Source organism: Anaerococcus sp. mt242 (assembly GCF_016798225.1).
GTDB lineage: Bacteria > Bacillota > Clostridia > Tissierellales > Peptoniphilaceae > Anaerococcus.
On record NZ_JAEUYX010000012.1, the window covers coordinates 1 to 41,789 of the forward strand.

The 41,789-nt window shown below is 31.0% G+C and carries 53 protein-coding genes, 2 tRNA genes, 2 pseudogenes and 1 riboswitch; of the genes and pseudogenes, 41 read left to right on the forward strand and 16 right to left on the reverse strand.

All coding sequences use genetic code 11. From position 1 onward, the window contains the following. Nucleotides 1-173: 173 nt before the first annotated feature. The 4 genes from JNO63_RS05910 (at nt 174) to JNO63_RS05925 (ending at nt 3,775) form a co-directional block, all read left to right on the forward strand. Nucleotides 174-250: transfer RNA gene (locus JNO63_RS05910), tRNA-Arg, on the forward strand. A gap of 186 nt (nt 251-436) precedes the next feature. Continuing rightward, the gene (locus tag JNO63_RS05915) at nt 437-1,135 is read left to right on the forward strand and encodes a cysteine hydrolase family protein (RefSeq protein ID WP_203127579.1); all 699 of its coding nucleotides are present in this window, start codon (nt 437-439) and stop codon (nt 1,133-1,135) included. A gap of 101 nt (nt 1,136-1,236) precedes the next feature. Beyond that, nucleotides 1,237-2,418 (forward strand): YcjF family protein, encoded by a 1,182-nt coding sequence (locus JNO63_RS05920; protein WP_203127580.1) that lies wholly within the window; start codon nt 1,237-1,239, stop codon nt 2,416-2,418. 85 nt (nt 2,419-2,503) lie between these two features. Continuing rightward, nucleotides 2,504-3,775, forward strand: a complete 1,272-nt coding sequence (locus tag JNO63_RS05925) for a S1C family serine protease (protein WP_203127581.1) — start codon at nt 2,504-2,506, stop codon at nt 3,773-3,775. A gap of 38 nt (nt 3,776-3,813) precedes the next feature. Here JNO63_RS05925 and tenA read toward each other — a convergent pair whose 3' ends face one another. Then, nucleotides 3,814-4,482 (reverse strand): thiaminase II, encoded by a 669-nt coding sequence (gene tenA / locus JNO63_RS05930; RefSeq protein WP_203127582.1) that lies wholly within the window; start codon nt 4,480-4,482, stop codon nt 3,814-3,816. Between the two features lie 85 nt (nt 4,483-4,567). Then, nucleotides 4,568-4,655, forward strand: a riboswitch (TPP riboswitch). 76 nt (nt 4,656-4,731) lie between these two features. On the opposite strand from tenA, the gene JNO63_RS05935 reads away from it, so the two are divergent. From JNO63_RS05935 to JNO63_RS08750, 9 genes are all read left to right on the forward strand, one after another. Then, entirely contained in the window at nt 4,732-5,433 is a 702-nt protein-coding gene (locus JNO63_RS05935) for a class I SAM-dependent DNA methyltransferase (RefSeq protein WP_203127583.1), read from the forward strand. Nucleotides 5,434-5,599: 166 nt separating this feature from the next. Further along, a complete protein-coding gene (ylxM, locus tag JNO63_RS05940; RefSeq protein WP_115594946.1) occupies nt 5,600-5,923 on the forward strand; it encodes a YlxM family DNA-binding protein in 324 nt (107 codons plus the stop codon). Between the two features lie 11 nt (nt 5,924-5,934). Next, on the forward strand, nt 5,935-7,287 hold the full coding sequence (gene ffh, locus JNO63_RS05945; protein ID WP_203127584.1) for a signal recognition particle protein: 1,353 nt from the start codon (nt 5,935-5,937) through the stop codon (nt 7,285-7,287). A 60-nt stretch (nt 7,288-7,347) separates the two neighbouring features. Further along, complete coding sequence (rpsP, locus tag JNO63_RS05950; protein WP_101540903.1) at nt 7,348-7,593, forward strand: 30S ribosomal protein S16; 246 nt, start codon at nt 7,348-7,350, stop codon at nt 7,591-7,593. 5 nt (nt 7,594-7,598) lie between these two features. Continuing rightward, a complete protein-coding gene (locus tag JNO63_RS05955; protein WP_203127585.1) occupies nt 7,599-7,823 on the forward strand; it encodes a KH domain-containing protein in 225 nt (74 codons plus the stop codon). Beyond that, nucleotides 7,820-8,305, forward strand: a complete 486-nt coding sequence (gene rimM / locus JNO63_RS05960; RefSeq protein WP_203127586.1) for a ribosome maturation factor RimM — start codon at nt 7,820-7,822, stop codon at nt 8,303-8,305. Before JNO63_RS05955 ends, rimM begins: the two co-directional genes overlap by 4 nt. Continuing rightward, nucleotides 8,298-9,005, forward strand: a complete 708-nt coding sequence (trmD, locus tag JNO63_RS05965) for a tRNA (guanosine(37)-N1)-methyltransferase TrmD (protein ID WP_203127587.1) — start codon at nt 8,298-8,300, stop codon at nt 9,003-9,005. The genes rimM and trmD overlap by 8 nt, the downstream gene beginning before the upstream one ends. Further along, the gene (gene rplS / locus JNO63_RS05970; RefSeq protein WP_203127588.1) at nt 8,992-9,339 is read left to right on the forward strand and encodes a 50S ribosomal protein L19; all 348 of its coding nucleotides are present in this window, start codon (nt 8,992-8,994) and stop codon (nt 9,337-9,339) included. The genes trmD and rplS overlap by 14 nt, the downstream gene beginning before the upstream one ends. Nucleotides 9,340-10,661: 1,322 nt before the next feature. Further along, the gene (locus tag JNO63_RS08750) at nt 10,662-10,835 is read left to right on the forward strand and encodes a DDE-type integrase/transposase/recombinase (protein WP_443111043.1); all 174 of its coding nucleotides are present in this window, start codon (nt 10,662-10,664) and stop codon (nt 10,833-10,835) included. Nucleotides 10,836-11,051: 216 nt separating this feature from the next. Here the strand turns inward: JNO63_RS08750 and tnpA (JNO63_RS05980) are convergent. After that, a pseudogene (tnpA, locus tag JNO63_RS05980) lies at nt 11,052-11,520 on the reverse strand (IS200/IS605 family transposase). A gap of 667 nt (nt 11,521-12,187) precedes the next feature. Here tnpA (JNO63_RS05980) and JNO63_RS05985 point away from each other — a divergent pair. The 10 genes and pseudogenes from JNO63_RS05985 to JNO63_RS06030 all read left to right on the forward strand — a co-directional run bounded on the left by JNO63_RS05985 (nt 12,188) and on the right by JNO63_RS06030 (nt 21,147). After that, complete coding sequence (locus JNO63_RS05985) at nt 12,188-12,652, forward strand: hypothetical protein (protein ID WP_203127589.1); 465 nt, start codon at nt 12,188-12,190, stop codon at nt 12,650-12,652. Between the two features lie 95 nt (nt 12,653-12,747). Beyond that, on the forward strand, nt 12,748-13,545 hold the full coding sequence (locus tag JNO63_RS05990; protein WP_203127590.1) for a hypothetical protein: 798 nt from the start codon (nt 12,748-12,750) through the stop codon (nt 13,543-13,545). 16 nt (nt 13,546-13,561) lie between these two features. Then, on the forward strand, nt 13,562-14,320 hold the full coding sequence (locus JNO63_RS05995; RefSeq protein ID WP_203127591.1) for a hypothetical protein: 759 nt from the start codon (nt 13,562-13,564) through the stop codon (nt 14,318-14,320). 9 nt (nt 14,321-14,329) lie between these two features. Then, nucleotides 14,330-15,157, forward strand: a complete 828-nt coding sequence (locus tag JNO63_RS06000; protein WP_203127592.1) for a SagB family peptide dehydrogenase — start codon at nt 14,330-14,332, stop codon at nt 15,155-15,157. Between the two features lie 50 nt (nt 15,158-15,207). After that, entirely contained in the window at nt 15,208-15,777 is a 570-nt protein-coding gene (locus tag JNO63_RS06005; RefSeq protein ID WP_203127593.1) for a CPBP family intramembrane glutamic endopeptidase, read from the forward strand. Nucleotides 15,778-15,787: 10 nt separating this feature from the next. Further along, entirely contained in the window at nt 15,788-16,678 is an 891-nt protein-coding gene (locus tag JNO63_RS06010; protein ID WP_203127594.1) for an ATP-binding cassette domain-containing protein, read from the forward strand. Beyond that, a complete protein-coding gene (locus tag JNO63_RS06015) occupies nt 16,678-17,436 on the forward strand; it encodes an ABC transporter permease (RefSeq protein ID WP_203127595.1) in 759 nt (252 codons plus the stop codon). Before JNO63_RS06010 ends, JNO63_RS06015 begins: the two co-directional genes overlap by 1 nt. Beyond that, nucleotides 17,427-18,833 (forward strand): YcaO-like family protein, encoded by a 1,407-nt coding sequence (locus tag JNO63_RS06020; protein WP_203127596.1) that lies wholly within the window; start codon nt 17,427-17,429, stop codon nt 18,831-18,833. The genes JNO63_RS06015 and JNO63_RS06020 overlap by 10 nt, the downstream gene beginning before the upstream one ends. A gap of 557 nt (nt 18,834-19,390) precedes the next feature. Further along, nucleotides 19,391-19,657, forward strand: a pseudogene (gene tnpA, locus JNO63_RS06025) (IS200/IS605 family transposase); the annotation flags it as partial. A 248-nt stretch (nt 19,658-19,905) separates the two neighbouring features. Further along, nucleotides 19,906-21,147: an aminotransferase class I/II-fold pyridoxal phosphate-dependent enzyme gene (locus tag JNO63_RS06030; RefSeq protein ID WP_203127597.1), complete on the forward strand. Its 1,242-nt coding sequence runs from the start codon at nt 19,906-19,908 to the stop codon at nt 21,145-21,147. A gap of 42 nt (nt 21,148-21,189) precedes the next feature. Here JNO63_RS06030 and JNO63_RS06035 read toward each other — a convergent pair whose 3' ends face one another. Further along, a complete protein-coding gene (locus JNO63_RS06035; protein WP_203127598.1) occupies nt 21,190-22,932 on the reverse strand; it encodes a phosphoenolpyruvate carboxykinase in 1,743 nt (580 codons plus the stop codon). 272 nt (nt 22,933-23,204) lie between these two features. Here JNO63_RS06035 and ylqF point away from each other — a divergent pair, with 272 nt between their 5' ends. From ylqF to topA, 5 genes are read left to right on the forward strand one after another with little or no spacing between them, the layout of a single operon-like run. Continuing rightward, complete coding sequence (ylqF, locus tag JNO63_RS06040; protein WP_203127628.1) at nt 23,205-24,041, forward strand: ribosome biogenesis GTPase YlqF; 837 nt, start codon at nt 23,205-23,207, stop codon at nt 24,039-24,041. Continuing rightward, entirely contained in the window at nt 24,038-24,661 is a 624-nt protein-coding gene (locus JNO63_RS06045; protein WP_203127599.1) for a ribonuclease HII, read from the forward strand. The genes ylqF and JNO63_RS06045 overlap by 4 nt, the downstream gene beginning before the upstream one ends. Continuing rightward, the gene (locus JNO63_RS06050; protein ID WP_203127600.1) at nt 24,658-25,005 is read left to right on the forward strand and encodes a YraN family protein; all 348 of its coding nucleotides are present in this window, start codon (nt 24,658-24,660) and stop codon (nt 25,003-25,005) included. Before JNO63_RS06045 ends, JNO63_RS06050 begins: the two co-directional genes overlap by 4 nt. Continuing rightward, nucleotides 24,995-26,086, forward strand: a complete 1,092-nt coding sequence (gene dprA, locus JNO63_RS06055) for a DNA-processing protein DprA (RefSeq protein WP_203127629.1) — start codon at nt 24,995-24,997, stop codon at nt 26,084-26,086. The genes JNO63_RS06050 and dprA overlap by 11 nt, the downstream gene beginning before the upstream one ends. A 5-nt stretch (nt 26,087-26,091) precedes the next feature. Next, nucleotides 26,092-28,146: a type I DNA topoisomerase gene (gene topA / locus JNO63_RS06060; protein WP_203127601.1), complete on the forward strand. Its 2,055-nt coding sequence runs from the start codon at nt 26,092-26,094 to the stop codon at nt 28,144-28,146. 24 nt (nt 28,147-28,170) lie between these two features. Here topA and JNO63_RS06065 read toward each other — a convergent pair whose 3' ends face one another. The 8 genes from JNO63_RS06065 to mscL all read right to left on the reverse strand — a co-directional run bounded on the left by JNO63_RS06065 (nt 28,171) and on the right by mscL (nt 32,843). Then, complete coding sequence (locus tag JNO63_RS06065) at nt 28,171-28,851, reverse strand: hypothetical protein (protein ID WP_203127602.1); 681 nt, start codon at nt 28,849-28,851, stop codon at nt 28,171-28,173. Nucleotide 28,852: 1 nt separating this feature from the next. Beyond that, nucleotides 28,853-29,713, reverse strand: coding sequence for an ATP-binding cassette domain-containing protein (locus JNO63_RS06070; RefSeq protein WP_203127603.1), 861 nt, complete (start codon nt 29,711-29,713; stop codon nt 28,853-28,855). Further along, nucleotides 29,706-30,074, reverse strand: a complete 369-nt coding sequence (locus tag JNO63_RS06075) for a GntR family transcriptional regulator (protein ID WP_203127604.1) — start codon at nt 30,072-30,074, stop codon at nt 29,706-29,708. Before JNO63_RS06075 ends, JNO63_RS06070 begins: the two co-directional genes overlap by 8 nt. A 128-nt stretch (nt 30,075-30,202) precedes the next feature. Next, a complete protein-coding gene (locus JNO63_RS06080; RefSeq protein ID WP_203127605.1) occupies nt 30,203-30,376 on the reverse strand; it encodes a hypothetical protein in 174 nt (57 codons plus the stop codon). Nucleotides 30,377-30,380: 4 nt separating this feature from the next. Next, complete coding sequence (locus JNO63_RS06085; RefSeq protein WP_203127606.1) at nt 30,381-31,028, reverse strand: ABC-2 transporter permease; 648 nt, start codon at nt 31,026-31,028, stop codon at nt 30,381-30,383. Between the two features lie 11 nt (nt 31,029-31,039). Further along, nucleotides 31,040-31,891, reverse strand: a complete 852-nt coding sequence (locus tag JNO63_RS06090) for an ABC transporter ATP-binding protein (protein WP_203127607.1) — start codon at nt 31,889-31,891, stop codon at nt 31,040-31,042. 8 nt (nt 31,892-31,899) lie between these two features. Beyond that, entirely contained in the window at nt 31,900-32,283 is a 384-nt protein-coding gene (locus JNO63_RS06095) for a GntR family transcriptional regulator (RefSeq protein ID WP_203127608.1), read from the reverse strand. Between the two features lie 125 nt (nt 32,284-32,408). Beyond that, nucleotides 32,409-32,843 carry a large conductance mechanosensitive channel protein MscL gene (mscL, locus tag JNO63_RS06100; protein WP_203127609.1) on the reverse strand — a complete coding sequence of 145 codons (435 nt, stop codon included), beginning with the start codon at nt 32,841-32,843 and terminating at the stop codon, nt 32,409-32,411. A gap of 126 nt (nt 32,844-32,969) precedes the next feature. On the opposite strand from mscL, the gene JNO63_RS06105 reads away from it, so the two are divergent. From JNO63_RS06105 to JNO63_RS06120, 4 genes are all read left to right on the forward strand, one after another. Continuing rightward, a complete protein-coding gene (locus JNO63_RS06105; protein ID WP_203127610.1) occupies nt 32,970-33,548 on the forward strand; it encodes an NUDIX hydrolase in 579 nt (192 codons plus the stop codon). A 1-nt stretch (nt 33,549) separates the two neighbouring features. Next, nucleotides 33,550-34,380: an aminoglycoside 6-adenylyltransferase gene (locus JNO63_RS06110; RefSeq protein WP_203127611.1), complete on the forward strand. Its 831-nt coding sequence runs from the start codon at nt 33,550-33,552 to the stop codon at nt 34,378-34,380. Nucleotides 34,381-34,388: 8 nt separating this feature from the next. Continuing rightward, the gene (locus JNO63_RS06115; RefSeq protein ID WP_203127612.1) at nt 34,389-35,597 is read left to right on the forward strand and encodes a D-alanyl-D-alanine carboxypeptidase family protein; all 1,209 of its coding nucleotides are present in this window, start codon (nt 34,389-34,391) and stop codon (nt 35,595-35,597) included. A 207-nt stretch (nt 35,598-35,804) separates the two neighbouring features. Further along, nucleotides 35,805-35,881, forward strand: a tRNA-Arg gene (locus JNO63_RS06120). Between the two features lie 86 nt (nt 35,882-35,967). On the opposite strand, the gene JNO63_RS06125 is transcribed toward JNO63_RS06120, so the two are convergent. From JNO63_RS06125 to JNO63_RS06135, 3 genes are all read right to left on the reverse strand, one after another. Beyond that, nucleotides 35,968-37,053: a tyrosine-type recombinase/integrase gene (locus JNO63_RS06125; RefSeq protein ID WP_203127613.1), complete on the reverse strand. Its 1,086-nt coding sequence runs from the start codon at nt 37,051-37,053 to the stop codon at nt 35,968-35,970. A 120-nt stretch (nt 37,054-37,173) separates the two neighbouring features. After that, the gene (locus JNO63_RS06130) at nt 37,174-37,542 is read right to left on the reverse strand and encodes a hypothetical protein (RefSeq protein ID WP_203127614.1); all 369 of its coding nucleotides are present in this window, start codon (nt 37,540-37,542) and stop codon (nt 37,174-37,176) included. Next, nucleotides 37,539-38,141, reverse strand: a complete 603-nt coding sequence (locus JNO63_RS06135) for a LexA family protein (protein WP_203127615.1) — start codon at nt 38,139-38,141, stop codon at nt 37,539-37,541. Before JNO63_RS06135 ends, JNO63_RS06130 begins: the two co-directional genes overlap by 4 nt. A gap of 156 nt (nt 38,142-38,297) precedes the next feature. On the opposite strand from JNO63_RS06135, the gene JNO63_RS06140 reads away from it, so the two are divergent. Then, nucleotides 38,298-38,474 carry a hypothetical protein gene (locus tag JNO63_RS06140; RefSeq protein ID WP_203127616.1) on the forward strand — a complete coding sequence of 59 codons (177 nt, stop codon included), beginning with the start codon at nt 38,298-38,300 and terminating at the stop codon, nt 38,472-38,474. 22 nt (nt 38,475-38,496) lie between these two features. Here JNO63_RS06140 and JNO63_RS06145 read toward each other — a convergent pair whose 3' ends face one another. Then, the gene (locus tag JNO63_RS06145; RefSeq protein WP_203127617.1) at nt 38,497-38,688 is read right to left on the reverse strand and encodes a hypothetical protein; all 192 of its coding nucleotides are present in this window, start codon (nt 38,686-38,688) and stop codon (nt 38,497-38,499) included. 173 nt (nt 38,689-38,861) lie between these two features. Here JNO63_RS06145 and JNO63_RS06150 point away from each other — a divergent pair, with 173 nt between their 5' ends. From JNO63_RS06150 to JNO63_RS06160, 3 genes are read left to right on the forward strand one after another with little or no spacing between them, the layout of a single operon-like run. Further along, complete coding sequence (locus tag JNO63_RS06150) at nt 38,862-39,101, forward strand: helix-turn-helix transcriptional regulator (RefSeq protein ID WP_338014981.1); 240 nt, start codon at nt 38,862-38,864, stop codon at nt 39,099-39,101. A gap of 32 nt (nt 39,102-39,133) precedes the next feature. Then, nucleotides 39,134-39,937 carry a phage antirepressor KilAC domain-containing protein gene (locus JNO63_RS06155; RefSeq protein ID WP_203127619.1) on the forward strand — a complete coding sequence of 268 codons (804 nt, stop codon included), beginning with the start codon at nt 39,134-39,136 and terminating at the stop codon, nt 39,935-39,937. An 8-nt stretch (nt 39,938-39,945) separates the two neighbouring features. Next, nucleotides 39,946-40,197 (forward strand): hypothetical protein, encoded by a 252-nt coding sequence (locus JNO63_RS06160; RefSeq protein ID WP_203127620.1) that lies wholly within the window; start codon nt 39,946-39,948, stop codon nt 40,195-40,197. Here the strand turns inward: JNO63_RS06160 and JNO63_RS06165 are convergent. Further along, a complete protein-coding gene (locus JNO63_RS06165; RefSeq protein WP_203127621.1) occupies nt 40,194-40,382 on the reverse strand; it encodes a hypothetical protein in 189 nt (62 codons plus the stop codon). The genes JNO63_RS06160 and JNO63_RS06165 overlap by 4 nt on opposite strands. Nucleotides 40,383-40,439: 57 nt before the next feature. On the opposite strand from JNO63_RS06165, the gene JNO63_RS06170 reads away from it, so the two are divergent. From JNO63_RS06170 to JNO63_RS06190, 5 genes are all read left to right on the forward strand, one after another. Beyond that, nucleotides 40,440-40,643 (forward strand): hypothetical protein, encoded by a 204-nt coding sequence (locus tag JNO63_RS06170; protein ID WP_203127622.1) that lies wholly within the window; start codon nt 40,440-40,442, stop codon nt 40,641-40,643. A gap of 13 nt (nt 40,644-40,656) precedes the next feature. Then, the gene (locus JNO63_RS06175) at nt 40,657-40,833 is read left to right on the forward strand and encodes a hypothetical protein (RefSeq protein WP_203127623.1); all 177 of its coding nucleotides are present in this window, start codon (nt 40,657-40,659) and stop codon (nt 40,831-40,833) included. Between the two features lie 85 nt (nt 40,834-40,918). Then, the gene (locus JNO63_RS06180) at nt 40,919-41,110 is read left to right on the forward strand and encodes a hypothetical protein (protein WP_203127624.1); all 192 of its coding nucleotides are present in this window, start codon (nt 40,919-40,921) and stop codon (nt 41,108-41,110) included. Further along, nucleotides 41,091-41,360, forward strand: coding sequence for a hypothetical protein (locus tag JNO63_RS06185; RefSeq protein ID WP_203127625.1), 270 nt, complete (start codon nt 41,091-41,093; stop codon nt 41,358-41,360). Before JNO63_RS06180 ends, JNO63_RS06185 begins: the two co-directional genes overlap by 20 nt. After that, nucleotides 41,357-41,789 (forward strand): YqaJ viral recombinase family nuclease (locus tag JNO63_RS06190; protein ID WP_203127626.1); only part of this gene is annotated, 433 nt, incomplete at its 3' end. The genes JNO63_RS06185 and JNO63_RS06190, both read left to right, overlap by 4 nt.

The following is a 41,789-nucleotide window of genomic DNA, read 5'->3' on the forward strand; positions in this document are numbered from 1 at the left end:
AGAGCCCCAGCCTTCCAAGCTGGTTGCGAGGGTTCGATTCCCTTCACCCGCTCCAAGTCACTTGTAGTGTTTCAGATGCATAGCATCTGAAATCTTCGAGATGAGCATAGCGAATCCGAAGAACTAAGCGAGAGAAGCATAAACTTCTTGAGTGCACAAAAAATTAAATTTTTGCGTCATTAGCTCAGCTGGATAGAGCGTCTGGCTACGGACCAGAAGGCCTGGGGTTCGAATCCTCAATGACGCGCCAGATTTCAATAAACCCTTGTAAGTACTATGTTTACAAGGGTTTGTTTTTTAAATTGTTACAAATTTGATTACGATAGCTTGATATCTTACATTGGAAAATGATTTATTTATGTTATAATAACTATAAAGACAAAACTTTAACACAATGGTTAAATTCAATAGCCATCAATTGCATATGGAGGTTTATATGAAATTAGACAGAAAGTTTGTATCAAAATATTATGAGCATGTAGATGATTTTCCTGATTTAGATATTGATCTTTCTAAGACAATACTTCTTATTGTTGACTATCAAAATGAATTTTGTCTGACTGATTTTGGAGAAGCTAAGGAATTTAAAGAACAAGGTATGTGGGATTCTTGGAAACCATATTTTGACAAAATGCATGAAGTTGCTTTACCTAATACTGAAAAAGTTTTAAAATATTTTAGAGACAATGATTTATTAGTTTCATATGGACTTATTGCTTGCCAAAGAGAAGATGGACGTGATAGATCACCAGTTCAAAAATCTGATGGTTGGAATAATATGCTCATGCCTGTAAATTCATTTGCAGCAGAGGTTGTAGATTCTTTAAAACCAATTGATGATGAAATAGTTGTTTATAAGACAACTGACTCTGTAACAACTGGAACGAATTATCTACACTTATTAGACAATATGGAAATAGAAACTGTTGTTGTCTGCGGAATGGTTACTGACCAATGTGTGGCTTCTACTGTAAGAGGTCTTGCTGATGCTGGTTATGATGTTATAACAGTACATGATGCTTGCATTGCAGCTTCAGAAGAGCTTCATGATGCAGAACTTAAAATAATGAATGTAATTTATACTTATGTTTTAAGCACAGAGGATACATTGAACTTACTAGAAAAAAGCAAATAATAAAATTATAAGTAAAGGGGCCTTATGGCTCCTTTTTTATTGTTAAAAATACTCTTATAAGTACAATATGCTTATAAAAACTAAATTTCTAAGGAGCTAATATGCTTAATGATATTAATAAAGTTGCCCAAGATACAATCAATGCAATCAATGAGAAAATAAAAAATTTAAATACCTTAAATATAATAGTAGCTGGGAAAACCGGAGTAGGAAAATCTACTTTAATAAATGCTGTTTTTAAAGATAATATCGTACAAACAGGGATGGGTAGACCAGTTACAAATCATATGAGAAAGATTAGTAAAAAAGATATACCATTAGCAATCTATGACACTAGAGGATTTGAACTAGGCAAGGATGTCCAAGAAGATGTGAAGAAGGAAATACTTGATACTATTAAAGATGGTCTTGCTTATAATGATATAAATAAAGCCATACACTGTATTTGGTATTGTATAAATACTGGTTCAAATAGGATTGAACCTGAGGAAATAGAATGGTTAAGAGAGCTATCGGAAGAAAATAATTCTACACAAGTGCCAATTATAGTAGTTTTAACTCAGACTATTTCTAAGAAAAATGCAGAAGAAATGAAAAATCTTATTTTAGATGAGAATTTAGATATTATCCAAGTGATACCAGTACTTGCAAAAGACTATGAAATTGAAGGTCTGGGTACTGTAAAAGCTTTTGGTCTGGATACATTAATCCAAGTAATGGGTGAGGCCATGCCTGATGAGCTTATGGATACTCTACAACATGTGCAAATAGCAAGTTTATCTGAAAAAAAGCGAAGAGCCTCTAAAATTGTAGCAACTGCAGCACTAACAGCTACAAGCGAGGGGGCGGCCCCAATTCCTTTTGCAGACGCTGCACTTTTAATACCAACCCAAGTTACTATGATAGCTTCTATCACAGTAGTATTTGGTTTTGAGATTAATAAAACAGTTATAACAGCTCTATTATCTTCAACAATAGGATCTGGAGGAGCAACACTTTTAGGTAGAACTGTGGTTTCAAATGTATTTAAATTAGTACCAGGAGCTGGATCTGTAGCAGGGGGTGCAATATCTGCAACTACTGCAGGTATCATAACAGCAGCCCTAGGAGCAGCATATATAACAATTATGGAGATGATCTATAAGGGGGAAATGAATATAGAGGATATTTCTAGCAAAAAAGGAAAAGAAACTTTATCCAAAGTATTTAATGATAAGTTAAAATCTGGAAAAGACAATTTAGCATCATATTTAGCCATATTGTCAGATAAAAATAACAAATAGTATAATAAATCCTTAACAAAATCTTAATCTCAAAAAGAGTATCATATAATCATAATTAAATAATATTTATAGAAAGGAATAATTTATGTCTAATAAAACTTCTGATAAAAAAAGTTCTCTACCTAATTTTTTATCAGCTCTCACAGGAGCTCTTATAGGTGGACTTTTGGTATTTTTGTTAACTAATGGTTTTGGAGCAATGACTAATGATAATAGTAGCAATGAAGCTGCTAATCCTCCACAAACAAAGGCAGAAGAAGCGAATGTTTCAAAAAAAGAAATAGATAAGAGTATAGGAAATCTTGATGCTGATGATTCTGGCGCATCCATGGAGTCTAAGGTTGTAAAAAAATCTATAAATAGCGTTGTAGGAATTACAACCAAGTCTCAGGTTACCCAAGAAACATTTTGGGGTCCACAATCTGGATATGTTGAAGGAATCGGATCAGGATCTATTGTCAGCAGTGATGGATATATATTAACTAATTCTCACGTAGTAAGTAACGGTGATACTAGTGAAATTAGTGTACTTTTTAATGATGGTACAACCACACCAGCAAAACTTGTTTGGAATGACTCAACCCTAGATTTAGCTATTATTAAAGTAGAAAAGAAAAATCTACCAGCAATGGAACTAGCTGATAGTGATGATGTGGGAGTAGGTGATAGGGTTGTAGCTATTGGAAACCCACTTGGTTTTGAACTTCAATCTACAGTGACTAGCGGAATAATCTCAGGACTTAATCGTACAGTAAGTTTTCAAACTGGAGCACAAATGGATGGTTTAATGCAAACAGATGCTGCTATAAACTCTGGAAACTCTGGTGGAGCCTTACTAAACTCAAAGGGCCAACAAATCGGTATCAACTCTGCAAAAGCTGGAAATAGTGATGGTATTGGTTTTGCTATACCAATCAATACTGTAAAAAGTGTAATCGAACAAATAATAAAAAATGGAGAATATAAGTCAGTATATCTAGGCATAACTGGACAATCCCTAGACTATTTTAAACAATTCCCACAAGCAAACATGGGAGCTCTTGAGGATGTGGATGGTGTATATGTATTTAGCGACTTTGATCAAAATGGGGTTTTCCAAAAAGGAGATGTAATTACTGCAGTTGACGGCAAAAAAGTGACTGATATGGCATCATTAAGAAAGGTTCTTCTTGATTATCAAATAGGCCAAAGTGCAGAAATCACATTAATCAGAGATGGAAAAGAGCAAAAAGTTAACTTTACATTCAAAATAGATTCATCAAATGTAGATGAATATAAACAAGCTAGTCCAGAAAATAAAGTAGAAAAAAATGAGGAGGAAAATAGTAGTATTAACCCATTTAACAATCTTCCATAAAGATAAAAAGCTTGCTAGTATCTAGCAAGCTTTTATTTTTAAAATACATCGCCTTCGTTATAAACCATATCCCAAAACTTAAGTTCATAAAGCAGACAATTTTTAAAAATATCTATCAAAATATCTCTTTTTGTATCAGTCATATCCATGCCAATTTCATTTATTTCATCAACTGTCCCATCTACATATGAAAGATAAACAGGATCTAGATATCCAGTTATAAATTTGCCGTAAACATCATGATTTTTTGCCTCGGGATTTACCTTATCTATATATCTAAAAATATTTACATATCCTAAATCGCAAGCCATAAGGACCATCAAGATTTCTTCATAACCCCCAATTAATGATTGAGAAATCCTATAATTTGAATAAGAAAGATTAGTAAGATTTGAATGTCTTTTTTCAATTTCTTTAGCATCTATACCAAAATCACGCATGACCCCACGGTGGATGGCCATCTCATTTTCCATGCAATTATTTAAAAGATAGGAAAATTTGCGGATAATATCCTTATTATTTGTTTTTGTAATACCAATAGCAAAAATTTTGACATGGTCCCATAGGTAAATGTAGTCTTCTTCAAGGTAATATTTAAATTTAGACACTTCAAGGTCTCCATTTATCAAACCTAATATAAAAGGATGATTGTAAAGATCCTGCCAAATGTCCTCAGTTTTTTCGTATAAATAGTCAATAAATTTCATAAATCCTCCAATAAGTAAACCATACCTCATATTACTTTAAATTTTCTATATAACTGATATAGTATAAGTAACAGTTAAATATTTCTTTTTGTATTCGGGGTGCCAAGTGCTGAGATTATACCCGCAAACCTGATAAACGTAATAGTTGCGTAGGGAAATAAAAAAGCAATGATAACTCTTTTTTCCGAATATAAGAAAAAAGAGTTTTTTATTTTTAATTGTGAATTTGGATATAATAAGGAGATGAGTATGAAAGCAAAATTTGATGGATATGCTAATAAATATGATGAATGGTTTATGGAAAATGAAAATATGTATTTAACAGAGCTAAATGTCGTAGAGATGGCTCTTAAAAGTGTAAATACAGAAAAATCACTATCAGTTGGTTGTGGAAGTGGTTTGTTTGAAGTTTCTCTAAAAGATAGGGGAATTACCATTACTGACGGATTAGAACCATCAGAAGATATGGCTAAGATTGCAGAAAAAAGAGGTTTAAATGTAATTGTAGGTATAATCGAAGATGCTAAGCTAGAAGATGAATACTATGACTGCATTTACCTAAATGGTTCATCAACATATATAGAAGACTTAGAAAGTGCCTACAAAACAGTTTATAAAGCACTAAAACCAGGCGGACACATTGTAGTAATCGATGTGCCAAAAGAAAGTCCATTTGGAATTCTTTATCAATTTGCAAGCCATGCCAAAACATTTGATTTGCCAAATTTTGAGGGAATCTTACCAAAATCACCATATCCAATAGAACTAATTACATCTACAGTAATGACAACTACACCAGAAAAACGTGATGTACTAGAAAATATAGGATTTAAAAACTTCAAATACTATCAAACATTAACAACAGATCCAGCATACTCAGATGACTACGTAGAAGAAGCGGTAGAAGGATATGACAAGGGATCATATGTTGCAATAGTAGCTGAAAAATAAGTTAAAAAATATAATTAATAAGCACTAAAGGAAGGCCATTTGGTCTTCTTTTTATATGTCAAGAAAAATCCTTGACACTCATTTAGATACGTTGTATAATGCATAGGTCAAGAAATTTTATTGACACAGTAATTTTTGTAAATTACAAGAATATTAGTGGAGCATTATGGAAAAAATTGTTAAAGTGGCCGAACTATTCGACATTTATGGACCGCTACTAAATGAAAAACAACGTGATGTTATAAATTGCTATTATAACGAGGATTTATCCTTACAAGAGATTGCGGATAATAATAACAAATCCAAGCAAGCAATTTCAGATATGATGACTCGTTCAGTTGACAAATTATTTGAGTTTGAAGATGAGCTTTCTTTGCTAGAAAAAAAAGAGGGGCTCAAGGATGCTCTTATGAGTATAAGAGAGCTGATGGAAAGTTCAAATTATGAACAAGCAATTGAAAAGATAACAGAAGAAATTGAAAAAATTTAGGGAGTGATAATATGGTGTTTGAAGGCCTATCCGATAGACTCCAAGAAACCCTTGGTAAGCTAACCGGAAAAGGAAAATTAACAGAAAAAGACATCGATAGTGCAATGAGAGAGATAAGACTTTCACTTCTTGAAGCTGATGTTAACTACAAAGTCGTAAAAGAATTTGTAAAAACAGTAAAAGAACGCGCATTAGGCGAAGATGTCATGCAGTCACTAAGCCCAGGTCAAATGGTAGTTAAAATCGTAAATGAAGAGCTAACCAATTTGATGGGAAAAGAAAACTCCAAACTAGATCTTAAAGGAAGCACACCACATATGGTAATGATGGTAGGGCTTCAAGGTTCTGGTAAAACTACTCACTCAGGTAAATTAGTACACAAACTTAAAAGCGAAAACAGAAACCCAATGCTCGCGGCCCTAGACATTTATAGGCCAGCAGCTATTGACCAATTAAAAGTAGTTGGTAACAAAGCAGGAGTTCCAGTTTTTGAAGAGGGCAAACAAGACCCAGTAATTACAGCTCAAAATGCAAAAGATTTTGCAAGGGCAAATAATTATGATACAGTCATCCTCGATACAGCAGGGCGTCTTCAAATAGATACTGATTTGATGGAAGAGCTAAAAGCAATCAAAGAAGCAACAAAACCTGACGAAATCCTCTTAGTAGTAGATGCTATGACAGGACAAGAAGCAGTAAATGTTGCAAAAACATTTGATGAATATCTTGACATCACAGGTGTAATACTCACCAAGCTTGACGGTGATGCCAGAGGTGGGGCAGCTTTATCCATAAGACAAGTAGTTGGTAAACCAATAAAATTTGTCGGTGTAGGTGAAAAACTAGAAGACCTAGAGTCATTTTATCCTGATAGGATGGCAAATAGAATTTTAGGAATGGGAGATGTTTTATCTTTAATAGAAAAAGCAGAAGCCCAAATCGATCTTCAAAATGCCAAAGAGCTTGAAGAAAAGATGAGAAATCAAACCTATACTCTAGATGATTTTATGGAGCAAATCAATCAAATCAGAAATATGGGTCCATTAGAAGACTTACTTGCAATGATACCTGGTGTAAATAATAAAATGCTTAAGCAAATTAACGTAGATGACTTAGGCTTTGAAAGAATTGAAGCACTTATAAGCTCCATGACACCAGCAGAGAGAGCAAAACCAGAAATAATAGGCAAAAGCCGCAAAGATCGTATATCAAAAGGATCTGGAGTTAATGTAAAAGAGTTGAATAAACTCTTAAAACAGTTTAAAGAACTGAAAAAAATGATGAAACAAGTTTCAAATATGCAAGGAAAAGGAAAGAAAGGCAGAGGTATGAGAATGCCAAAAATGCCTAAATTCCCTTTTTAATAGCTAAATAATATTTAAATATTTAATTTGTTTCAAACGTCAAAATGAAAGGAAGTAAAAATGGCAGTAAAAATTAGATTAAAAAGAATGGGACAAAAGAAAAGACCATTCTACAGAGTTGTTGTAGCAGATAGCAGAAGCCCAAGAGATGGTAAATTCATCGAAGAAATCGGATATTACAATCCAGTAAGCGAACCTAAAGAATTTAAAATCGATAACGAAAGAGCAAAATATTGGGTTGGCACTGGTGCAAAACCAACATCAATCGTTGAAAAACTTTTCAATGACAATGATGTACTAGCTTAAGAATTATGAAAGAACTAGTAGAAACAATAGTAAAAGAACTTGTAGAAGAAAAAGATCAAGTAGAAATCGAAGAAAACCGTAATGACGGCGAAGTTAACATCATAATCCACGTAGCTGAATCTGATAAAGGCAGAGTAATAGGAGTTAGAGGAAATATTATAAACTCAATCCGTACTATCGCAAGATCAGCAGCTATAAAAGAAAATGTTAAGGTTAATATAAAAATATGAGAATAACAGTAGCAGAGATAGTAACTACTCACGGTGTACGTGGTAATCTAAAAGTAAAAAGTCTAAGCGATTATGAAAAAAGATTTGAAAACGGGGCAAAATTACTAATCGGAGATGAGGAGCTTACAGTAGAATCATCCTTTGATCAAAAAGGACTAAAGGTTATCAAATTTAAAGAATATGATGATATAAATGATGTTCTTAAATTTGTGGGCAAGGATATAACCATAGAAGATTCTGATCTTGGAGATCTAAACGAAGATGAGTATTATGTTTTTGAATTAGTTGGACTAGATGTGAAAAGCCATGGGCAAATAGTAGGCAAAATCACAGATGTTATCACAGGCGTTTATCCAAATGATGTTTATGTTATAAAAACAGAAAAAGATGAAGTTTACTTTCCAGCTTTAAATGCTACTGTAAAAAATGTTGATATAGAAAATGGCTTTATAGAAGTAGAAAACTTTAGTGACTATGAATAAAATAACCATCCTGACCCTATTTCCAGAAAGTTTTGAATTTCTAAAAACTTATGGAGTCATAGGAAAGGCTATTTCAAAAGGATTATTAGAACTTGAATTTGTAAATATAAGAGATTTTTCAAACGACAAGCATAATCATGTAGACGATACAGTTTATGGTGGAGCAGCAGGAATGCTTATGAGACCTCAACCTATATATGATGCTTTAATGACTGTAAAAAAACCTGGATCCAAGGTAGCATATATGTCTGCCGCAGGATCTCAATTCAATCAGAAATTAGCAATCGACTTTGCAGAAATTAAACATCTTATACTTATTTGTGGTCACTATGAAGGTATAGATGCAAGAATAACCAACCACTATGTAGATTATGAAATCTCAATTGGAGATTATGTCCTTACAGGAGGAGAAATCCCTGCTATGGTAGTAATCGACTCTATGGCAAGATTTATAGAAGGTGTCGTTGGTAAAGAAGAATCCCTAGTTACAGATTCACATTACAATACATTATTGCAACAAGATGAATTCACCAAGCCACGCGAATTTAATGGATATATGGTGCCACAAGACTTACTAAGTGGAGATCATAAAAAAATTGCAGCTTGGAATAAAAAATCAGCAATAGAAAAAACTAAAAGAGTCAGACCAGACTTATACGAAAAATTCCTAAGAGAGGAGAATAAAAATGGACTTAATTAAAAAAATTGAACAAGAAAACTTACGTGAAGACCAATTTGACTTTAACGTAGGAGATACAGTTAGAATATCTTACAGAATTAAAGAAGGTGAAAAAACTAGACTTCAAGACTTTGAAGGTACAGTTATCAAAATTAAAGAAGGTGGAGTAAATAAAGCATTCACACTAAGAAGAATTTCTTATGGTGTAGGTGTTGAAAGAACTTTCCTTTATAACTCACCAAGAATCGAAAAACTAGTAGTAACAAGACACGGTAAAGTACGTCGTGCAAAACTTAACTACCTACGTGGACGTCAAGGTAAAGCTACAAAAGTAAAAGAAAAAACTAATTATTAGAAATCAGGGACTGTTGGAAATTGATAGATAATCATTGTTCCGTTATTAGAGTACACTCACAGAAAGTTAGAGACTTAGCCCGCCGGCTTATGGAGGCATATCCCGTCGGCTGATTGAGATACTTTCTGAGGGGGCGCTCGAATGATTTTGGAACATTTTATCTGTTTTCAACAGTCCCTTTTTTAAAATTTATCCCAAATTGTGAAAGACTAAACTATAAAAAGTATTAAGATAAGAAGGATAGATTAATAAATGAAATAGATATCCAAAGAATAGATTCATATGATGACAAAAGATTTGACCAAGCAGCTCTTAATCAACATGGATGCTTTGTGGTAAATGACAAATTTCTCTATCAAATCAAAATAATATCTAAAAATTTGGCTCTTATAAAGTAAGTCTCCTAAAATATTTAAGTTAGATCTTGATAACATACAACCCACACAATTTTATATTGATAGAAAAAAGCTAGATGCAATAAAAACTTTTGCTAAAAACAGTGAGGATATTATAATTTCAGTTGCGAAATATGAAGATAAATATATTTCACTTGATGGTCATACAAGATTATATCTTGTTTATAATCTAGGCTTTTCTCTTATCTATGCTTTCATAACAGAAATCTTTGACGGAACATATTATTTTGTAAAAGAAATCGGAAAAAGAGGAATAAAAGCTGTCAAAGATTTGATTCTTTTAAGTCATAAGGATCATATACTAAAATGGGATAAATTTTGCAATGAATATTTTGAAGGTTTAGAAAATTAATATAAATTTTATAATTATTAATAAATTATAAAATAAAGGACTTAAAATAGAGTCGTTTTTTAACGTAAGAATGAATTTTTAAAATATATTCTCATTATTTTAAATTTTATAGATAATAATTTGATCTTATGTATAATATATTTAGTAAATAAGGATAAAATTATGTCAATCAATATAAACTGGTATCCAGGGCACATGAAAAAAGCTAAGGAATATTCATAAACAAAAAGAAAGTACAAAGATTAGTCCAAAAGCTAAAACTACAAGTTACAAGCTTTGGTAGGAAATCTAAGTATTCATCATACAAAGGAAGATAGGAAAGTTATTAGATAACACAATAAATTGTAATTTTAAATCACCACTACCGCATTAAAAGATAACAATAGATACATCAGAATTTAAATCTTACACTTCTTAAGATAAAGGGAATACCCGAATAGGTAAACTATACTTAATGTATTTCTAGATATGTAAAATAGTGGGGTAATATCATACTCCATAAGTAAAAACCAACAATACAAGCAATCTTAATCTCACTAGAAGAAACCATCAATATAACAAGTGACTGCAAAGAAAGAAGAATAATTCATTCAGATCAAGGATGGGGATATCAGATAAATCAGTACACAAAAAGACTTAAAGAATATGGAATAACTCAAAGTATGTCAAGAAAATGTAATTGTATAGATAATTCTCCTATGGGAAACTTCTTTGTAATACTAAAATAAGAAATGTATTATGGTCAAAATTACAAATTCTATGATTAACTAAAACAATCCATATATGTATATATAAAATACTACAGTTAAGAAAGAATAAAAGAGAAATTAGGCTTCTTCACATTAGTAGAATTATAGAAGAAAGAGAGCAGCTTAATAAACTCGACTTTCCCCTAGGGAAAAGTACAAATAATCAGAACTACCAGCTACAGCTTAAGCAATTATTTATTTACCTTTTGCTACTGACTCACCCGTAAACGAGTCATAGTATTCCTTAAGACTTATTTGATCGCTAAAATAATTTTCTTATAATTGATTTCGTATATATTCTTTTATCATTTTTTCATCTCGTCCTACTGTATCCACATAATAACTCCTGCACCAGAAATGTCTATTCCCATATTTATATTTTAGATTTGCATGACGATCAAATATTATTAATAACTTTTTCCCTTAAATATCCCATTATTTCTGATATGCTATATTTTGGTGGTATTTCTATCATCATATGAACATGGTCTACACAAAGTTCTGCTTCTATTATATAGATTCCTTTTCGTTGACACAGTTTTCTAAGTATTTGGCCTATATCTTTTTTTAATTTCCCATATATTGCTTCTCTTCGATATTTTGGTGCAAATACTACATGATATTTACAATGTCATTTAGTGTGTTATAAACTATTCTTGTCCATTAAATTCTCCTTGTTTTAATTGTGCATGTGGTTATCACAATTATATATCAAGCGGGAATTTTTTGGCTTGAAGTTAAATTCCTCCACCTGCATAGCGGGTGGTTTTTTGTTTCACTCACATTCGTTCGTTCAACTTACTTAAGTGAACAAAAAACATCAGTCATAAATATAGATTTATGTCTGATGTTAAGGCCAAAATTTTGGTGTCCTCGAAATTTTAAAAGGAGTTATTATATACATAAACTAGGTGTAAAAAAGATTCTACCAGATATGAACTATACTAGTAAATTAAGGTTAATCAATTTATAGCAGTGAGTAATATAGGACTATAAGTCAATTAGGACTTTCCTGTAACCTTGATTTTTAACAATGAACTAATTATTATTTAAATAGTAAATTATTAATATTGATTAGTTTTTATATAAATTTGATTACAAAATAATTTTAAATATTTTTACATATTATTTACAGAATAATAATAAATTCTAAATAAAACTTAGATAACATAATAAATGTGTTAATTATATCTTATAAGATGGATAAACGTTTAATATATTGTTGGTTATTAAAATATCGATGGTTTAAAATTGATGATTATACACTTCAAATCATAAAAGAATAATTTATTGTTTCATTAGGATTTTAATATAAGTGTGAAGGGATACTTATGAGTGAGTTAGTTAGAACTGAAAGACTAAATTTTGAGGATTTATTTTTCTTCGAAAGAGAAGTAACACAGCCGCAAATTATAAAAAAAGAGCTTGATATGATTATGCCTAAACTTAGAAAAATTGGAATAGAGCATAAAAATATCGTTATTAGTAAGGTTGTAGGTAAAAATCCAACTAAAAAAACTATGTTGATGCAAATTCGTGTTCCAATTTCTATAAATGATGGACTTAGTAATTTTTTTAAAAGGCATCCACAATATGAATTGGAAAAAAATTTTTCAATAAATGAGGGGGTGAAATTAGCTATCACAAACAATGAAAATGAATTCCGTGAAGGTATAAAATTGTTAATGAAACAAAGACCGGATTTGGATTTATCGAATAACTCCATAATAGAACTGTCTCATATTTCTTATTACGGGGATGTTCTTGATTTTGAACTATTTTTAGAAGATAAGTAAATATAAAAAGGGGATGTACATATATGATTAATCTATATAACGATTTAGAATTTTTTCGTTGCACCAAAGCAAACTATCTTGTCAAAAAAGGTAGTATGTCAAATTACTCATTTAATATAATTGACGAAAATAATACTGATGTATTGGAATATATATTTGAAATTGAGAAGTATCCTATAGACGAGGAAAAATTTTCCAATAATGTTAAAAAATATATTGGAGATGAGTCAAAAGAATTTATACAAAAACTTTTAGAATTAGAAGTAATAAGAAGAGTTAACAATGATTCTGTTCTAAATAAAGTAATGGTCATTTCAACAATAGATGATAAAAAACTTATAGAAACTAAACTTAACCAAATGGATTTTATTATGGATGCTTTTTTTGAAATCGAAAATGTATCAGAAGATAATTCAGAGCTAGAAAAGTATATAAAAAACTCAGAAATGATATTAGTTTTCTCTAATAGTTTTAGACCAGATATTTTCTATACAATAAATTCATACATCGTTGAAGAAAATAAAGACGCTATCTTTTCTTATATGGATGGGGATGAAGGAATAGTATTACCTCTATTAGAACCTAAGTACAAAGGGTGCTACAATGACTTTGAACTTTTAAGAGAATCGTCTTTCCATAATTTATTAGAGTATCAAATAATGAAAGAAGAAATTATAAAAAAAAGAACTATGAAAAAAAGTTCTTTTTATTCTGCCATGTTACTTGATTGGTCAATAGTTATAATGAATTTTATAAAAAAACAAACACAAATTAATACTTTTGCTCAATCTATTGACTTTGAAAGAATGCATTTTTCAAAAACAAAACTTTTCCGATTTCCTAAATGTCCTAGTTGTCAAGGTGACTCAAATCTTACTCATCCATTTATATAGAAAGGAGATATAAGCTATGGAGAAGTTATTAAATGAAAATGAACAATACGATGACTTTTCAGGTGAACAGATAGCATCATTTAAAAGATATATAGAAGAAAATGATGTCTTTAATGATAACGTATTTGAAGTTTTCGAAAAAAATTTAGACTATTATGCTTCTAGATATACCAGAGATGAATTTGTATCTTATGCAGAATTATTTCATGCAAACTCAGATTTTTGGAACTCAGATGAGATGGATGAAAATATAAATTTGTATGAAGTATCTGTTGATTGGAGAAATAAAACAGTTCATCCTCATGATTCAGAATATGTAATTAAAGAAGAAAAATACGTATTTATAGATTCTTTTTCCGATAAGATCAAAAAGATTCTTAATAATTTAAATAAAAAAGATATAGAACTTTATTCTTCAGTAGATTTAATTTTTTATGTAGATGGTAGTTTATATCAATATTTACCAAAAAAGAATTTTGTATTTACGTGGGAAAAAAATGGTAAAAATCTTATAGATAAAATTTCTAAAATTTTATCTATGGACTTAACTGATAAGATAGTAATAATTCCTATATTTATACCTATAAGGAAGATGCTATTTCTTGGTGAATATGGTTATAGAGAATCACTCATAGACTATGGTAGAATACTTTCACTAGTTGAACATAGTACTGATGATTCTAAGATTATTCGAAGATTTGAGTCTAGATATATAAATGAAAAATTCCGAATAGATTCAGTTGAAAAAAGTATTATTAGCATTATTACATGTTAAGGAGATAAAATGGAAGGTATAAGACTAAATAAGTATTCAGATCAAATAAAAGAAATTTCTAACAAAATAGCTAATTTACCAGATATAGAGCAAGTTGCTATAATTCATGAAATAATTGACGATACTCCTTACAAGACAAAAGAATATAATAAATATTTACATGATGAATACCATATTTCACATAATAAAGAAAATATAATTAATAGTAATGCTAAAAGAATAAAATTAAAACCTTGTGAAGATATATCAAATTGTGATTTGAAAAAGGTTATAACTCAAAGATATTCTATTCGTGATTATAAAAACGAAGAAGTATCTTTTGAGCAATTCAGTACAATTCTACACTATAGCTTTGGAAAAAAACGTACTGCACGAGGAGCTTATGATCAAAGAGAATATCCTTTTAGATTCGTTAATAGTGCTGGCGGTCTCAACCATCTTGATCTGTATGTATTCGTAAATAAAGTTACTGGAGTAGAAAGTGGAATATATTATTATGATTTTATTAATGATGAGCTCATACAAATTGAACATGGAAATATGAGATTAGCTGAGAAGTATGTCAATTATCAAAATGAATTTACTGTATATTCTAATTTTATAGTAACAATTGTATCAGACTTATCTAGAATAGTTCCTAAATATTATAAGCGTGCCTATAGAATGGTGCATATGGATGCAGGAATTGCAACAGCGTATATGCAATTACTTGGAGAGTATTTAGGCGTATCTTCTTGTATAGTTGCGGGTTTTTTAGAAAATGAATTAGAAAAATTACTTTCTTTAACAGAAAATGATTATCCAATTTCCACTATGTCCTTTGGAATTAAAAATTAATGTTTAACTATTCTCTATTAATCTTTCTGGTATTTCCCTTAGTCCAGAGGATGTTAGATAAGTTAATTCATTCTAGAATTGTAGTGTTGGCCGCACACATACTTATGACAACTAGTCTAGCATTATACATAGTACTACGTTATAAGATGGAATTAATAATGCAGGCAACGAATGTTGAATTTTTATTATGCGTAGGTTTTATCATTATAGGTTTTTTAATTTATATGATAGATTTATTAATAAAAAATATTTTATTAAATGATTTGTTGATACTAGACATAAAATTTTATACTAGTTTTAATGATATATCAATATTAAGATTAATCTTATCCTTGATAATATCAATTGGTGAGGAGTTTATATTTAGATTCCCTATAAGTCAATTAGAATTTGTGAAGGGAGGGTTATTATTTATGCTAGGATCAATTTCATTCGGTATAATTCACTTTTACTTTTCAAAGTATGATGGATTATCTAAAATAGTTATTGGACTTATTTTTGGTATGATTGTTCTAATAACTAAGAATATTTATTATTCTATAATAGTTCATATTACTTATAATATTGCGATTGAATTATTTGGTGGGGTAAATACAAGGAGAAATAGAGATGATGTTTAGGAGTTAAGATATGAATTTAATTGTAGATCATGTAATAAAAAATTACGATAATACTGTGTTAGATAATATAAATCTAGATCTTAAGGAACCAGGTGTTTATCTGATAGCAGGTCCAAACGGTAGCGGGAAAACAACTTTATTGGAGATAATAGCGGGTCTTCGTAAAGCGGATAGCGGAGAAGTTTTAATAAGTGGCTATAAAGCAGGAAGTTTAGAGGCGAAAAAAGAGCTAGGATTCTTATGTCAACAAAATGGTTTGAGAAAAACAATAAAATTAAAGGAAGAAATGGCTCTAATAAAAGATATTTTTCAAATTGAAGTTAATGATATTGATTATTTAAAAAGATTTAATCTGGAAGAATATTATAACAATAAAACAACTACTCTTTCTGGAGGTACAAAAAGACGTTTTTTAACAGCTATTCTTTTTTTAGCACAGCAAAACATTATCATGCTTGATGAACCAGTATCAGGACTTGATACATATAGTAGAGATGAGATTTGGAATACAATTAGAGAATACGGAAAAGAGCATATTGTAATTGTTTCTGATCACTACTTAAATCAAGCAAGACTCTATTCTGATACAATAATTTTACTAGATAATGGAAGAATAGTAGCAAAAGATACTTTTGAAAATATAAGAAAGAAATGTCCTTACGAGAAATTAATTAAAGTTAGACATAACAATGTTGCTCCCATAAAGCAAATCATAGAAGAATTGGGTGGCACTTCCGAAGTTAAAGTATCAGGAACTGTTCATAATTTCTATATAAGAAATAATGTTGATCAGATTCAAAACAAAGTGAAAGATTTAAAAGTATCAGTTCATGATTTGGATTTAGAGGACATATATTTTTATTTAACTGGTAAAAAGAGTCATTCTGAGGAGATTATGTAATGAATAAAATAAAACCATATTTAAAAATGGAAATGATTGCTTTATCACGCGAATATGTTTCCCTTTTCTTTATGATAGTTTTACCTATGGTGCTAACAATAGTTTTTGGTGGTACTTTCGGTGATGAAGTAACCAAGTACGGGCCCGATGTATTAGGGATAGACACAGTAATTCCTGTAAATATAGTATTTTTATTAGCAAATACTGGTTTAATGGGGATTCCAATAACAACGCTTGAAGCAAAAGATCAAGGAGTTTTAAAAAGGTATATGACCTATCCTGTATCTTATGGGATGTATTTCTTATCACTTATGCTAACTTTTATGATTGTTTGTTTGCTATCAACCTCTCTTTTTGTAGCTGCATCTTTTTTAATATATGATGCGAGTTGGTTTATGGATATTAAATCATTACTAATATTCATTGTAGCATATTTTGATATTATGTTTGTATTTTTCATTTTAGGTTATGCATTAGCCTTGCTAATAAAATCAACTAGAACAGCTAGTTTAGTAGCATCGGGAGTATTTATGTTTTTGATATTTACATCTGGGGTTGCTTTGCCAGTAGACTCTTTACCAGAAATTGTACAAAAAGTTGCTCGTGTTTTTCCAATGTATCATTCTATTGAAATAGTTCAAAATGTTTGGATTAATGAATTTTCATTATCTAATAATGGAATAAACTGTCTCTATATGCTTGGTTATACTATAATTGCAATACTAGTACTAAAGAATGTGAGGATAAAATGGGATTAAAGATAAAAGTACAAAATCATAAAAAGATTTCTGAGCCATCAGAATTTCAAGTTGAAGACTTCTTAAATTACAGGGAGATGATGAATTATCTAGGATATTTTAACTTGATAAAAAAATTAGATATAGTTTTAGCTCCATATTCAGAACTACCACTTTTTATAGGCAATTGTGAGTTTTCTAATATAGATTATATTTTTAATTATCTTCTTGGTAACACAGGACAATCATTATCCCTTAGTGAATCTATATTTGCTGGAGGAAAGGGATTCACATACTATAAAGCAATATGTTCATCTTTAGGAGAAGCATTTGAAAGACTTATGGCATGTTTTGAATATTTTGAGCAAGAAAATAATTTGGTAGTATCCTCTTACAAGGACTTAGTCAATAAAAATATTAATGCAGCTAATCCTGCAGACTATTCATTATTTGCAAAAGATCAACATGAAGAAAAAAACTTCTTATTTGATAAATTTAATGAAGATAGCATAATTGGATGGGTTCCGATGAAAGAATACAGAACAGATGAGGAAATTCTATTTCCTGCATCCCTAGTTCTAATGTACTACGTTCAACAAGAAAAAAATGAAGATAGGATAGGTTATTCTACATCGGGGGGGCTGACTTCTCATTTTGAATATAATCGTGGAATTTTACACGGGATAGAAGAAATTATTGAACGCCATGAAATTAATTTATCTTGGTATTGTAAAAATCCTCCAAAAGCAATTATATTAGATAAAGTAAAAAATTCAAAGCTTTTAAAGTTTAAAGAATACATAAGAGATAAAAATATTAATTTTTATTTACATAACGTAGATCAAGAAAATTTTCACGTTGTAACTGCTATGTCTTTTGATGAAGATATGACAAAATATTCTTTTAATGCTGGAGGAGGGGTCTCTAATGATATAGAAAGTGCTATATTATCATCTCTAGAAGAATATATGCAATCGATTAATAATACTAGAAAAATTGTTTACGCTCCAAATTGGATAACATCAAAATTCTCTAACCAAGTTTTAGATGTTCACGAAGGTGATGATCCAAAAAATTTCAAAACTTTTTATCAAGCAGTATCTTACTATGGACTTTCATGTTATAAACGTGAGTTAGATTGGTTTGTTAAAGGAAACGATAAAATTAAATTATCCGAAATACGTAAAGAACAACTAGGTCTTAGCGTTAAAGAATATGTAGAGAAAAATGATATAAAGCCTGTCTACACAGTACTTAAAATGCAAGAGAGATTTAGAAGAATATATATAGCTAAAGTTTATATGAAAGAGTTCTCTACAGCTTTCATTGCAGGAGTCCCGGCTTTAGGTCATAAAGCTTATGAAAAATTCTTACCAAAAGGTGAAAATTTAAATAAGAGAATTTTACCTTTCCCATAATATTTATTAAATAAGTTTTTAGATAAAATCTAGATTAATTTTTCTAAAAACAGAATAATCTTGGTAATACTTTTCTGCTGTAAATAATAAGAAAGGAGAGTCGCTTAATGAAAATTGTAAAAAAAATTGAAGACCAAAAAGACTTCAATGCTAGTGCACTTTCACCAGGTGGATGGTGCTGTAGCTGCTGTTGCTGGTGCTGGGCAAATATATTCAATTAATATATAGTTATATACTGTTAAATTTTTAGGGAATAAAATATAGCAGAAAAGATTACTTATTATGCTTGTCATAATAATAAAATGTCTCCTTAACTTTTAAGCTTAAGGAGACATATTTTATTATTCACTTTAGTGAGTTGAACGAACGAATGTGAGTGAAACAAAAAACCACCCGCTATGCAGGTGGAGGATTTAAGCGCCAGTTTCAAGCCAAAAAATTCTCACTTGATATATAATTGTGATAACCACATGTACAATTAAAACAAGGAGAATTTAATTGAGAAGAATAGTTTATCACACACTAAATGACGATGTAAATATCATGTAGTATTTGCACCAAAATACAGCATATCAGAAATAATGGGATATTTAAAAGGAAAAAGCTCATTAATAATATTTGATCGCCATGCCAATTTAAAATATAAATATGGAAACAGACATTTCTGGTGTAGAGGTTACTATGTTGATATAATAGGACGAAACGAAAAAATAATAAAAGAATATATACAAAAACAATTAAAAGAAGATTATTATATAGATCAAATCAGCTTAAAGGAATACTATGACCCGTTTACGAGTGAGTCAGTAGCAAAGAGCAAATAAATAACTGCTTAAGCAGTAGTTGGGATAGTGTTGCATATGGAGAATACTCTAAGGTCCAGTAGGGGCGTGCTGGTATTAGCGCCTTCTAGGCGCTGTGGAACCTACCAGCTAAACTGGTAGGTTTGGTTAGATAAAAATACCTATTTGATTTATATTTCATAGAGATACTTTATGATTTCTAAATCTTTCCTTTTAAAAAATATTAAAAAATGATACAATATCAAAAATATTAAAATGGGGGAGAGATTATGGCAAAAGATATTATAGCAGACCATGCTAAGTGGCCAAGACTTGAAGATGAAATATTTAAAGTAAATAAAGAATGCAAAGAAGCTATAAAAGCAAAAGGAAGAGATAAGGTCATAGACTCAACTCTTGGAACTTTGATAGATGATGATGGGAATCTGATTGCATTTGATAGTGTCTATGATACATTAAAAGATATGGATAAAAAATCAATAGCAAGCTATGCGGCCATTGAAGGTGGTGAGGCATATCTTAATCTATTAGTTGATAATTGTTTTGGACCTTATAAACCAGATTCTTATATTAAAGCTGTTGCAACTGCTGGTGGTACAGGAGCCATTAGACATAGCATTTGGACCTTTTTAAACCAAGGCGATTATGTGATTTGTCCAAACTGGTATTGGCCAGCTTATTCTACAATGTGTGAAGAATTTGATAGGGAATTTAAAACTTATGAGTTTTTAGATGAAGATTTTAACTTCAATCTAGAAGAGTTTACAATTACTTTAGATTTTGCCTTAGAGAAAAGAGATAGGGTCCTTTGTGTATTTAACTCTCCTGCCAATAACCCTACTGGTTTTAGTATAGATGATGCAATGTGGGATAGGATTCTTGACGTAATAAGAAAAAGAGCGGTTTCTGGTAAGTTTATCTGCATTCTTCTTGATGTTGCTTATATAGAATTTGCAGGGGATGGATCTCAAAAGAAATTCTTTCAAAAATTTTCATCTTTGCCAGAAAATATCATAACAACAATTGCCTATTCTATGAGTAAATCCTATACAGCTTATGGAATAAGGACAGGTGCTTGTATAATAATTTCATCAAAAGAAGATATTGCAAACAGAGCCTTTGATTCGATGAAACATTCAAACAGATCAATCTGGTCAAATATAACCCATGCTGGCATGAATATATTAGTTGATATAGAAAGTGATGAAAAGAAGAAAAAATCTTATGAAGATGAGCTTATTGCAAATAGACGTTTGATTGAAAAAAGAGCTAGTGCTTTTGTAGAAAGTGCAAAAGAGGTGGGCCTTATTCATCTGCCATATTTTGGAGGATTTTTCATATCAATTCCATGTGAGAATCCAAAAGAAGTTGCCGAAAAATTAAAGGAAAAAGATATGTATATAGTTGCAAATAAAAACGGACTAAGATTTGCAGTTTGTGCAGTAAGTGAAGAAAAATGTAAAATTTCACCAAAGCTTATAAAAGAAGCTATTGATAAGGTAAACAAATAGAACAAAAACTCAAGCATATTATTTTGCTTGAGTTTTTTTATTTTACATATTTTTAATTAGTTCAAAGAGTTCGATAGCAGCAGCTTTTGGTCCTGCAAATTGCATATTATCAAGTGCTAATTGAGTTCTTATAGTTCCTACCTTAACCTTATTTTTATATAAAGTTTCAAAATATTGGTCTAATAACTTGTCACATTCTTCCATTTTTTGAACAGGACCAAATGGATTTGCAAAATAAGTTTTAACAAGACCTGTTTCTGTAGTAGTTCCTTTGGCAAGTCTTCCACCTCTTTTAAAGATTCTTAAGGCTTCTTTTTTATCATCAATTATTTCTAGTGAAGACTCATTGTCTAAAACTGCTGAGTAGTTATCTGCATAAAGGAAAAAGTCAACTTCATATCCCTTATTTATTTCCTCAAAACTTGCCACAGGCATTATAAGTCTAGAGTTTACTTTATCAGGATTCATAAAAATTGATCTATCAATTTGCTTAAAGGCATAGCCTGCATCAAGGTCATCAAGCCTTACAAAAGCACCTATTTCTGTACCATAAGCATAAACTTTACCATCTTTTATTCTAAATGATCCCATATCATCAAAAACTATGGTCATCTCTTTTATATAGTCTTTGGCAAGAGATCTAAAGGCTTCTATTGATTCACTTTTTCCTGCTCCGCTATCACCAAGGATTACTATATTTACTGTTTTATCATTTTGTAAAACTATTGAAAGACCAGCACCGTGTATTGGTAAATATCCTTTTTTGATGTTTATTACATTGTTTAAGGTTAGGACCATTTTTTTAAGATAACCAAAATAATCAATCTTATCGCTGTAGGCAATATAGCCAACATATAATTTATTTTCCTCATCATAGTAGAAAGAATTTTTCCTATCACCCTTATCTTTTGGTCCATAAATATAAATGGCATCTGGATTTTTTTCTTCAACATCTTTAACATCTGCTAGCTCAAATAGGTTGGATGCTGAAACTCCATGGGTAAGAAGGTCTCTATGAAAATATATATAGATTAAATTATCTCCTACCTTTGCTGGATAGCAGAAGAAATGGTCGTAATTTATATCTGTATCAAATATTGGGTTTTCGTAAACTTCTTCAAATATTCCATCTCTTTTATTTGATTTAGTATAGGTAATATATGGAGTTTCAATCATAACTTGAGTTATAAAAGGTATTTTATTTAAGTCTTGATAAATTTCTGGAAAGTCCTTATCAAAATATCTTATCATAATAGAAGCATCAGCTGCTGCAGGTACTTGCCTATAGACTTTTGGCCATTCTCCTATGATAGACATTTCAATTCTTCTGTAGGCTTGTAGGATCATATTTTTTAATTTTTCATTGATCTCAACAAAATTTACAACTCCAACTCCACGAGAATCTTCTTTTTGTTCTATGATTGAGTATCTTTCAAGATTTCTCCAATAGTTATAAAATTCTTCAACTATCTTTAATAGTCCATCTTTTTCCTTGTTTAGGTTATGATATTTGTTTATTTTTGAAGAAACTTCGTCAATATTCATAACTGTAAGTAGCTTTAGGATATCAACTAATTCTCTTGAAAGAGAGTCAACAGATGAATTAATAAAAAATTGTTCTATGTATGCGTAGACCCTTGATGATTCTTCTTTGTGATAGTTTATAAATGATTTTGTTAGTTCAAAGAAAGAATCGCTATTTAAAAGTTCGTTGATATCATTAAAAAATTGTTCCGATAAGTTTAAAATAGCCTTGTTTCCTGTAATAGAAAATTCTTTACTCATTTTCTTCTCCATTCTTTATTCTTTTCTACTTTTTATTGATAATTTTTATTAATTGTATATCAAAGTTCGGTTAAAAACAAGGATAAAAATTAAAAATAATAAATCTCAGTTATTATAAGACTTATCTATTAAATAATTAAATTAAGTGCATCAAATATAGCTTTATACTATATAAATTGGTACACTTTTTAAGTACAACAAATTAACTAATTCTAGATAAAGACAATATATTATGTATAATATATTTAGAAAATAAGGAGAGTATTATGGCAATGAATATAAATTGGTATCCAGGTCATATGAAAAAGACCAAGGAAGAGATTCAAAATAACTTAAAACTAGTAGACATAGTTTTAGAAATAATAGATGCCCGCATACCAGAATCATCCAGAAATCCTATGCTTGATGAGATTTTGGGAGATAAACCACGTTTAATAGTGATGAATAAATCAGACCTTGCCGATAATAAGGTAAATAGAATGTGGATTAATAAATTTAAGGGGGAGGGTATACCTGCTACACTTATGAATTCAAAAGAAAAAATAAATGTCTCTAGAATTTATGATTTAGCAAAGGCAGAACTATCTGAAAAATTTGAGCGAATAGAGGCAAAAAATATTGAAAATAAAGTCATCCGCATGATGATAGTTGGTATACCAAATGCAGGCAAATCTACCTTTATAAATAATATTGCAAAAAGAAAATCTGCAAATGTAGGAAACCGCCCAGGTGTTACAAAAACTAAGCAATGGATAAAAACAAATGCAAATATTGAACTTCTAGATACTCCTGGGGTTTTATGGCCAAAATTTGATGAGGAAACTGGACTAAATTTATCATATACCCATGCCATAAAAGATGAAATTTTAAATATTGAAGACCTAACTCTTAAGTTTTTAGAAAAAATGAAGGAAGATTATCCAGAAAATCTAAATGAAAGATATGGTATAGATCAAGAAAAACCAGCCCTAGAAATCTACGAAGATATTGCAAGAAAACGTGGTGCAGTCACAAAGGGTGGAGATTTTGACTACACTAGAACTGCAAACATAATTTTAACAGACTTTAGGTCAGGCAAACTTGGAAGAATCACACTAGAACGCCCATGAGATATTCAGAATATAATGATCAAATAAAAAAACAAATATACGAAAAATATACTTATATAGCAGGAGTGGATGAAGTAGGCCGTGGGCCCTTGGCAGGACCTGTTGTAACCTGTGCTGTAATTATGAAAAAAGATTCCAATATCGAAGGCGTAACTGATTCTAAAAAGCTAAAACGTAAGAAAATGTTAGAATTAAAAGAGCAAATCTTAGATGATGCTCTTGCAGTTTCTTATGGCTATGCCAATAATAAAGTGATAGATAAGATAAATATCAGACAGGCGACCCTATTTGCGATGAAAAATGCAGTTGAGAATTTAAATATAAAGCCAGAAATTTTGCTAATAGATGCAGAAAGAATTGACTCAAATATCCCTCAATTAAATATTGTAAAAGGAGATTTAAATGAGTATGCCATCTCTTGCGCGTCAATTTTAGCAAAGATCCGTAGGGATGATATTATGATTAATTTTTCAAAAATCTATCCAGAATATTCCTTTGATACAAATGTAGGCTACGGAACAAAAAAACATTACGAGGCTATTGATAACAACGGAATTACACCTATTCATAGGCTAAGTTTCTTAAAAAAATACTATGCAAAACAGGAAAGTTTTTTATGAGTGAAAAAAGAAAAATAGGGAACTTAGGAGAAGAAATCGTTGCAAAATTTTTAATCGAAAATGGATACGAAATACTCGACCGTAATTACCTAAAGCCCTATGGAGAAATTGATATTGTTGCTATGAAAAATGATATAGTATGTTTTGTGGAAGTAAAAGCTAGAAAAAATATAAAATTTGGCTATCCCAGAGAAGCAGTAAACTTTTATAAACAACAACGCATAGCCAAGGCTAGCCAAACTTATCTAATTGAGAATAATCTTACAAATTATATAATGAGATTTGATGTTGCAGAAGTATTTACCGAAAGTAGAAAGATAAATTATATTGAAAATGCATTCTAAATATACAAATAGAGAAATAATTTTATACCTAAACTACATATTTTTGGATAATCGTATCATTTTAAAGATTAATGAAACAATAGGCTTTGATAATTTTTTTGAGAAAACTAGATTAGATTTTGATTTTTTAACGGATAAATCTTATGAAAAAATATTTAATGCTAAATCCATGGCAGATTTTAAAGAATATCATGAAAAAGTTATTAAATATGGCTATAACTACGTAACTATTTTAGATGAAGATTATCCAGAAAACCTTAGATATATTGAAGATAGACCTTCTATATTATTTTATAAAGGTGAACTAGATCACGAAAAAGATAAAAACTCCATTGCCTTTGTTGGCGCACGTAAATGCACTGATTACGGCAAATGGGCTTGTAAAACTTTAAGCCAGGGAGTTTCATCAGCTGGAATTACAACGGTATCTGGACTTGCCTATGGTATAGATGCAGTTTGCCACAAATCCACACTAGAAGTATCTGGTAGGACCATAGGTATAATCGGTTGTGGAATAGATAAGATATATCCTAAACAAAACCGTAATTTATATCAAGAACTAGAAAATAAGGGACTTATATTATCAGAATTCCCCCTAGGAACTGAACCAAAACCTTATAATTTCCCAAGAAGAAATAGAATTATATCCGGTATTTCGCTTGCAACAGTAGTTATTGAAGCAAAAGAAAAATCTGGAACCATGATTACAACTAGGTGTGCTTTAGAGCAAGGCAAAGAAGTCTTTGCAGTGCCTGGAAATATAAATTCTATTTATTCTAAGGGTACAAATAAACTTATCCAAGAGGGTAGCAAATTAATTACAAGTGCTGATGATATCCTAGAAGAACTTGATTATCTATTGGATATAAATCAAATAAAATCAATTACTGATTACTCATCACTTGCAAATGATGAGCTAGAAATAGTAAGATATATCGAAGAAAATCCAAATACTACTGCAGACTTACTTGCAGCAAATTTATCATATAATATAGATGAAATTAATTATCTTTTAACATCGCTCGAACTTAGAGATTATATAGAAAATATTGGAAATAATGAATTTACAACAAAGAGGTGAAAAGCTTGGCTAAAAATTTAGTGATAGTAGAATCCCCAACAAAAGCAAGATCGATTGGTAAGATGCTTGGTAGCAATTACAAGGTAATGGCTACAGTCGGGCACTTGCGTGATTTACCAAAGTCAAAATTTGGTGTAGATATAGAAAATAACTTTGAACCTGAATACATAAAAGTAAGGGGCAGAGCAAAAACTATAAATGAACTTAAAAAAGAAGCAGATAAGGCGGACAAAGTTTACTTGGCAACTGACCCGGATAGGGAAGGTGAAGCTATAAGCTGGCATTTGGAATATCTATTGGGACTTGATCCAGATGATAAAAATCGTGTGGAATTTCATGAAATTACCAAAGAAAATGTAAAAAATGCCATAAAAACTCCAAGGCAAATTGACCAAAATCTAGTAGATGCTCAACAAGCTAGAAGGGTTATGGATAGGATAGTAGGTTATGAAATTAGTCCGATTTTGTGGAAGCGAGTAAAATCTGGACTTTCAGCTGGCCGTGTGCAATCAGTTGCTTTAAAATTAATTGTAGAAAAACAAAAAGAAATAGATGCCTTTGTACCAGAAGAATACTGGACAATCACAGCTGACCATGATTATGACAATACAAAATTTATATCAGAATTTTATGGTAAGCCTAGCAAAAAGGTAAAAATTTCAAACGAGTCTGGGGCTAATAAGGTCTTAGATGCCATAGATAAGGACAATTTTAAGGTAGTAGAAGTTAAAAAGACCAAAAAATCTCGTAAACCACCAAAACCTTACACAACATCAACACTCCAACAAGATGCTTCAAACAAATTGGGTTATTCTACAAAATACACCATGCAATTGGCCCAACAACTATTTGAAGGTATAGATGTAGGAGATGGGTCTGTTGGTTTGATTTCTTATATGAGAACTGACGCTACAAGAATTTCATCAGAAATTGTGGGAGAGTCTTTAAAATATATAAAAGATAAGTACGGAGATAAGTATGCTGGAAAGGGCAATAATCATGGCGGCAAGAAAAAAGGCAGCCAAGATGCCCACGAAGCCATCCGACCAACATCAATTTTTAGAGATCCTATTTCAGTAAAACCATATTTAACCGATCAACAATATAAGCTTTACAAATTGATTTGGACAAGGGTTGTTCAATCGCAAATGACTGATTACGAATACCTATCAACCACAATAAATTTTGATAATAATAACTTGATTTTTAAATCAAATGGTAAAATCACTATTTTTGAAGGATTTAACAAAATAAGTGGGGGACTTGAAAATGAAAATATCCTCCCAGAGCTTAAAGAGGGAGATGTAATATCTGCCACAAAAATTAAAAAAGACCAACACTTTACAAATCCACCAGCCAGATATACTGAAGCAAGTCTTGTAAAAGTCCTTGAAGAATTTGGCATTGGCCGTCCTTCAACTTATTCAGCTACGATAAATCAAATTGTAAATAGAAACTATGTAGAATACGAGGGCAGATCCATTTATCCAACAGAACTTGGTTTTACGGTAAATGACTTTTTACAAGAAAATTTTGATGACATAATAAATGTAGTATTTACCGCAGATATGGAAGACCAACTAGATAAGATTGCCGAACATAAAATCTATTGGAAAGATGTATTGGGCAATTTTTATACTGGTTTTGAAAAAGACATGAAAAATGTCAAAAAAGATGATACAGATTATAAGGTCAAAGATGAAGTTTTGGATGAAAAATGTCCAAAATGCGGCCATGCACTTGCTATCAAACACGGTAGAAATGGTAAATTTATTGGTTGTACCAATTTCCCAGAATGTGACTTTACAAAATCAATCGTAAAAACTACTGGGGTTACTTGTCCAAAATGTAAAACTGGAGAAATTATCGAAAAAGTCAGCAAAAAAGGTAAAAGATTTTATGCCTGTGACAACTATCCAAAATGTGAATATGCAGTATGGGATCCACCAACAGGTGAAACTTGCCCAGAATGTGGCGACCTTTTAGTTCATAAGAAAAATAGAAAAGTCGATGAGATAAGATGTGCTAACTGTGATTATATAAAAGAAAAGAAGAGATGAGAATAATTTCTCATCTCTTTTAATTTAAAATCTTACATCTATTTTTTTTATTACATAAAATCTAAATGCTTGGCTGATAATTACTAGTAGAAGGCTTAACCATAAGCTATTATTAAAAGCATTAACGATTATGGAACTTGAGTTAAATGTGATTGAAAGTGCAAGTCCTATAACACATCCAATAATTGGGTTTACTTTTAGTAAGTAGGAAATAACTGATGCAATTACTGTTATGCTTAAAAAATTTAAAACAAATTTCAATAATGCTTCATTTAAAGATAAGTTCATAATTGTCTTACTTAGAGATTCTTCCTCAAAACCAGGACTATTAATATATACTCCCACTATAAAATCTACGATAAGCTTTAATATTATTATTGCTATTATTGAGATAATAATATCCTTTAAAAGCAATCCCCAGGCAATATCTTCTCTTTTATTTCCTAGTTTGCTAGCAGTTGGGAGAATATCACCCATGGATTGGGCTTGTGACATAGCTACTATAACAACTATGGCTACTATCATCATTCCGCTTAAAATCAATAAAATTGTATTAAATCCACTAGTTCCGCTATCCTTCATGATTTCTTGGCCTAAACCAAAGTATAATACCAAACTGCCGAATATAATACCAATTAAGGCACCTACTAGCCCTCTTAAATCTAGCCTCAAAGAAGCTTTTATAACTTTTGTAATTCCATTCATATTAAACCTCCATATTTAATGACTTAAATAACTCATCAAGTGGCATTGGCTGAACGAGAGCTTTTGCCCTCAAGTTTTCAAGTTCAGCTCTAGTAAATCGATCATAAACATATGCTATAACTTGTCCGCCTATATTTTTTGTATGTATGACATTTTTATCATCTAGTAAGCTAGAATCATTAGGATTTAGAGTTATTTTTAGAGAATTTTCTGACAATGCTTCTATAGAATCGTTGATTATAATTTTTTGACCCTTTAAAATTATCACATCATCTGCAATTTTTTCTATGTCATTTAAAATATGTGATGAAAGGATAATGGTTGAATTGTCACTATCTTGGTAGGTTAAAATCTTATTGTAAAGAATATCTTTATTTATTTCATCAAGTCCAGTAGCTGGTTCGTCTAGAAATAGATATTTTGCTCCAGATGATAGGCCAATTATTGTCCTAAATAGAGATTTATTACCAAACGAAAGCTTATCATATCTTTTCTTTTTATCAATATTAAACAAACTCATCAATTCGTCAAATCTTTTCTGATTAAAATTAGGGGATAGACTTTTAAAACTGCTAAGTAAAGTTTTTATTTTTTCACCATTTTGATTTTCAGTTATAAAATCATCGCTGATTATTGCTATGCTTTCCTTAAATGATTTATCATTTTTAATGTCAACACCATTAATTTTTACATTGCCCTCATACTCACATATTTGATTTGATAGGATCTTCATCAAGGTAGTTTTACCTACACCATTTCTGCCCACAAGTCCATAAATTTTTCCATTTTCTAAAGTTAAATTTATTCGATCAAGGACTAGTTTATCCTTATAGGATTTTTTTAGATTTCTAACTTCAATCATTAGATAGCTCCTTATAATTTTTCTCAATTTCTGCAATCAACTCATCTTGACTTATGCCTAACATTTGAATATTTTTTATCAAATCTGGTAGGATATTGGTCAAATATTCATTTTTTCTTTTTTCACTAATAATTTTTTTTGCATCACTTGTTACAAACATGCCCATTCCTCTTTTTTTGTAAAGTATTCCTTCATCAACCAAAATATTAAGTCCTTTCCTAGCCGTAGCTGGATTTATACCATATATATTAGCAAAATCCGTCGTAGAAGGGGATTGGTCTTCTGGATTTAAAAGTTCATCTAGGATTTGATTTTCTACCATTTCTGCTACTTGTTCAAAAATAAGTTTATTAGAATCCATTCATACAGCCTCCTTATCAGTTAGTTACTTAAGTGACTAACTAACTTAATTTAATTATAGCATCTCATTTTTAATTGTCAACTTATTTTTGCAAAAAAAAAAAGAACTATCTTTATTGATAGTTCTTTTTATAAATTATCATTATCAATTTTACTCACAATAATTAATATAAGGCCAATCCCCAGTGATGATAATTGAATAATTCCATTTATAGGAATTATGTGGAGTATTCCTAGAATGGCTCCCGAGATTGCTATAAATTTACCTACAAAATTTAAATTTTTTCTTGATTTATCATCCATTTTTCTACTCCTTTTTCTTAACGATATTATTTGAAATCGTAAATGAGATATATCCTACTAATATGCTTACTAATAAAAAAGTTATGATAGAGACCCATATATTACTTTTGAGATAGCCAATAATTTCTATTAGATTATTTGATACATCTGTGTATATATATAATGAAGCTCCTAAAACATAAAATATAACAGGAATTATAGAAAATAATCTAACCTTAATAGTGCCGTATCTATAATACAAAGGAAGTTGTAGTGAGATTAATATCACATAGAAAATCATACCTAATATGATAGCACAAATTATTTCTTCTGAGCTTGAAACTGTTTTTTTAATAATTAGTACTAATATTAATCTTAGACATACGCTAAGTATAATTCCAATAAAACCAATTATTATCATCAAACCATATCTTGAACTAATAAAGTCATTTGTTGATACAGGAAGTGATCCATAAAATTTATCTAGATTTTCATTTGTATCAACTTCAAATGGGAGGGATGTTAGTTTCATAGCCATAAGTGTAGCTGCTAATAAAGCAGAAAATATTATGCTACTTGATTGTATGGTCATAATTGATGCTATTAACATATAATATAAAATTGGCAAAAGATATGATTTTATTAAATGCCACTGAATTTTAATTGTAGACATCCTTATCTCCTTTATTTATTCTTATTTTTAAAAATCATTATTTCTTCAATACTAGGACTTAATATTTGAAAATCATCATTTTTAAAATTCGATATATTTTTTGTTTCAATTAATGATTTAAAGCCATAATTAGAAGTTTCATTAGCTATCATAAATTTTTCTATACCTTGGCTTAATTTAGATTTTGGTCCTTGTACAATACGGTAATTTTCTAGAAACATATCTTTTGTTCCACTATAATCAATTTTTCCTTTATTTAAATATATGATGTAGTCAGCTATTTTTTCTAAATCATTGGTAATATGAGTTGAAAATATAACACTATTGCTTTCAGTTTGTACGAATTCTTGTAGTATTTCAAGTAATTCATTGCGAGATATAGGATCAAGTCCAGAAGTAGGCTCATCAAGTATGAGAGTTTGTGAATTATGAGCTAGGGCAACTGCTAGCATCAATTTCATTTGCATGCCTTTTGATAAGGAAGATATAGTTTTTTCTTTATCAAGATCAAATATATCAAGGTAATCCATATATTTTTTATGAGACCAGTGATTATAATATGGACTTATAGCTTCTTCTAGTGTTTCAGGTGTCCAAAAGGAGGGAAAAAAGTTTGAATCAAGTACGATCCCAATTTTATCCTTATAAATGAAACTTTCGTCATTTATTTTATTATCATCCACATATATAGAACCACTTTCAGTTTTTATAATATTTAAGATAGAATTAATTAAGGTGGTTTTACCGGCACCATTTCCACCAATAATCCCCGTTATATAACCCTTTGGAAAAACTGTCGATACATTTAATTCGAAATTTTTGTATTGCTTAATTAACTTATCAATTTTTATTAGACTATCCATATTTTCTCCTAATCATTAATTTCAATCTTATATATCATTTCTAGTAATTGTGTTAAATCTTCTAAATCTAGATTAGAAATATTAGCAAGATTTACAGCTTGGGAAAATAAGTTTTCGATTTCGCGGATATATTGTTCTTTAACAATGAGTGACTGAGTATCTCCAACAAAAAATCCACTTCCTTGTACCCCTACTATAAATCCTTCACTTTCAAGTTCAGTATATGCTCTATTTACAGTTAAGATGCTTACCTTTAATTCTTTTGCAAGGCCTCTTAGGGAGGGCAACTGTTCATTGTTTTTTAAATTGCCTTCTATAATTGCTTTAATTATTTGATTTTTAATTTGAATATAAATTGGATCTTCACTTTGCGCATTTATTAGTATATCCATTAAGTTTTTATAACTCCTTATAATAATTGTATAACTGTATATATAACAGTATAACAAATTTATTTAAATTGTAAAGCAAAATATGGCAAAAAAAAGAACCACTTACGTGGTTCTAATTAAAAGTCTTATTTTACAACTACATTTTCATTATGAATATGTGCATGTTCGTTGTGGTATCCTTCTAGTTCTGATGTACAGTTTGGACATCTTGTTGCAGAAATATCAATTTCTGTTTTACAGTAAGGACATTCTTTTGTAGTTGGTTTATCGCTAACTGGTTCAATTCTATTCATTGATTTTAATATTAAGAATAGAACTAGTGAAATGATTAGGAATGTTATAATAGCGTTAATTAAGTTACCAAATTTAAGTGTTGCACCACCTACATTTACTACTAGGTCTTCAAAATCAACACCTGCAGTTAATCCTGTAATAATTGGCATTAATAAATCTTCAACAAGTGAATTAACTATTGCTGTGAATGCAGAACCCATGATGATACCAACGGCCATGTCTAGAACACTACCCTTTTGGATAAAGTTTTTAAATTCTTTCCACATAATATTTCTCCTTTCAGAAATTTCTCAAATGACACTATTATTATACCTAAATTAGGATTTAATAAACATTATTTTTTATTTGACTAATATAAATAATTTTTATAAGATAAAGTTACAGAGGTTATTATGAAAAATTTATTGGTTGATGATGAGTTTTATGATAAAATTAAAAATTATGCTGTCCTGATTCCAATTATAGAAGTGGATGGCAAAGACCATATACTTTTTGAAGTAAGATCTAAAAATATTCCCCAGCCAGGAGAAGTGAGTTTTCCAGGTGGGAGAGTAGAAATGGGAGAGACTTTTGAACAAGCGGCTGTAAGAGAAACTATGGAAGAGTTATTGCTTGATTATGAAGATATTGAGTATCAAGGATATTCTTCTATGATTTTAAATACATCTTATATGCATGTTAAATCTTTTTATGGCAGAATACATAAAAAAATCGAAGAAATAAAGTATAATGAGGAAGTAGAAAAAATTTTTGCAGTTGATATCGACTATTTAAAAGAACATAGACCAAAAGTTTATCACACTCCATCAAGGTGGGAATTCCCAGATGATTTTCCATTTGATAAAATACCAAATGGCAGAGAATATAAATTTTGGACTGGATTTAATGATATTTATTTTTATGATACAGAGCCTGTAATATGGGGATTAACTGCAAAGCTACTAAATAATTATATAGAAAGTTTAGATTAATATGAGAAATGATATTAATAACAAACTCATCTCATATGCCAAAGCTAATGATGCAATTGAATCGATGTTTTGCATCAAAGATGAAAACTACGATTCGTTTTACAAGGTTTATACAATTGTAAATGACATTATAATTGGAAAGCTTGAAGAAGAATTAGTGGGCCTATTTGATGATGTTGTACTAGTAAATAGAATAAAAGAAGAGTTTACAATCGATAAATCTAAGGTACCTTTTACAAGTATAAATATTTACAAAAAAGACAATACTAAAATTACTGAAAGCATTATTTCTAGTGATTATGCAGATGTTTTTGTAAAAAAATTGCCTAAGGAAATTCAGTTTATCTACAACAAACCAGGTGTTGATAGACTAGATATTAATGATAATTTTAGGTACGAATCTCCAAAAGAATATGAATTTACATCAACAATCAGAAATTTCTTTGCAAATGCTATTGAAGTTTCACTATATATAACAGAAAAAGATGAAATTGCGGCAAGCCTTAAAATGGAAGAATTAAGAAGCTACTTATTAGCAATGATTGATTTTTATGTAAAAGAAAAATATGCTTATACAATGGATAAAGGATATGACGGGCAAAAGCTTAAAAGTACTTTAGATATCGACACAAAAGAAAATTTCCTTTTTACCTATCATCATGAAGACTTGATGGATATATATAATTCACTCTTTAAGGCCTGTGTCCTATTTAGAAGACTTGCTATGAATATGTGTAATGTTTTAGGTTATGCTTATCCAAAAGAAATAGATGTAGAAAGCCTTAAGATTTTAAGAAGTAATTATAAAAAACTTGAGTCATTCTTAAGTTAGGGGTATCTATGAAAAATAAAAAAATCATATCTTTACTTTTATCATTAATCTTAATTCTAGCGCCAATGCCAGCTCTTGCAGCTAATCAAAATAAGATTGTTGGTCTAGATGATAATGTAACAAGCTACATTATAGGTAATGAAAAAACAGGAGATATATATTACGAAAAAAATGCTGATGAGTCTTTGCCAATGGCTTCCCTTAGTAAATTAATGACCTATCTACTAACTAAAGAAGCAATTGATGAAGGGAAAATAAGCCCAGATCAAGAGGTTACAGTTAGTAAAGAAGCAGCCAAATATAATAGCTGGGAATATTCTGCCCTAGGCCTTGAAGAAGGAGAGACTTTTACAGTAAAAGAGCTTTTAGAAGGTTTAATTGTGGCTTCTGGAAATGATTGTGCCTATCAACTTGCAGTGACAGTAGAGGATTCTGAGACAGAATTTGCACGAAATATGACAATGAAAGCTTCAGAACTTGGCTTAAACAGTCAAATTTATTACAATGCAAGTGGAGTAGAAACAGAAAATGGTCAGGAAAATTCATCTTCTGCCAGAGACTTATTTTTACTAACTAAGCACATCATTGAAAAGTATCCTGAAATATTAGAATATGGGAGTGTACGCGAAATAACAGATCCAAGACGCAACATAAATGTAGAATCAACAGTACCATTAATAGGAGAAATACCAGGAGTAGATGGACTTAAAACTGGAACAACTGATCAAGCTGGTGCTTGTTTAATATCTACAGCTGATATGAAAAAAATCGATGATAAAGATGATTTTAGAACTATCGGTGTAGTGATGGGAGCTGATCAAAAAGACACTAGAAATAGTGTAATGAGCGATTTGATTTATTATGTAAGCCGATATTACAATCTAGAAAGTGTACTAGATGAAAACGTAGCAGTAGAATCTATAAAAACAAACACTGTAAGTCAAGGTTATGTCGATGTTTTCCCAAGTGAAAATGTAAACATAATCTTAAAAGATGGAGAAAAAGCTGCCATTAAATATGATATAAAAGATAAAATTAAGGCACCAATTAAGGCAGGAGAAGTTCTCGGTGAAGCTTATGTAAGCTATGAAGACGAAGAATACAAAGTGCCTTTGGTAGCAAAAAGTGATTTTAAAGAAGCATCTATGTTTTCAAGAATTATGAGATCTAGTGAAGATGCAGCTGACTTTTTGTTGAAGGTGTTGATTGCTAGATAGTAAGACAAGGCTGTCCGCCTTTTAGAGGACCCGTGCTACAGCACGGAATACCGCAAGCCCTTTTAGGGCTGAGGACTGTAGATTGATATTAAATTTAGTTCGGAACTTCGTTCCGACTGCTCATGTGGCGCAGGGCCTTTGTCCTCGAGCCTTGCTCTGCGGTTATTTCGCGCTATGGCGCGACTCCTCCCTAAGCCGGAGGGGCTTGTTCTAGTAGCTCAGCTGGATAGAGCACCGCCCTCCTAAGGCGGGTGTCGGAGGTTCGAATCCTCTCTGGAACACCATTAATACCGTTAGAATATTGAAATTCCAACGGTTTATATTTTGTCTGTGGGTAATATGTGGGTAATCTTACATATTATCCGCTTTTTTATTGTATTTTTTGTAACTCTTCATAAATAAATTCATCTAGGTCTTGGATATAAGAATTTGCTGTAATATTAAAATCGGTGTGGCCCATTAATTTTTGTAAGGCTTTATTATCTACTCCACTGTTGTGGGCTATGGTGGCAAAGGTGTACCTACATGTATATGGTATTTTTCTTTCTATGCCTGCATCTTTTAGTGCTGGATAGTAGATGTCATCATAAAATCTTTTATCATGTTTTAGTGCTTTACCTTTATATTCTAAAATATATCCTGACTGACTTTCTATAGTTAGATCCATTAGCAAGTTTCTTATTTTGGGATGGATAAATATTTTCCTGTTTTGTCCTGCTTCTGTTTTTATTCCAAAGTTTGATATGGTATTGGTATCAAAGTCTATATTTGACCTTTCTAATTCTCTGTATTCTCCTGGTCTCATGCCTGTAAATATCATTATAAGTACGTGTCTTATATTTGGTACTTTGTCTATTTGATCTATCATTTGGTTAATTTCATCTTTTGTAAAGATTGTTTTTTGTCTTTTTGTACCTACCGCTGCACCTCCTAATGTTAGGGTAGGGGCTAGATTGGTCACTTGGATATTGTTTCTTATGGCTGTAGTATAGATTTTGTTTACTACAAATTTTAGGTATTTGAGGGTGCCTTTGCTATATTCTTGATGCCTATATTCTCCATTTATCGTTTTGTAGTAGCCTTCTTCATCCATTTGGTCGATGATTTCTTGCAGGTCGGTGTAGGTTATTTCTGTGATATTTAGGCTATGGATAGGCTCAAATTTTTCATAGGCCGAGTCATATCTGATTTTTGTTTTGTGGGTTAGGTCTCTAAAGGCTTTGGTTTGCTTTGTTTTTTGGTATAAAGCTTCAAAGGTTTCGGTTTTTGCTGGGTCTTGATAATTAATTAGGGCGTCCATTGCCTCATTGTAGGTCTTGTAAAATCCTATGTCTTTACGGCCTTTCTTTGCTGGTAGTCTTGCTCGATATTGGTTTAATCGTGTTTTGCCTTGGGGTGTCTTTTTTACTCGCTCGATAGATCCAGTTCCGTTGGGTAGCTTTCTTCTTTTTGCCATATTGTCCTCCTTGTTGTATAATTCTATTAAGAGGCACTAAATGATATAAGAAGTCGGTTAATGTCTTTTAAAAAGTATAATTTAGCACGGGTTTTACAGGTTCCCGTGCTTTTTTATTTGTTATTGTATTGGTACTTCTTCAGCATTCTCCATGCTTGATGTGGTAAAGATTAAGTCAGGTCCTAATTCAAATTCAACATCTTTCCATATAGTGCTGCCATCATAGTATATTCCCTTACCTTCGTTATTTGTGTTTGACTCGTTATAGATTATTACATCATAGTCTGAGCTTTGGTCTTTTACAATTTCGTACCATTCTCTGATGTACTCATCTGTTACTTTAGCTTCATCTTCTCTTGTTACTGTCATGGTGCCGATTGTTTCTGTACCGGATCCATTTTTTATATCATTTTTTTCTGGCTTTATTGAGTTTCCTCCGCAAGATGTTAATGTTAGTGATAAAGCTAATGTTAATAGTATTTTTTTCATATTTTTCTCCTTATTTCTTTTACTCTGCCTAAGATTTTTATAGGCTCATCATCTGAGCCATATGTAGTTGGGGGATATGAGGGGTTTATTGGTTGTAGAGTTATTGTTCCATCGTCATTTTTTATCACAGTCTTTAGTGTTGCATCATAGCCGTTTACATATACAACACAATCCTCGCCATTTTCACACTGCGGAGTGACTTCTACTATTATAGTGTCTCCTTTAAGATATTTAGGGTACATGGAGTCTCCATCTACTATGAGGCCTATGTAGTCTTTGGATAGTTGATAATCTTTTAGGGATAATTCTTCGGTGTCTTCTATATCTTCTATTGCCTCTATAGGGATGCCTGCTGGGACACGACCATAGACGTTGATAGTTATGTAATTTTTGATTTTGGAGTCAGATTTACGGCTATTAAGCTCATCAAGTGATACGCCAAATAAATCGGCTAAAATAAGTTGTGTTTCTATATCAGGCTCTGAGTAGCCGGTCTCATAGTTAGAAACCGTTGTTTTGCCTACGTGAAGTTTATCTGCCAATTCTTTTTGAGTCCAGTTATTTTCATTCCTAAACTTTCTAATATTTTTACTAATCATACATTCTCCTTGTTCAAATATTATGAACTACTAAGTTCATAATACTATAATATCCAAATAAAATGAACTTAATCCAAAAATATTGTACTAATAAATTATTTTTACTTGACAGTCCAAATTACTTGGACTATAATATACTTAGGAAGGGAGGAAATGATGGAAATTGAAGATGAAAATAAAGTAAAAATACATTTGAATTTTAATTTTTATGATAAGTGGACTCCAGAAGAAATGCATAAAGCATTAGAAGAATATAAGGAGTATGCAGAAGCATTCGCTAAAAAAAATGATTGTGTGGTTGAAGTCCACATAAATTTAGACGCTTACAAATAGAGAGGGCCAGAAGCCCTCAATCTTATAAACCTAATTCACGTTTATCAATGGATCTCAATCTTTCGCCGTCTGGGTATTTAAGTTGATTATAAGCTTGTTTTAATGAATTTGAGTGTTCTAAGTATTTTTCAACTAATTCCATGTCGGTAAGTTTAGATAAATCTTCATCTTTTAAACGTAGGTAAATAAGGGTGTTTAAATCAGATGTATTCATAATACTATCCTCCTTTCTTTACATTGTAAGACAATTATAACACTTATAGGGGTTGTCATATAAATACTTATTATTTGTATGAGAATGGTGGATTAGAGTTGCCAGTTAGTAAAGCTAAGCTTTTAGCTAAAGAGCTTAAAATTGATTGGTGGTTGATTTATGAAGAGTAGGGGGTGATTATTATAACTAATAATAGATTGAAGGAAGAGAGATTGAAGCATAACTATACGTATGAAGATATGGCTACACTACTAGGATATAGTAGCAAAAGTACTTATATGTATATTGAAAAAGGAGTCACAAAACCGCGACTTGAAATTATGAATTCAATAGCTGACATATTTCATAAGCCAGTACAATATTTTTTTGACCTAAAAGTCCAAGAATATGGAACAGAAAATAAATATATTTAGAATAAATCCAAGAAAAATGAATAGGAGTAATTATGAATCAATTAAAAATTTTTGAGAACAATGAATTTGAAATAAGAACAACAACTATAAGCAACGAACCATACTTCGCTTTGAATGATATTTGTAAGATTTTAGAAATAAATAATCCTAGTCAAGCTAAGACAAGACTTAATAAAGACGGGGTCATTAGTAATGAGGTAGGGGTGATAACTGGAAAAAAATCAGACGGTACAAATGCTGTACAAAATGTAAAAATGAATTTTATCAATGAGTCCAACCTATACAAACTAGCTTTCCAAAGTAGAAAACCTCAAGCTGAAAGATTTACAGATTGGGTTACAAGTGAAGTCCTACCAGCAATCAGAAAGCATGGAGTATACATGTCTGATGAAGTCATAGAGAAAACTTTATCTGATCCGGACTATCTAATAATGCTAGCGACAAACTTAAAAGAAGAAAGAGCAAAAAGAGCATTGGCTGAGGCTGAGAATGAAAGAAACAAACCAAAGGTACTATTTGCTGACACAGTATCTGCTTCAAGTAGGTCTTGCTTAATGGGTGAACTTGCTAAGATGATTAGTCAAGAAGCAATAAGACAAGGCAAAATTGATGGAAAGATAGGACAAAACAAACTATTTGCTTGGATGAGAGATAACGGATACTTATGTAAGTCTGGCGAGAGAAAAAATCAACCACTGCAACAGTATGTTGAGCAAGGCTTATTTGAAATGAAGAAAGGGTCTTATGTGGATAGTAGGGGTGCTAATGTATTGACAACCACTACAAAGGTTACTGGCAAGGGTCAGATTTACTTTATTAATAAATTTTTAGGATAGGTGAAATTATGAAATTAGAAGATATAAAACAGTTTTTAGAGTTTAGACAAAAATTTACTAAAAGAGAATGGCACGAGATTAATGAGGCTGTAAGACTACAAGAAAATAAAAGAGCCGACCAAATTGTGTTGGACGACTCTGATATTAGGAAAGTCATGGTAACTATTTCTCAAAATAATCTTCTTAATCTTACTGCCGAAGAAAGAATATCAATTATGGAAGATATAGCTAATGACCTTGGTGTTTGGGACAAATATTAATCTTTGAATAGATTATCAAACTTTTCAATGTTTGGATAGTTTTTCTTTATAGAATTTAAAACAGATTTAAAAAGCTTGGCATCTTCTTTTGTTACTTCAGTCTTGCCGTTGCTGTATTCTGCAAGCAAAAGTAATAAAGATGTGGCTTGGCGCTCTGTCAATTCTATATTGACTTTTTTAGACATTATATCACCTCCTTAAGGTGATTGTACTCAATATTAAAAAGGAGGATGGGGTGACCAGTGAAAGCAAGTGACCATATAACAACAGTTGCAGAGGCTAGTAAGCTTTTAAACTGGGATGAAAAAATAATACGTGATTGTCTCAGGGCTGGGGTTTTAACTTTTGGCACTGCTATAAAAGGTACTGGAGATAATCACAAATATTACATTGATAAAAAGACTTTGTACAAGTGTGCAAATGGGGAAAAAGAATTATTTAAGTAAAGGGAGATTAAAAATGACAGTAAAAAAATTAACATTTCAAGATATTTTTAAACCGAACTACGATAAAAAAATCAACAGAAAAGCGGAAAGAAGAGATCAAAAAAGGGTCTACAAGGATATGCAAAGAGATTACAGAAAAAGAAACTGGGAGCGTATCAGAAAGGCTAGTTTAGAGGAATTTGGAGAATAAAAAGAAAGCCCAATAGACGGCAATCTATGGGCTTGGCAAAAAAGACTTATGTGGATATTATACCACAATTTGAAAGGAAGAAGAAATGAATTGTCATGACTGGGAAGAGTATAGACGCTGTTTGATGGCCACTAAAGAAGATAGATTATTTTCCTTAAGAAAGTGGCTAGAAACTAAACCTAATGAAAAAGAAAGAGATACAAAGATTTTATATATAGATTTGGAAATTGAGCGTAGGGAAAAGTTAAGGAGATATTATGAAAATCACATTTACTAAGTGCATATATCAAGACTACGAAGTGGATGTGTCTTTGCAGGAGTTTCAAGAGCGATTTAACGATAGCAAGGAGGAGGCAATCCTTGAGTATATGTTTAAGGCTACAAAGGTACGCGAGGATGTAGAGCTTGAGGATATGGAGATTGGTAGTCTTGATTATGAGGATGAAGAATACCAAAAAGAACAGGATAGGTTGTGGGCAATTGATGAAAGAGATCAAAACTCTGACTATCTAGGGAGTCTTATATGACTAATACTATTGTCAATGTAAAAGACCTAAGCCGTGAGGAGTGGTTGGAGTATAGGCAGCTAGGTATTGGTGGATCTGATGCTGCAGCTGCTTGTGGATTGAGCAAGTGGAAGAGTCCTGCCCAGCTATACCTTGATAAGACTACACCTGTTGAAACAACTGATAGTGAGAGCGAACACTTAAGGCAAGGTCGTGACTTTGAGGACTATGTGGCCCAAAGATTTACTGAGGCTACTGGTAAAAAAGTTAGGCGTGATAACTACATGATGAGCGATGAAAAATATCCGTTTCTTATAGCTGATATTGACCGTCGTGTTGTTGGTGAAGATGCAATCCTTGAGTGTAAGACTGCTAGTCCTTATGTAAAGGATAAATGGGCGGATGGGCAAATCCCTATTGAGTATGAACTGCAGTGTTTGCATTATATGA

Excerpts from the sequence above, each read along its gene's own strand:
- JNO63_RS05915 (WP_203127579.1), top strand. The coding sequence starts at position 437 with ATGAAATTAGACAGAAAGTTTGTATCAAAATATTATGAGCATGTAGAT.
- JNO63_RS05920 (WP_203127580.1), top strand. The coding sequence starts at position 1,237 with ATGCTTAATGATATTAATAAAGTTGCCCAAGATACAATCAATGCAATC.
- JNO63_RS05925 (WP_203127581.1), top strand. The coding sequence starts at position 2,504 with ATGTCTAATAAAACTTCTGATAAAAAAAGTTCTCTACCTAATTTTTTA.
- tenA (WP_203127582.1), bottom strand. The coding sequence starts at position 4,482 with ATGAAATTTATTGACTATTTATACGAAAAAACTGAGGACATTTGGCAG.
- JNO63_RS05935 (WP_203127583.1), top strand. The coding sequence starts at position 4,732 with ATGAAAGCAAAATTTGATGGATATGCTAATAAATATGATGAATGGTTT.
- ylxM (WP_115594946.1), top strand. The coding sequence starts at position 5,600 with ATGGAAAAAATTGTTAAAGTGGCCGAACTATTCGACATTTATGGACCG.
- ffh (WP_203127584.1), top strand. The coding sequence starts at position 5,935 with ATGGTGTTTGAAGGCCTATCCGATAGACTCCAAGAAACCCTTGGTAAG.
- rpsP (WP_101540903.1), top strand. The coding sequence starts at position 7,348 with ATGGCAGTAAAAATTAGATTAAAAAGAATGGGACAAAAGAAAAGACCA.
- JNO63_RS05955 (WP_203127585.1), top strand. The coding sequence starts at position 7,599 with ATGAAAGAACTAGTAGAAACAATAGTAAAAGAACTTGTAGAAGAAAAA.
- rimM (WP_203127586.1), top strand. The coding sequence starts at position 7,820 with ATGAGAATAACAGTAGCAGAGATAGTAACTACTCACGGTGTACGTGGT.
- trmD (WP_203127587.1), top strand. The coding sequence starts at position 8,298 with ATGAATAAAATAACCATCCTGACCCTATTTCCAGAAAGTTTTGAATTT.
- rplS (WP_203127588.1), top strand. The coding sequence starts at position 8,992 with ATGGACTTAATTAAAAAAATTGAACAAGAAAACTTACGTGAAGACCAA.
- JNO63_RS05985 (WP_203127589.1), top strand. The coding sequence starts at position 12,188 with ATGAGTGAGTTAGTTAGAACTGAAAGACTAAATTTTGAGGATTTATTT.
- JNO63_RS05990 (WP_203127590.1), top strand. The coding sequence starts at position 12,748 with ATGTCAAATTACTCATTTAATATAATTGACGAAAATAATACTGATGTA.
- JNO63_RS05995 (WP_203127591.1), top strand. The coding sequence starts at position 13,562 with ATGGAGAAGTTATTAAATGAAAATGAACAATACGATGACTTTTCAGGT.
- JNO63_RS06000 (WP_203127592.1), top strand. The coding sequence starts at position 14,330 with ATGGAAGGTATAAGACTAAATAAGTATTCAGATCAAATAAAAGAAATT.
- JNO63_RS06005 (WP_203127593.1), top strand. The coding sequence starts at position 15,208 with ATGTTAGATAAGTTAATTCATTCTAGAATTGTAGTGTTGGCCGCACAC.
- JNO63_RS06010 (WP_203127594.1), top strand. The coding sequence starts at position 15,788 with ATGAATTTAATTGTAGATCATGTAATAAAAAATTACGATAATACTGTG.
- JNO63_RS06015 (WP_203127595.1), top strand. The coding sequence starts at position 16,678 with ATGAATAAAATAAAACCATATTTAAAAATGGAAATGATTGCTTTATCA.
- JNO63_RS06020 (WP_203127596.1), top strand. The coding sequence starts at position 17,427 with ATGGGATTAAAGATAAAAGTACAAAATCATAAAAAGATTTCTGAGCCA.
- JNO63_RS06030 (WP_203127597.1), top strand. The coding sequence starts at position 19,906 with ATGGCAAAAGATATTATAGCAGACCATGCTAAGTGGCCAAGACTTGAA.
- JNO63_RS06035 (WP_203127598.1), bottom strand. The coding sequence starts at position 22,932 with ATGAGTAAAGAATTTTCTATTACAGGAAACAAGGCTATTTTAAACTTA.
- ylqF (WP_203127628.1), top strand. The coding sequence starts at position 23,205 with ATGAATATAAATTGGTATCCAGGTCATATGAAAAAGACCAAGGAAGAG.
- JNO63_RS06045 (WP_203127599.1), top strand. The coding sequence starts at position 24,038 with ATGAGATATTCAGAATATAATGATCAAATAAAAAAACAAATATACGAA.
- JNO63_RS06050 (WP_203127600.1), top strand. The coding sequence starts at position 24,658 with ATGAGTGAAAAAAGAAAAATAGGGAACTTAGGAGAAGAAATCGTTGCA.
- dprA (WP_203127629.1), top strand. The coding sequence starts at position 24,995 with ATGCATTCTAAATATACAAATAGAGAAATAATTTTATACCTAAACTAC.
- JNO63_RS06065 (WP_203127602.1), bottom strand. The coding sequence starts at position 28,851 with ATGAATGGAATTACAAAAGTTATAAAAGCTTCTTTGAGGCTAGATTTA.
- JNO63_RS06070 (WP_203127603.1), bottom strand. The coding sequence starts at position 29,713 with ATGATTGAAGTTAGAAATCTAAAAAAATCCTATAAGGATAAACTAGTC.
- JNO63_RS06075 (WP_203127604.1), bottom strand. The coding sequence starts at position 30,074 with ATGGATTCTAATAAACTTATTTTTGAACAAGTAGCAGAAATGGTAGAA.
- JNO63_RS06080 (WP_203127605.1), bottom strand. The coding sequence starts at position 30,376 with ATGGATGATAAATCAAGAAAAAATTTAAATTTTGTAGGTAAATTTATA.
- JNO63_RS06085 (WP_203127606.1), bottom strand. The coding sequence starts at position 31,028 with ATGTCTACAATTAAAATTCAGTGGCATTTAATAAAATCATATCTTTTG.
- JNO63_RS06090 (WP_203127607.1), bottom strand. The coding sequence starts at position 31,891 with ATGGATAGTCTAATAAAAATTGATAAGTTAATTAAGCAATACAAAAAT.
- JNO63_RS06095 (WP_203127608.1), bottom strand. The coding sequence starts at position 32,283 with ATGGATATACTAATAAATGCGCAAAGTGAAGATCCAATTTATATTCAA.
- mscL (WP_203127609.1), bottom strand. The coding sequence starts at position 32,843 with ATGTGGAAAGAATTTAAAAACTTTATCCAAAAGGGTAGTGTTCTAGAC.
- JNO63_RS06105 (WP_203127610.1), top strand. The coding sequence starts at position 32,970 with ATGAAAAATTTATTGGTTGATGATGAGTTTTATGATAAAATTAAAAAT.
- JNO63_RS06110 (WP_203127611.1), top strand. The coding sequence starts at position 33,550 with ATGAGAAATGATATTAATAACAAACTCATCTCATATGCCAAAGCTAAT.
- JNO63_RS06115 (WP_203127612.1), top strand. The coding sequence starts at position 34,389 with ATGAAAAATAAAAAAATCATATCTTTACTTTTATCATTAATCTTAATT.
- JNO63_RS06125 (WP_203127613.1), bottom strand. The coding sequence starts at position 37,053 with ATGGCAAAAAGAAGAAAGCTACCCAACGGAACTGGATCTATCGAGCGA.
- JNO63_RS06130 (WP_203127614.1), bottom strand. The coding sequence starts at position 37,542 with ATGAAAAAAATACTATTAACATTAGCTTTATCACTAACATTAACATCT.
- JNO63_RS06135 (WP_203127615.1), bottom strand. The coding sequence starts at position 38,141 with ATGATTAGTAAAAATATTAGAAAGTTTAGGAATGAAAATAACTGGACT.
- JNO63_RS06140 (WP_203127616.1), top strand. The coding sequence starts at position 38,298 with ATGGAAATTGAAGATGAAAATAAAGTAAAAATACATTTGAATTTTAAT.
- JNO63_RS06145 (WP_203127617.1), bottom strand. The coding sequence starts at position 38,688 with ATGAATACATCTGATTTAAACACCCTTATTTACCTACGTTTAAAAGAT.
- JNO63_RS06155 (WP_203127619.1), top strand. The coding sequence starts at position 39,134 with ATGAATCAATTAAAAATTTTTGAGAACAATGAATTTGAAATAAGAACA.
- JNO63_RS06160 (WP_203127620.1), top strand. The coding sequence starts at position 39,946 with ATGAAATTAGAAGATATAAAACAGTTTTTAGAGTTTAGACAAAAATTT.
- JNO63_RS06165 (WP_203127621.1), bottom strand. The coding sequence starts at position 40,382 with ATGTCTAAAAAAGTCAATATAGAATTGACAGAGCGCCAAGCCACATCT.
- JNO63_RS06175 (WP_203127623.1), top strand. The coding sequence starts at position 40,657 with ATGACAGTAAAAAAATTAACATTTCAAGATATTTTTAAACCGAACTAC.
- JNO63_RS06180 (WP_203127624.1), top strand. The coding sequence starts at position 40,919 with ATGAATTGTCATGACTGGGAAGAGTATAGACGCTGTTTGATGGCCACT.
- JNO63_RS06185 (WP_203127625.1), top strand. The coding sequence starts at position 41,091 with ATGAAAATCACATTTACTAAGTGCATATATCAAGACTACGAAGTGGAT.